Consider the following 47,886-nt stretch of genomic DNA (forward strand, 5'->3'; position numbering starts at 1 on the left):
TGGCCCCATCGTCTAGCGGCCTAGGACGTTGCCCTCTCAAGGCAAAGATCACGGGTTCGAATCCCGTTGGGGCCACCAACCTTTTTTGGCTCTTGTGCCAAATTTGTGCCATCTTTCTGCTAGAATCCTCTCTGTATCCCCGCTAGATTTCATCCTCTCCCCTTGAGGGAGAGGGCAGGGTGAAGGGTCAATTCCCTTCCCCGCCATTGCGAGGCCCCGTAAGGGCCGAAGCAATCTCAAGCGAGGATGGCACAAAAATGGCACGAATTTACCAGCGCAAGGGCATCAAGGGTTCCAACTGGTACCTCGATTATTCCCTGGGCGGCCGCCGATTGCGCAAAAGACTCGGCAAGTCTAAAAAACTGGCGGAATTAGCCAAAGCCGATCTCGAAGTTAAACTGGAGCGCAACGAGTTGGGCTTTGCGAGCAAAGACATCGGCCTTAAAGAGTTTATCCAGGAGTACCTCAAATACTCAAAGGCCAATAAATCGCCGCACTCTTATGACCGGGATATGGGCACCCTAAAATTGTTTTACGAGTTCATCCAAGTGGACCGCTTAAGCGCCGTGACAGTCGCCAAGGTGGAGGCATACAAAACCTTCCGCCAAAACGCTGGAATGAAGCCCTCCTCGGTCAACAGGGAACTGGTAACGATCAAAGCCCTTTGCAGCAAAGCGGTCGCCTGGGGTTACCTTGCCAAAAGCCCCGGCCAGACGGTCAAAAAATTCAAGGAGCCCAAACGCCAAGTTCGTTATTTCACCAAGGAGGAAATCCAAAAGTTTGTCGCCGCCGCCCCCCGCCGCTTAGCCGCCATTGTCCAAACATTGGCCTATACCGGCCTACGCCGCGATGAGCTAATTCATTTAACCTGGGATGACGTAGACCTAAAAAAGAAACTCTTAGCTGTCCAAGCCAAAGACGGCTGGCAACCAAAAGATTACGAGGTCCGCCACATTCCCCTAAATGAAACGCTAATTAAGGTGATTCAGGCTTTGCCAAAAAACGCCAGCCCCTACCTCTTCCCCAATGAAAAGGGGGAATCCTTAATCGGTAACAACCTATCCCGCGATTTCCGCCGCCTAGCCAGAAGCGTAGGCGCAAAACACAGCTCCGTCCACACCTTGCGCCACACCTTCGCCAGCCACCTCGTCATGCAAGGCGTAGACCTCTACACCGTCCAAAAGCTCCTGGGCCACTCCAGCATCAAAACCACCGAAATCTACGCCCACCTAGCCCCGGACTATCTGCGCTCCGCGCTAACCAAGCTAAATTTTTCCTAACAAGAAGCGTTAATATTATGTTGTTGATTTTTATACAACAATCGTGGTAAACTATACAACGATATGGATATGTTGCAAGAACTCTTTTCTTCCAAGAACCGGTCCCAGATCATTGCGTTATTGGTGACGCATCCCAAAGAACGGTTTTATCTCAGAGAAGTGGCTCGCTTGATCAAAGGCGATCCCAAAGCAGTCAAGTTGGAACTAGATCGTTTGGAGCGCCTTGGGCTTGTCAAAAGCGTCCATTCCGGCAACCGTCGCTATTTAGAGGTTAACGCTGAATTTAGTCTTTATCCCGAGCTTAAGGGTTTGGTTCTTAAAACGAGCGGCCTGGGAGCGGTTCTGCGGGAATCCTTAAAGGAACTGCCGGGAATCCAGTTCGCGTTTATTTACGGCTCCGTGGCCAAAGGGGGAGAAATGCCTGAAAGCGACCTCGATCTTTTCGTGGTGGGCCAAATTCCAGGCCCCCTTCTTCATAAAATCCTATCGAAGGCCAAAGTTTCGCTTAATCGTGAAATCAACACGGCCCGCATGACACTGGAGGAATTAAGGCAGAAAGTAGGCCGCAAAGATTCCTTTGTGGCTGACGTTATCAAAGGCAAAAAGGTATTCATCATTGGAACAGAAGGGGAATTTAAAAGAGCTATTGGCGCAGGGGCGGATTAAGCAGCATAAAGCCACGGCCCAGGAAATCAGCAAGCTATTCGCTATCATTGAGCGCGACCTTAAAGATGCCAAGGTTGAGGACGTTTCTTTGGATCGGCGCTTTACCATCGCCTACAACGCTGCCCTTCAAGCCGGGCGCGCCCTCTTGGCGGCAGGGGGCTATCGCACTTCGGGCCAAGCACACCATGCAACCGTCTTTCAGGCTCTCCGCAGCCTTTTAGACCAAGAGCAGCACCATTTGCTCGATTATATGGATGATTGCCGGTCAAAGCGCAATTTGGCCGAATACATGGGCACAGAAATTGCATCCGAACAGGAAACCGAAGAACTTGTTGAGGAGGCTAAGAATTTTGCCGAACTCGCAAAAGATTTGATCCGCAAAAATTACCCCCACCTGTTGACTCAAAAATAAATCTTGCCGTTTCTACCCCTGGTTCCAAGTGTGGTTCCGTAAAGAACCCAGCAAAGACAAACAGACCGCCGCCCCGCCGCCGAAACCCATGCCTACCCTCCCTCGAGCCTGCCCCGCCCGCCTCAATCCCTGCTGCGCAGGGACCGCTTCGCTTTGCCTCCCGACCCCGCCCCCTCTACGTCATTAAAATGACTACGAGGTGACGGGGTCGGGAGGACCAGCGGGCGGGGCAGGCTCTAGTTGTGGTTGGTGGGTTTCGGCGGCGGTGCAGAGAATGGTCTCAGTTAAAAAATAGAACAGGTTAAAGGTATTTAAGGACAGAAGAGAGGTTGAGAGAAAAAGATGGGAAAAAGGGTGGCGAATAAGTCGAATGGCTTATAGCGATGTTTAAGGCGTTTGAAGGAGTTATAAAAAGCCCCAACCTCCAATTTACAAGGAATACCCACAAGCGCCTAGAGTTACATTACACCGGCGTGAAAAATACGCTTCAACCGCGGGCGAAGCCTTGTCCAGGGTCAGGGATTGCCGAAATTTTGTCCTAAAACCGATCCCCAAAGAATGGCTTTCCGAAATCATGTACCTCGCCTGTGGCGAGCACGGAAAGATAAACGCCGAACCCTGGGGTGAACTCTTGGTCAAAACCTATTACTCCGCAGGGAACCGCCACCCGATTGAGGTTTACCCCGTCGTAGCCGCCGTTAAAGGCGTCGAGCCCGGCCTTTACCACTACAACGTCAAAGACCACTCCCTTGAACTATTAAAAGGGGCGACCTCTCCCGCCAAGTAAAAGCCATCGCTGGAGGCCAAACATGGGTCAGGAACGCCTCGGTTTATTTCTTATTGACCGCCGTTATCGAGCGAACGAGCTATAAATACCGGCATGATCATTTTTTGTGTAGTCTTTATTCCGATGCAGCAAGTGTGGCACAAAATATTTCTTTGACCGCCATTGGCATCGGTTTAAAGGCCAGTTCCACCCACACTCTCATGGGAAAATATGCCGACGACCTCTTAGGCACATTGAGCACGCATGAGGGGGTATTGAGGTTAACCGCGCTGGGGTTTCAAGTATGAATTTAAACGGGTTTTCAGAAATGCCCTGAAACTATTTCCCAATATTTGCGTTCGAATTCCGGGCTTGATTCGATATAAAATCAAATCCGTCCAAGGACCAAATTCGTTTACAAATCTGGTGATAAAGGCTAGTTCTTTCTTCTAATTGGTCCTTATTAAATAATTCATAAGCTTTGAAAGGCATTTGAGTTCTTTTAATGAAGGCAACGAAATTCGGGTTCCTTTCGTAGCATTTCTGATGAAGCGATTTCGCCAGGAGGTTTTCTTTTAAATAGTGTGGTAACTTTCTATCGAACGGTTCGGCCCGAAAGGATTGATTCGTTCCCTCGGGAAGCAACAATAACCCACCGATTTTGTTTCTAAACCCGTTAAATTCATCTCTCTGGTCGAATTGGTTTTTAAAACGTTCATATATATCTTCCCAAATATGCTCCACCTGATAAGGTTTGCTGATTTCATCATTCATATAGTCCTCAAATTTACCGGGAATACCGGCTTCCTCCTCAATGTAATCCGCGATTCGGGCGAGCAGAAACCTTATAAATCGCTTGTTTTGTTGATGCAATATAAGGGTCTCAACCCCTGACAAGTTAACGTCCAGGTCTCTTAACCTCTGTTTATAAATGGAAGCCATTTCTTTCGGGTTTTTGCCCCGGACATCCTTCACTAGGCTGTAGATAGTGTATCTAATGGAACTTTGGGCTAATGTTCGCATATTGGCGGATTTAAGTACTGCAAAGGTCTCAATAAATCTGGCCGAGAGATTTAGTTTAACGTTGATCGTTGGTGGATCGTCTGATTCGTTGATTGCGGCGAGCATTAGAGGATAGGACAACGAAGAGGCAATGCCATGGAATGAAGCATAGAATACATGTTCCAAACCTTGTTGCTTCTTGCTTTCGGCCTGGGTCCAAACCCCGCAATAAATACCAGTATAGAAAGTCAATTTTGACTGAATAAAATCAGCAAAATCGTTAGCTTTGTTCAGCCCGATGAGAGAGGTGTTGTCTTTTACCCACGAATGAAAACTGGTTCCAATTTTTTCAAAATCTTCGTTGGCGGCACCTTTTTTTCCCGGCCTGATTGTATTGGCGTAACGCCCCCTCAACCAGGCACGAAAAAATTCTAAATCTTCCTGTTTTCCTAGTTTGTGCAACTGGTCCATGTTGGATTTCCAAAGATGATTCAAATTCACTTTCACGGAGCCGGGAGCACTTGAAATTAAATATCCTTTCAACATTTCCGTTGGTGTAAGGTTTAATCCGCGATCATTCATGGTCTCAAATATTGTGTAAGCGTTTTCATCCGAATAAGCTGTGATCTTGACAAAAACGACTTTCTCCTTAAGCCAGTCGATAAAAAAAGGCAAAACGGATTCATCCTTTAGATCAGGCGGGAATACTTCTTCTATGTCATTGTAGCGTTCGACCAGATTTTGGACGCTTTCGTCTCCCGAGCCATTGATGCTGTAGTTTCCCCTTTCAAAAAGGGCATCTAAACACTCCGTACGTTCATCAATCTTGAGATTGTAAGAACGTTGTCCGAATTTTTCAGACCGTATTAATGGCTCGACCAGGTTGCGAACAGAGTTCCCATTTTGAAGGTTGTTGAGATAAATCAGGAGGAGGGTAAGCGATGTTAATCTCTGTTGCCCATCAATAATGGATTGCGAATCGCCTTTACTACACAAAACAATTGGTCCAAGATAATATGAGTTATAGTTTTCGATTTCTGCGCGTTCATGACCCTCCTGATAATTGGCGGAGAATGCGCCCTCAAGATCATTGATTAATTGCTCAATATGCCCGCGTTGCCAGCGGTATTCCCTTTGGAAGAAATCGATGGAATATTTTTGTTCGTGGAGGATATCCTTTAACGTCTTGTCTTCAGCGTCTATTTTCGTGGCTATTCTTGAATACATTAATTAATCAGTTCCAACGTCTCAACAACGTGCTCTATTTATTTATAGTGCCAAGTGCATCGTTTTTCAATGGCCTTTTAGCGCCAGAGGACCAGGGGGGAAGGGGTAGCCATTATGGATTAAACTTTGGCCAAACAAGCAGGGACATCATTGGACGGAGAATTCACAATTAATGAAACTTCGTAAGCATCCAGCTTGCCGTCATCAAAGGGCCTTAAAATGTCTTGGAGTTTTGGAGTGCCGCGCTCATCATCAAAAGAACAGGGACGTTGGGCAGTTGGGAACGGATTTCCTGAAGCAGTTCCGGGCTTTTCGTCGCGTCGGCCAGCACAACGTCCAAAATAACGAGGTCTGGCTTGACGGACAAAAGTCTTTTGGCCTCCTCGGCGCTGGTGGCCGAGTAAATCACATGGTCGGGATGGTTGAGTCCCCTCTGAATCAGTCGGCACATGCCGGGATCATCATCAATGATCAAAATGGTTTTAGCCATAATTCCTCCAATCCATTTGATTGAAAACCGCCAGAGTCCTGTAAGAGTTTGGCCCAAAATACAGCAGTTCCGACTACGATTGGAACGTTTTGTTAAATGGAAAGTAGCTATTCTTTCGCAGTGTTGATATCCCGATCCCATATCAATTGAATTTCCTTCAAAGCCTGGGCGATTTCATCGGATTCCCCAGGCACTGTCTGCGAGAATGTATTGCATAAAACTTTAACAGCCATCATCACCAGAGCACATAAGCTATAAATTTCATAATTTGTTTTCCTTATTTTAGGTGAACTGCAAAGGTAAGGTCTAAAATCATGATCAATATCCAAATATTCTGGAATTACTCGGGCATTCGAATGTACCAGGTCGGACAGACCTTCGTACCATACGCGACAATCGGAAGCCACATTATCTCCAATGGCATTAAGAATATCTGGCATTTGCTTTTCCGGCCATAGCTGCTTTTGCGGCTTAATCGCTCGCAATTTTCCAGCAGCATCAATATCGTTGACCATTTTCTTGTAGAAGCCCTCAGAAGTTTCCATTCTTCTAAATACCTTGGCAGTTTTTTTTAGGGTGAAATTAAGAAACTCCCTTGCTGTGGCCTCGGGATTTTGACTATTTTTTATATAGCAGGCCTTGGCATAAGCCTCAATGATACTGCGACACAAAATGCCCGCTTCCCCAGCATAATCCAGCTCGTATAGTTTTAAGACTGCTTGATGGCTTTTGACAATTTTTGTGATCAAAAATAAAATTACCCGCCCCTCTAAATTTGTTTGGGGTTTGGTTGCGCAGCGACACAATGTTTGCTTGGCCACCAAATTGACCTTGTCAGCTATTAAAAAAAGATCTTGCGAGGAAGGATTTTCTCTCACGATTACGTTATCCAACCCTTGCGGATCAACTTCACCTGCCTATCCAGCGGGTAGCCATATTTGTGAAGTAAAAATTCGGGGGGCACCTTGCTTAACTCGATAAGATTTTTATCGGTATGATAGAGATAAGCAAGGTGCCCCCCGAATTTCAGAAAAAGAAAGCGTTTCAACTGAGTCTCTCTCGTTTATCCGCGCGTAGCTAAATGGGATCACCAACATCATCGGGGCTGAGTGGCGAAATTCCAAAAAGGCGTTCGGTGTTCAGCGTCTCCGATGATGGGATCGCGTCAAAGACCGATTTGAGAATAAAGCGCTCCGGCTTTCTGTTAGCAGTAGCTTCTACAAGCTCTTCTAGTTTCTCTTTGGTTAGGAGAGCCACGCCGCTTTGGCCTGCCCCGGCCAATGCCGGTTTCTTAATGTCATCGCTGCGTAAGGGGGTTGCAAGCACCGGAAGCACTTTGTAGCGGCTGCCTAGGCTTCTTTGAATCTCTTGACACCTCTGGAGTACGCGCGCGATCTTATCTTTGATTTCTGGCTGGCCAGAGGTGCACTCAATTCCCAGCACAACACCATGTCTCCTTGAAACCACAAGGACATCGACCGCATCGCTCATTTTTGCAATCGGCCCATAGACAATACTGCTCAACCCAGAAAATGAGAAGAGCCAGCCAACGGCGTTCTCAAAGTTGCCACTTTTACCTTCGCCTTTCAGCATCGTCTTCCAGAGGTTGAGTTTTGTATCAATTACGCTATGGGCAGCCATTGCCAAATTTTTCTTGTAGCTGGCCGGATTGATCAGGTCACGCTCTTCTAAGATGACCGCGTCATAGCGGAGATTCAAATATATTCCTGTGATTCCCTGGCTTGCCCAGGTCAGCGTGCAGAGGCGCCGCCCATCCTCTAGACGCCATTCTTCTGGTGCTGGCACAATCGTATCGCGCATGATGGTTCCGTTCTCGTATCGGATTATTCTTCCTAGCGAAACTTGGTCAAGGTCGGCGGTTTCCGCTGCGGTAAGCAGGAGCTTCATCGCTTCTTCATCAAACTCGGCAGCGACAATACCGATGGGCACCTCCGCTCGAATAAACCTAAATGAACCGATATTGCTCCAAGCATCCTTAGCCTCGAAATAATTAGTGAGAACGTCGATTGAGCTCTTGAACGGTTTCAGGAGGCACTTCCACTTGTCCTGAAGGACCGGATGGTCCAACACTCCACGCGTCGATTGGAAGAGGCTAGATTCAGAGGCTTGCAGGTGTGCAAATGGCAATTGCGATGTGCCTGAACGGCTTAAACCGCCCGGTTCTTTGTGGAAGTGATATGAGAAATGATCCACCCAGTCCTGACCTCTGAAAAAGCCGAGTTTAAATTCTTTAGAATCAATCTTGAGAACCCCTTCTTTAAGACCATCGAGCAAGGCATCCAGATGGCCTATCGGCAAGTCTACCGAGATAGTTTCGAAACCCTCGCACGCGGGAGTATACTTAGGTGCTTGAGAGATCGGCCTGCGCGTCTCAAGCCATGCACTCAGAAACACTACCATATCGATTTCCTGTATTCTGGCCCACCCCACGCGAATGACAAGATATTGCCATAAGCCATTGAAGCTTTTGACCCACTTCCGGAATGATTCGATTTCCTGAATCTGGTGCTCCGTCATCCCTGACATTTTCGCATATCCCCTGACGCACCATGAAAAAATGCCTATATGTAACTCAAGGGGCTTTTTTTTACGTCCTTTCGGAAATCGGGGGGACTTATTTCCCGCTCGGAAATTCCGGAGACGCTTTATTTAAGTTGGTAAACGGGCGTGCCATTCAGTGCGCCTGGGAAGAATAGCCTGGGGGGTAGCATTTGGTACTTGACATCTTACGCATACAATGCTTATAATATGGTAACAATGAGCATGACACTCGGCCAGAAGATTCGTCAAACAAGGCAAGGCCAGGTTATCCCTGTAACGGAGTTCGCAAGGAGATTGGGGGTTACCGCGGCACACATCTCGGATATCGAACATGGCAGAAGAATGCCCAACCTTAATCTCCTTGAAGAAATCGCCAAGCAGCTTAAGATTCCTATTGAAGAGTTGCGCGCCCTGGATGGCCGCATTGATGATGACCTGCGTATCCAGGCCGAGAAAACTCCGGCCGTCGCCGTTCTTTTGAGAAAGATCATCAACTCGGACAACCCTGAGAATTTGGCCAGAAAGTTTTTACGCGAGGCGGACAAGGAGCGCAAGGGGTGAACGCTCTCGAGGACTTTGAATACGTAAAGATCGGCACCCGCTGGGTCAAAGACCCCTCCGGCATTTATCCAAAAGTTCCGTGGTACGATTTCGACGACGTTGATTTTGCCATGGAAAACGCCATGGTCGCCACGGGGTGGCCTTTTCTAAACCAGGATAGGGAATATGAAGATAGATACGCCGTGGACATCGCCAAAATGCTTATAAAATTCGCAGTTGAGCCGGATTATGTGGAACTCCCAACAAGCGTTCAGGGACAAACCACTTTTTACACCGACGGGGCGGTTAAAATCGAAATTTCCGATCAGCTGGAACAGCAGGCCCAGAAAAACCCAAAACGAATCGTGCGCCTAAGGAGCACCTTGGCTCATGAGTTGAGCCATTATCTTCTTCATAGAAAGATGTTTCAAAATACGCTAAAGGAATCCAAAATTCTTTGCAGGGAAGAGGATATGGCGGCCTTACCTATCAGCGATAAACCCATGGGAGGCCCCCTATGGATTGAACAGCAAGCCAACAGGGGAATGGCGGCCTTGCTTATGCCCCGCAGGCTTATTACCAAACTGGCAGGGAGCTGTTTTTACCCTTTTGAAGACGATAGGTGCATAGAACCCGATACCCCGCGCTATGACAATCTTATCGAGGACCTTTCAGACGCTTTTTTAGTGAGCCGCGAACTCGCCCGTTACCGCGTTGAGCAGCTTCGTTTTGAAGCCACTAAGGCGCTGAAGAAAGTCACCCAAGGAAAGGTTCATGCCTAGGGATATATTTTTTGCCCAAATACTACGCACAATATGCTAACTACGCTTATGAATAGATATATTAAGGAACACGGTGGTGGAACTGGCGTACAGCTCGCCAGTTATGGTGGTGGATTCAAAATAGATCAATTCTTGCCGCCGACGCCAGTAGTGTATTTGAATTGCTTCATTTTATTAGGGGAATTGCCCGCCCTACACCACTTTTGGCCCTGTTTTCGCCGGAGGGGGTGGTCAGTCTTCGCTGGCGCGAACCCTGACCACCCCCTCCCACCCAGTTATGTATTTCTTTGTGACTGGGTGCTTCGGGCTCAAAGGCGGGCCAAAAGTGGTGTAGGGCGGGCAATGGGGAGGTAATTGGTTATGGATGAAAATGTTGAAGCTTTAAAAGAAGAAGATGGGGAGTTGGAAAAAGAAAAGGGGTTGGATTTGGCGGGGGATGGAGATCAAAAGGAAAAGGGTCAAGGGGATAGCGAGGTTAAGGACGGTCAGGCTGTTGAAGTTAGCGGGACTTTAACCCTAAAGATGATCAATCTGATGGCCGTTATAGCGGAGCATGATTTTTTGACGATCAATGAGGTGGGCATGGTCTATTCCAATCAAAGCCATGCTTACAAGGTTCTTTCTCAGCTTAAGGGGCAGGGTTTCATAAGGACTTTCTATACGAATTGGAGACCCAAGCAAGCCTATTGTCTAACACCCCAGGGCTACAAGCTCCTGGCCGGGGAAGGCAAACTCAGGATTAAGTCCCGCTTTGACCCCAACCAATATAAGGCTACCGTGTTTAATCATCAGGTTGCCTGTGCCCAAGCGAGATTAATCCTCGCCCAGAGTCCACTGATGACTAATTATTTTTCCGAAGGCATGATTTGGGAGAACTATCCTAATGCCAAAAAAGTCTGCGATGGAATGCTCCGTTTTAAAAAAACGCCGGAGGAAAAAGGGCTAGTCGTGGGAGTTGAAGTGGAGCTAACCCTTAAGAGCGCCGACAGACTTAAAGAGGCTTTTGACGAGCTTCGCTGGAGCCGGGAACTCGACGCCGTTTGGTACATCTGCAAAGACCAGGGCCTTTTCCAATCTCTACGAAGGGTTTTGTTGGGCGGCTATCTGCCCGAAGCGCCGTTTTTCTTCTTTATGACCCTGGAGGACCTAAAGGCAGGGAAGAAAGCCCTTATTGACATTCATGGGAATTCCTATTCGCTCGATCCCGCCAATTTAACTTGGCCGCCTGTTACGCCAAAAGAAGAATCTAAACAGGAAGAGCCGGGGGTCAATGATGGCCAAGACCATCAAGAAGGTCACGCGACAGAGCCGGTGCAGACGGTGACGGTATCCGGCCAAGATGGTTTGCGGCCTCAGGCGATTGATGCCATTATTCCTTCTGTGAACGTTAAGGAGGAGTTGGTTGCGTTGAGGGCGCTTTTCTTTCAGGCAATAAAAAGAAACGCTCCGCGTTATCTAAATCCCCGATTTTTGGCTGATTGTTGGGCGCAGATTACCATCATTGCTTCCTGCTGTTGGCTTCTCATGCGTATCGAGCATCGCGCCCAGCCTTTGCGTCGAAGCGAGGCTTGCTTGGAGAGAATTTTTGACAGGGCCAAGAATAAGGCCGCGGCCCGGGCTCTTTGGATTGATGCGGTGTTGGGATGCGCCAATCAGAAAAGCTCGCAGAACTTCCAGGATGGGGATTGCCGATAGATCAGCGCCGGTGTGATGAGGAGTCATGGAAAAGCTATTAACGGTTGACGAGGTAGCGGACCTTCTCCAGGTCAAACCCAGGACCATTTACCTATGGGTCCATGAAAGCTACATTCCAACCGTCAAATTAGGGGCTTGCGTGCGCTTCCATCCGGCGAGCATTGCCCAATGGATTAAGAAGAAAGAAGCGCAGGGCCGGGTGCGTCGGCGGTATGATTTTGATTTGGATATAGGGGTAGCGCCTGCTTAACAATGGTTTGGATGGTAGGCTTTGCCTGCAAAGCCTACCATCCAAAAAGATGTTCATCAAGAGGTATTGACAGGTTATGATAGGTGTGGTATACAAGGGGTGTCGACCCTGTGTGGCTAATACTACACAGGCCCCAGACTCTGGTGGGTCTGGGTTTTTTTTACCCTAAAATGACATGAACAGAATTGCCTTTTTTGTTGACGGGTTTAATGTTTATCATGCGCTTCAAGAAGAACCGGCCTACATTAAATATAAGTGGCTGGACCTTATTAAGTTAGCCAAATGCTTTGTCGGCAGAAACGATACTTTAACGAAAGTTTTTTATTTCACCGCCTACGCCACGTGGGATGCCGATAAGGTCGCACGGCACCAAATGTACGTAAAGGCATTGCAGGGAGTGGGTGCTGAAGTCACGCTCGGAATGTTCAAGTATAAACAGAAGCGGTGCCGGAATTGCCATAAGCTTTACGAGACTTATGAAGAAAAGGAAACCGACGTCAATATAGCGACGATGCTTTTAAAGACCGCTGTTCAGGACCTGTACGACTCCGCCGTTATTGTATCCGGGGATAGCGATCTCATCCCGGCTGTCAAGGCCGTGAAATCATTATTTCCCGCTAAAAAGATCGGTGTCATGGTTCCCATCGGGAGAAGCGCTGAGGATTTAAAGAAAAATTGTGATTTTCGGTTTAAGATGAAAGAAAGGCACCTGCAAACTTCCCAATTTCCCGATATTATCGACTTGGGAGAAGGCGCAAAATTAGAACGCCCGAAGACCTGGGCGTAAAGCTTAAATACGACCGATATTTTGTGCCAGATTTGTGCCATTTTTCCGTTAAAATTGGTGTCATTGGATGCAAAGCCATGACAGTAGTTTCAAGGCTTTTATCGACGGAAGATGGGGGTTTTGGCCGCTTCCCGGCGGGGTTGGGCTGACCCCTTAGATTCCCCTCTCAAGGCAAAGATCACGGGTTCGAATCCCGTTGGGGCCACCAACCATTCTCTCAAGCAATGAGAAGTGGAAACCGAGCACGCGTGAGCGTCCCGGTTCTTTCATTGCCAGGCGGCAGCTTCCTGGAAAGTCAGCCGGCGCTCTCCTGCATATAATCAACCACGATGGTTATGATTTTTCTCACGGTGTCGTTGCAGGACTTGAATTCAACGTGGTCCAGGACATCGCTTCCGCGTTTTCTCAGCAAGTCGCTGATCAGGGCATGAATGAAAGACTGAGTGACCGCGTCCACCTTCTCGAAATTCAAAACGACATCCTCTTTTTTTTCCAGGGCTGGAAGGATTTCGTTGAGACGGAGGTCTCTGGCGACGTCCTTGTTTTCAGCGAAGGCCCCGGCATGGGCGTAAATATCGATTCGCCTCATGAGAATCGGGGCCTCTTGTATCGTTCCTTTCTCCTGTCTCTTACTGCGGTACCGTAGGTTTCCCGGATTGCATCCAACAACCTCGAGAATTCTTTGGTTTGGTCAAGGGTGATATCGACGCCGACGACCGTCCCCTGCCAGGACGGCATTGCTCCATCGTATGTATGTCGGTCCATGAAAGGATCCGCATATAAGCGAAGATGCCGAGTCGAACCCTTCTTCAGTAGTTTGTAAAAGCCAGTCCCGCTGTAGATGATGAAGAAGTCGCGGTTGACGCTCGCGATCGATTTGATGAAAAACAGACCCGCCCCCGCATTCTGCTCGGTACCACCTTCCCTGCGAGTAGTGCCCGTTATGCCAGGCGTGAGAGCAAGGCGGATAGCGTCCAAGTCGGTCTTCGCGTCATGCGAGCGGGTAATGGTCGCTTTGATTCCCAGGCCGGTATCAGCGATGCCAATGCGGATGGAATTGCTCTTCTTATAATACTGCGCGCAAAGAAGCGCCCCGTTTCCAGCCTCGGAGTGCTCTAACACGTTTCTTACGAGCTCACTGACGATATATCCGAGCGTCTTGGCTTGTTCCGCATCGAGATGGAGCAGGGGGATCATGTCCCTAATGAAACTTGTCAGCTCATCTGAGGCGCGTATCTGGGTCAGCGGAATGAACCGTCCTGCCGGCTCGTGTTCTTTGATCGTGATTTCCGATGAGATGTTTAAGAGCTTGAAGAGCCCCATGCGGACGAAATAGTGGCTGGAGCGCGCCTCGAATTTTTGGCAGCGGATACCTCCAGGTTTCACGCTCAAACCCAAGGCGGCGATCATGGAGATCACGGCAGGATGGACCGCGATCCACTTGTCGTTCGCTGTGATTTCTAGGAGGTCCGGCGACGCAGGATCAAATCCCCGAATAAAGGGATCGATATTTCCCAGGAAAGCGCTGTTGGGAAGGTGAATCTTCATATTTCATGGTTATTTTACCGGGAATCCCGGTATTTGTCAATAGTACCTGGATTCCCGGATATATTGCCTTAAATTATTCTGTTATGATCCCACGCGGTTCAACTGAAAGGTCGCGCGGAAAATTCTATCTTTTATGTAAACTGGGCCACCACCAAAATTATTCGGAATCCCTCGTTTCAAAATTAGCGACACCTTTTTGCCTTTTTTGCGTCTAAACTACTGGAAGAATAAGGCGGTTTGCGGCTGTCGATTGTTGACAGGGAGGGGAACGATGAATCAAACAGGAAGGAAAGCGGGGTATTTATTGGGAACGTTGGCCCTGGGTTTTTTGCTTGCGAGGCCCGCAGGGGCGGCTCCGGCTAAAGGCAAGAAAACGGGCGCCGCAGGGCAGACCGTCAAGTTGGATTTGTCCTCGAGCGTGATTCGCTGGACCGGGCGCAAAGTGACCGGCGAGCATAACGGAACTATCCGGCTTAAAAGCGGCAAGGCGACGCTTGCCAAGGGCGCATTAGCCGGCGGGCAATTTGAGATCGATATGATGTCCATCGCAAACGAGGATATTCAAAATCCCTCTTCCAATGCCAAGCTCGTCAATCATTTGAAATCGTCGGACTTTTTCGACGTGGAAAATCACCCAACGGCGAGCTTTAAAATCAAAAAAGTCACGGCTCTGCCGTCGGCGCGCCCGGATGGATCGACCCACGAAATTTCGGGGGATCTTTCCATCAAGGGAATTGCCCATCCCATCGCTTTCCCCGCCGCCGTTGAAATCGCCAAGGGCAAGGTCCGGGCTTCGGGTTCGGTTTCCATCGATCGGACCAAGTGGGACGTGCGCTACGGGTCGGGCAAGTTTTTCGACAACCTGGGCGATAAGGCGATCGATGATCGCGTCGAAATCGAGATCAATTTAGCCGGCACGGTCCAGGGAAAATGAGTTGAGACGCCGCCGTCTTTTGTTGCTTTGGGCGCTGCTTGGCCCGTGGGGGGCATTAAACGCCCGGGCCCAGGGCGCTCCGGCGCCGGAGCGCCCTTCCGGAGCCTCCGCCGCATTGACCTTGATGGAGTGTTACCGCCTGGCCCTGGAGCAAAGCGAAAATCTCAAAGCGCAAGAACAACGAATCAGGCAAGCCGGCCGCCGCAAGCGTCAAGCCTTGGGGACATTGCTGCCTGATCTCAGTTTTAACGCCTCGGAGTTTTTTCAAGATTCGAAATCGAGAGCTGGCAGCGATGCCACCAGCAATTTGACCCGGCGGGAGCGCCCGGAAGCGAAAGTCACGCTTCGCCAGCCGTTGTTTTCCGGCTGGCGGGAATTCTCGGCCCTGTCCTCGTTTAAATCGGAGCGCGAGCGGGAGCGCTACCTGTTGGATCGCGCTTCAACGCTGTTGTTTTTGGACGTGGGTCGGACGTTTTATTTGATTTTGCAGCTGGAAAAGGATGAAGCCAATTTGAGCCGCTCGGCTGATTTGATACGCGAGCGAATTTTAGAGCTCAGGGAGCGCGAGCGCCTGGGCAAGTCCCGTCGCAGCGAAATTTTAAGCGCCCAGTCCCAATTAGACGCCATCGAAGCCCAACGGACCATCATCGGGGCGGACAAGGCCGAGGCCATCAATCTGCTTTTATTTTTGACGGGGCGTGATTCATTGGAAATTCGATTAAGCGACGATCTCCCTGCTGTGGAGATTGTGGAAACGCAAGATCATCTTGTCGCCCGTGCCCAGCGGCGTTCCGATTTGGAGGCCTTGCGCCAGGAAATCGAAATCAAGCGTCAAGCGGTCCGGGCGGCCCGCGCCGCCTATTATCCCAGCGCCGGATTGCTCGGTAATTACTACACGAAAAGAGTGGGCGCTCAGCAAAATATCGATTGGGATGTTTTGTTAAGCCTGGAGCTTCCTCTTTATCAAGGAGGCGCGGCCCGGGCGCGGGTCGCGGAAACCGAATCTCAGCTCGACGAAGCGCGATTGAATTACGACCGGCGCCTGCGCGAAATCCGCCTTGAAATTCGCGCCGCGCTTTTGCGCCTGCGCGCCTCGATCTCCCGAGCCCAAAGCCTGAAATCCGCGTTCGAGAAGGCGGATGAAAGCTACAGGCTTCAGGTCGAGGAGTACCGCAGGGGGTTGGTCAATAATTTGGAAGTGTTGCAGGCCTTGAACAACATGCAGGACAGGAAAAGGGATTATGACCGGGAGCTTCTTCAAACCAAGCTCGATTGGCTTCAAGTGAAAACCGTGACCGAGGAATGGCCCGGTCAAACTTCGTTGATGAGGCGGGGGTCGCCGTGAGGCTTTCGGATTTATCCATTAAGAATCCGGTTTTCGCTTGGATGCTCATGGCCGGGCTGATTGTCTTCGGCGCCATTGGCTTTTCGCGCATGGGCATCAGCCAGTTGCCGGACGTGGATTATCCGGTGGTCAGCGTGCGCGTCAATTGGGAGGGTGCGGCCCCCGAGGTCGTGGAAACCGAAGTCACGGACGTCATTGAAGACGCGGTCATGAGCGTCGAAGGAGTCAAAGAGGTTTCCTCGTCGTCGCGGCAGGGCCAGTCCAATGTCAGCATTGAGTTTCATCTCAGCCGGGACATCGACGTGGCGTTGCAGGAAGTGCAGACCAGGCTCGCCCAAGCGCAGCGCAATTTGCCGTCGGAGATCGATCCCCCGGTGATTTCCAAAAGCAACCCCGAGGATCAGCCGATTCTCTGGGTGGCCTTGACCGGCGAGCGTCCAGCCAAAGAGCTGATGGAGTACACCAAGGACCGTCTCAAAGACGCCTTGACCACGGTTCCGGGCGTGGGCGAGGTTTTTTTGGGCGGCTTTACCGAACCTAATCTGCGGGTTTGGCTGGATAAGGAGAAAATGCGCGCTTATGAGCTGACGGTCGACGACATCGTCAATACCGTGCGCACTCAGCACGCCGAGCTGCCGGCGGGGCGCATTGAGACGCCTGAGCGCCAACTGAACATTCGCGTCATGGGTGAGGCCGCGAGCGTGGAGGAATTCGAAAAAATCATCATCCCGGCGCGCCAGGGCTCACATTTATGGCGGACGTTCCGCATCGGGGACGTGGCTACGGTTGAAGACGGGTTGGACGATATCCAGCGCATTTCCCGCTATAAAAGCCGTCCGGCGGTGGGAATGGGCATCAGAAAACAACGCGGCTCCAATGCCGTGTCCGTGGCCCGCGCGGTCAAGGCCAAGGTTGAAGAGCTCAAAACATCCCTTCCCCATGGCATGGATTTAAACATCGTATTCGATACCACCCGTTTTATCGAAGAATCAACGCACGAGCTCAATCTTCATTTGATTTTGGCCGCTGTTTTGACGGGCGTAGTTTGTTGGTTTTTTTTGGGTTCCTTGTCTTCCACGATCAATGTTTTGCTCGCGATCCCGGTGTCCATTGTGGGCGCGTTTACGGTTCTTTATTTTCTGGGGTTTACGCTCAATACCTTCACGCTGTTGGGCCTAACCTTGGCCATCGGCATTGTGGTCGATGACGCTATTATGGTGCTGGAAAACATCGTGCGTTACCGCGAGCAGGGATTGTCCCGAGTCAAAGCCGCGCTGGTGGGCGCCCGGGAAATTACCTCCGCGGCGATCGCGGCCACCGTGGCCGTGCTGGCGATTTTCATTCCCGTGATTTTCATGCCGGGAATTGTCGGTAAATTCCTTTATCAATTCGGCGTGACCATGTCCGCGGCCGTTGCGTTGTCTTTGGTGGAAGCCTTAACCATTACCCCCATGCGATGCTCCCAGTTTTTAAATGTGGGCCGCAACACGGGAGTCAGCCGCGCGATGGACCGGTCCATGGGCGCTTTAAGCGGCTTGTATACCCGCTGTTTGGCCTGGGTTTTGCGGCATCGTTGGACGACGATCGCCGTTTCTTTGGTTGTTTTTTTAACGGTGATTCCGTTGGGGAAAATGGTCAAGAGAGAATTCATTCCGGCCCAGGATCAAAGCCGCTTTTTCGTCCGCGTACAAACGCCTACCGGCTCCTCGTTGGAATACACGGATCAGGTATTCCGCTTGGCGGAGAAGAAAATTTTGGAGCATCCGTCCGTTTCCCATTATTTTGCGGCCGTGGGCGGATTCGGCGGGGGGGAAACGGACACCGGCAATCTCAATATCACGTTGAAAAATCCCAAGGACAGGCCGTATGATCCCGAACTCAAACGCCGCCCCAAACAAGCGGATGTCATGGCCTGGATGCGCAGGGAATTGAGCAAAATCGCCGGCGTCAAAAGGGCCGTGATCCAGGACCTTTCCCAACAGGGGTTTTCCGCCCGGCGCGGTTTTCCCGTGGAGATCAGTTTATTGGGTCGCGATTGGAATACGTTGTCGAATCTGAGCGAGGAATTTCAGGCGCGGATGAAAAATTCGGATTTGATGACCGACGTGGATACGGACTATCGCCTGGGTCAGCCTGAACTGCGCGTCATTCCCGATCGCAAGAAGGCGGCTGAGCGCGGCGTGGGCATCGACGCCATCGGCAACGCGATCAACGCCATGATCGGCGGCGTCCGCATCGGCAAATACACGCGCGGCGGACGCCGCTACGATATCCGCATGCGTCTGGTTGACAAAGACCGCTCCAGGCCCGACGATATCCGGGGCATTTGGGTGCGCAACAATCGCGGCGAGGTTATTCCTTTGGCCGAGGTCGTGGAATTGAAAGAGCGGGCCAGCCTGGTTTCCATCACGCGCAAGGACCGGCAGCGGGCCATCCGTGTTTTCGCGAACGTGGCGCCGGGCAAGTCCCAAGGAGAAGCGTTGGCGTTTATGGAACAACTGGCCAACGAGCTGCTGCCTGACGGTTATCAAATGGTTTTTTCCGGCAGCGCCGCGACCTATGGAGAATCCTACCAGGGATTGTTGTTCGTGTTCATCCTGGGTATTTTCGTCGCTTATATGGTGCTGGCCTCTCAATACAACAGCTTCATTCATCCGTTCACGGTTTTGTTGGCGTTGCCCTTCAGCGTGACCGGAGCCTTGATCGTTTTATGGGCGCTGGGCAATACGCTTAATCTTTACAGCGCCATCGGTTTGGTGCTGTTGATGGGCATCGTCAAGAAAAATTCGATTCTGTTGGTGGATTTCACCAATGAGCGCCGCCGCTCGGGTAAAGACGTTCAGGAGGCGTTGATGGAAGCCTGTCCGATCCGCCTTCGCCCGATTATTATGACGTCGGTGGCCACCATGACCGCGGCTTTGCCCACGGCTTTGGCGATGGGCGCGGGTGCGGAAACCCGCGCGCCCATGGCGCAAGTGGTGATCGGCGGGGTTTTATTGTCCACCCTATTGACGCTTTTTGTGGTGCCGGCCGCTTACAGCCTGCTGGCGCGCCTGGAATCCTCGCGCCATGACCGTGAACTCGAGCAAGCGCTCGGGGAACTCAAAAACGCCGGCCAGTGAGTGGCGCAAGCCGGAATCTTCTACTAAAATAGTTCCAGTTAAAATGGAGGTGACTCATGGGCATTGTCATGCTGTTTTTATCGGGGCTGGCTTTTATCGAAATCGTCGGCTACATCTATCATCGCTGGATCGAACACGGCGAAATCATGAAATTCATCAAGCGCAACGCGGTCCTGGATAAAATCCTTCATCTTCATTGGACGCATCATGCCAAGAATTATCCGCCTGAGAATCTCCGGCCGGACAATCCTTACGTCACCGACGATAATTTAAGCTGGTATTTGCCGGGCGCGGTCATCACCGTCGCGGTTTTTCTGACCGCCCCCTTGGTTTACGCTTTGCCCTTTGCTTCGGGCGCTTGGACGTACGGGTTGTTGATCGATCGGCTGCACGCGCGGTTTCATTTGAAAAATCATTTTCTCGCCGACAAACGTTTTTTCCTTTACTTGCAGAAAATCCATGATATTCATCACATGGATCAGACCAAGAATTTCACCATCGTGGTCCCGGCGCTGGACATTCTCTTCGATACCTATTTGGACGAATACCCGGCTCCTTATGCCGCGGCGCGGGCCTGACCGCGATGAAAAAATTTTTATTGCTGACATCGGCGGCCTGGGGCGCTTGGGTTTTGGTCGGGCACAGCCAGGGGAACGTCGAACAGACGCGCAGCGAGTTAATCGTGATTGCGCGCGATATCAGAAACGCGTCGTTCGGGTTTCGTGGAACGCCGGAAGAAATCACCGCTAAAGCCGTGGCCATGGCGGATCAATTGAAAACCGAGCCGGGGCGTTCAGTCACCGCGCGGCTGGCTCTGGAGTTGATTCGTTTGACTTTTGAGGATTTACCCCGCCGTTCTTACGGCCGCAGCCATGCCCGGCAAGTGATTCGCATCATCGCCCGGCAGGTCATTTTCAGCATCGAGGGAGCTTCCAGCGACGACGACATGATCAATAAGCTGCGCCGCGATCTGGCGCTGCCCCAGGACGCTGAGATGGAGGCTCTCTTTCCCGTGGATGTGCCGCTCGAGGAATTTCAAAAGCTCGGGCCGGTGCGCATTTTTTTGATGAAGCACCGCCAGCGCCGCCCGCCCGATTACACGGAGGTGACGGGCGAGGATTTGGCGGCCGGGCGCTACAACGTGCAAAAAGGCGTTATTTTGCGCGGACGCGTCACGAACAGCCATTTTTTTGCCGGCGACGGCGATCATGTTTTCAATATCGGGATTATTCATAACGAAATTACGCCCATTTGGCGAGCCACTCATCGCGGCCCCAGAATTCCGCGCAACGGGGACTTGGTGGAAATCCGAGGCTGGTCCTATTACGACAGCTTCCATGACGAGGAAGGGCCGGATGAACAGGCCATCTGGGAAGTGCCGGATGAAAATTCACCCACGGGCAAACGTTGGACCCGGCCCAATGTTTGGGAAGTTCACCCGGTCACGGACGTGCGCGTGATCGAGCGGGCCCGGTCCCGGCGTTCCAAAAAAGCGGTTCAACCCTGAGGTGCCGTTTCCTTCGTGAAGAGAAAATGGGGCCAGCATTTTTTGGCCTCGCAGGAGACCGTTCGGCGCATCGTTGAGGCCGCCGGCATCAGCCCGGAAGATTCGGTTGTTGAAATCGGCCCGGGCCACGGGGAACTAACCCGCCATTACATCGAGCGCGTTCGGCGCGCGGTTTTATTTGAAATCGATCCGCGCTTGGCGGCTTTGCTGGTTGAACGCTGGGGCAAGGACCAGGGCCGCGTGTCCGTGCGCCAAGAAGATATACGGGATGCCGACTTTGCGGGGCTGGGTTTTGACCGGCCGCCGGTTGTGCTGGGGAATCTTCCTTATTACGTCTCAAAACCCGTTGTGTCGCGCTTGATTCAATGGGGGGGTTTTAACCGCGCCATCCTCATGCTTCAGTGGGAGGTCGTGCAACGGCTCTTGTCCGGGCCCGGGGAATCGGCGTACAGCTTGATGAGCGTGTTATTCCAATTGAAGGCTCGCGCGGAATTGATCGTGAAAGTCGAGCCGAGCGCTTTTCGTCCGCCGCCGAAAGTTTGTTCCGCGGTCATCCGCATGGTTCCCGTTGATTCCGGGATGGAGGCGACGCCGCGTTTTGAGCGTTTGTTGAGAGCCGCCTTCCATTCCCGGCGACAGAAATTAATCAATTCCCTAGGCCATCAGCTCGATCTGAGCAAATCCGAGCTGATGGAGCGTCTCATGGCCTTGGGGATTTCTCCCGAAGCCCGTCCCCAGGAGGTAACGCCGTCGGATTATTGGCGGTTTTTCGGGGCTTTGCCGCGCGATGTGATATAATGAATGTTGGAAATCAGATCTTTGATAATATAGAGGCTATCCGACGGCGCGTAGGCGCGGCTTGCCGCAGGGCCGGCCGCGAGCCCGGCGAGGTTGTTATGATGGCGGTTTCGAAGGGGCAGCCCTTGGAAGCCATCATCGAAGCCGCCCGTCACGGGATCGTTGATTTCGGCGAAAATCGCATCCAGGAAGCCCTCTTAAAAATGCCGCAGGCTCAGGCGGGTCTGAATTGGCATTTTATCGGGCCTTTGCAAAGCAATAAGGCGTTAAAAGCGCTTCAGCTTGGTTTTGCGACCATTCAGTCGGTGGACAGCGAGGAGTTGGCCGGGCGCTTAAGCCGTTTGGCCCAGGAGCAAGGCCGTCGGCAGGCGATTTTACTGGAAGTCAATATCGCCGATGAGCCTAAAAAACATGGCTTTTTGCCGCAGGCCGCGATTGGTGCGGGCCTTCGAATCGCCGGTTTACCGGGCCTCGACATTCGGGGTTTGATGTGCATGGGACCTCGCAGCGCGGAGCCGCAAGCCATGCGCCCGTTTTTCGCCGCCATGAGGCGGTTGTGGGAACAGTGGCAAGGCGCCGTTGGGCGCAAACAGATTTTGTCGATGGGAATGAGTGGGGATTTTGAGGCGGCAATTGAGGAAGGTTCGACCATGATCAGAATTGGTCGGGCTATTTTTCAAGCCGCCCCGTAAGGCAGGAGGAGTGCTGGATGATCATCAAAGTTCGAGTCATACCGAACGCCGACGATAATGAAGTGATCAGCCGAATTGGGAGCGTTCTACGCGTGCGCCTGGCATCAGGCGCCAAGGACGACGAGCGTTTGAATTCAAGCCTCAGGCGCTATTTGGCTGAGTACTTCGACGTGCGTCCGGCGGCCGTCAGCATTCTGCGCGGCGCTAAAGGCAAAGAGAAAACCGTCGAGATTTCCGGACGCAGCGAAGAAGATTTGCGCTACGTCATGGAATCCATCCCCTAAATTTTTTTAGGGCCGCGTTTTCAACGTTTCAGCGATCCCGGCGTTTGCGCAATAAACTGCATTCGTTGTCCATTTTAATTTCTAACCGGATTCATGAGCTCTAAGAAGTATCCCGTCAATCTTCCGCAAACATCCTTTTCCATGAAAGCCGACCTGGCTCAGAAGGAGCCTGTTTGGCTGGAATCCTGGGCCAAAGCGGATCTCTATCGCAAGGCGTTGGCCGCGCGTGCCGGATCGGCCAAATACATTCTTCACGACGGGCCTCCCTATGCCAACGGGCCCATTCACATGGGCCATGCCTTGAATAAAACCCTCAAAGACATCATCGTCCGCTATAAAACGCTCGCCGGTTTTCAGGCCCCTTATGTTCCCGGCTGGGATTGCCATGGGTTGCCCATTGAGCAGGCGCTGTTGAAGGAATTAAAAATTTCCAAAAAAGAGGCCGCGGCTGATCCCGTGGCTTTCAGGAAAAAATGCCGTGAGTTTGTTCTGCGCATGGTGGAAGTTCAGAAAAAAGATTTCGTTCGTCTGGGAATTTTAGGCGATTGGGACAATCCCTATATCACCATGGAACCGCCCTATGCTTCCAAAATCGTCGAGGCGTTTATCCGGCTTTATCAGCAGGGCTATATTTACAAAGGCTTAAAGCCGGTGTATTGGTGTTTGCATTGCGAGACGGCCCTGGCCCAGGCTGAAATCGAATACAAGGAAAAAACATCGCCCAGCATTTACGTGGCTTTTCCCATTGAGGGAAAGCCCGATTATTCGGTTTTAATCTGGACGACGACGCCGTGGACATTACCCGCCAACCGCGCGGCGGTCGTCCACCCCAAGGCCGTCTACGCGGTTATTGAACTCGACGACGGCCGCCGCGTCATCGTGGCCGAACGCTTGAAAGACCGTTTGGCTCAACTGTTGGGCGGCCGGTTCTCCGGTGAAACATTCACGGCCGCGCAGATGTCCGGCTGGACGTTGGCAAGCCCCCTGGCCAAGCGATCCGTGCCTGTGATCGCGGATGAGGAGGTGTCCCTGGAGGAGGGAACAGGCATTGTGCACAGCGCGCCCGGCCATGGCGATATTGATTTTCTTTGGGGCCAGCGCTTCAAACTTGAAGTGGCCAGTCCGGTCAATGAGACCGGCGCGTTTACGCCGGAGGCCGGATGGGCCGAGTTGACCGGGCGGCGCGTCAGCGAGGAGGAGACGACCCGCCTCCTGCTGAGCCTTCTCGGTCAGCGGCTGCTGTCGTCATCGACGACGACGCATTCCTACCCTCATTGCTGGCGTTGCAAGAATCCGGTGATTTTCAGGGCCACTGAGCAATGGTTTTTAAGCATCGAGCATAATGATTTGCGCCGGAAAATTTTGGCGGCCATCGAGGAAACGGCGTGGCTGCCCCCGGGCTCCAAAGAACGCATCCGTTCCATGGTTGGATTGCGCCCGGACTGGTGTTTGTCCCGGCAGCGGATTTGGGGCGCGCCCATCCCGATTCTTTACTGTAAGTCCTGCAATCGTATCAACGATGAAAAAAAGCTTTTCGAAGTCTTGGTCGCCAAAATCGCGGCCGAGGGTGAAGATTTTTGGTTCGATCCGGCCGGCGTTTTCCTCAACGATTTGGGCGAGCGTTTCCCCTGCGCCTGCGGGAGCCGCCAGTTTGTGCGCGACGCCAATATCCTCGACGTTTGGATGGATTCCGGCGTCTCTTGGTTTGCGGTGGCTCAGGCGCAAGAGGCGCTGGCTTACCCTGCGGACATATATCTGGAAGGCTCCGATCAGCACCGGGGCTGGTTTCAAACATCGATCATCACGGCCGCGGCCTTGACCGGGCGCGCGCCGTATCGCGCGGTGTACACCAACGGCTGGGTGTTGGATGAGCAGGGCCGGGCCATGCATAAATCCTTGGGCAATGTGGTCAGCCCTCAGGACATCGTGCAAAAATGGGGGGCGGATGTGTTGAGGCTTTGGGCCGCTTCGACCGCTTCTATCGAGGACGTGCGCATTTCCCCGCGTTTGATGGAGCTTTATGCGGATCATTACCGAAAGTTAAGGAACACCCTGCGTTTTATTTTGGGTAATTGTCACGGCTTTGACCCGCATCGCCACGGCGTGCCCACCTGGGATCATTTGGAACGGTTCGAGCGTTGGGCCTTGTCTGATTTAAACGGCGTGATCAAGGAATGCCGCGAAGGCTATGAAACCCAGGATTTTCCCCGCGTGCTGCGCGCTTTGCTCAAATTTTCGATTCACGATTTATCCAATTTCTATTTCGACATTTCCAAGGACCGCCTTTATACGTTTAAGCCGGATGACCCGGATCGGCGGGCCACGCAAAGCGTTTTGTTCGTGATCGGCCATTATTTGATTGCGATGCTGGCCCCGATTTGCCCGTTCACGGCCGAAGAAGCCTATGCCGAACTGCTGGCCCTATGCTCCCAAAGGGAGCCGGCCATGCTGGCCAATGTCAAATTGCCGTTTCCGGAGGCGGCTCATTTATTGAAATTTCCCATAGCGTGCGCTGATTGGGATGACGATGATTTGAAACAACAGACCCCCATCATCCTCGCCATTCGCGAAACCGTGCATAAAAAACTCGATGAGATGAGGAAAGACGGCATTTTGGGCTCCTCGCTTCAGGCCAAAGTCGCGGTTGAGGTTTCCCGCAAGAATTACGGCGTTCTGCGCCTCTGGCAGAGTTTTTTGTCCACCGTGCTCATGGTTTCGGATGTCGATCTTAAGGAAGGCCCCGTTGACGACGACAAAAGCGCGGTGACCGTGTCCAAAACCGAAGGAGCGAAATGCGAACGCTGCTGGATTTACCACCCCTCCGTGGGTTCGGATCCCCGCGACCCCAATTTGTGCCCGAAATGCGTCAGCGTGCTCTACGCCAAAGAAGCCGTAGGTGAGAAGTAAGCGCCCTCGATTCCCGACGGAGGTCCGGTTCGCATTTTTTTTGGTGCTGGCGGATCAAGCCAGCAAAGCCTGGGTGCAGTCGAAATTTTCGCTTTTTGACTCCGTCGCCCTGCTGCCTTTTTTATCATTGACGTATGTTCACAATACCGGAGTTTCATTCGGGATGATGCGGTCCTTGCCCGGCTGGTTTTTGCTGGCGGTCAATGCGCTGTTGACCGCGGCGATTTATATTTTTTGGCGCCGGCGCATGGCGGCCGGCCCAGGCCGCTGGGAATCCCGGGGCCTGTTGCTTATTTTTTCCGGCGCCGTGGGCAACATTTTGGACCGGGCGCGCTTGGGTTATGTCGTTGATTTCATCGACCTGCATTTCTGGCCGATCTTTAACCTGGCGGACTCCATGATCACGACCGGCGTTTGTTGCTATTTGGTCGGCTCGTTGATTAGGCAGCGTAAATAAATTAATGACCCGTGTTTCCTGAGCTGGTCTCCTTCGGCCCCCTGTCCTTGAAAACCTACGGACTGTTCGTCGGGATCGGGTTTTTGGCCGGCTATGAAATTCTCCGCAGGGCCTTAAGCGAAGCCGGACAAAAGCCCGTTCACGCGGAGCGTTTGCTTTGGATTTGCCTTGTGTTCGGTGTTTTGGGTTCGCGCATCCTTTATTTTTTGACGAACCCTTCGGATTGGCGGGACTTTTGGCGTTTATGGGAAGGCGGGCTTTCGTTCACGGGCGGGCTGATCATGGCGGGGATCGGCGTTTTTGTTTATGTGTTTCGGCGGAAGCTGCCCGTTTTTTCAGTGACCGACGCCTTTGCCCAAGCCATGCCCGCGTCCCATGCTTTAGGCCGCATCGGCTGCCTGATGGCCGGCTGCTGCTGGGGCTACCCCACGGATTTTTTTCTTGGCGCCACCTTCACCAACCCGGCTTGTTCGCTTCCGGCCGAACTGCTGGGCGTCAGGCTCCACCCGACCCAGCTGTATGAGGCCGCCGGGCTCGGGCTGATTTTTGTTGCTTGCCGGGCGATGAGAAAAAAAATTCCGGGCAAGCTTCTCGGTTTTTATTTTTTACTTTACGGAGTTCTGCGTTTCGGGCTGGAATTTTTGCGCGCGGATGCGGCGCTGGAACCCACGGTCTTAGGCTTGACCTTCGCTCAGTCCCTGGTCGTTTTTGTGCTGTGGCCGGCGGGGCTTTTATGGCTTAAATTCGCGGCTGTCCGACGGCGGATGATATAATGGGATTTCCCATGGAGCTGCTTCTTTTCAAAGGGTCCCTTCTCTTCAATTCACTGGCTGCGGCGTTTAGCCTTCTTTACATGTGGAAAAACGCCCGTTTTTTGGAAAAGGGCTGGAAAATTCTTTTAGCCGCTGGCTGCGCCGCGCATGTGTTGAGTTTTTTTGCGCGCATCGCGAATTTTTGGGGTTTATACCAAGAGAACCGTTATTTTTTGCCCATCAATACGTTTTTTGGAGCCTTGTCTTATTTGGCCTTGGTCACCAACGGAACATGCTTGGCCTTGGCCTGGAAATATCGCATCAGCGTCTTAGGGGCTTTTGTCCTGCCCCTGGGGCTTTTGGCTCAATCCAGCGTCTGGATTTGGACCGATCCGGCTTTATCCGGTTTAGTGCCCGCGCTTCAGAGTTATTGGATTAATATTCATCCGTTGATTTTGATGGCTTGTTACGGGATTTTCGCCAATGCCTTCGGTCTTTCTGCGGCTTATTTGGTTCAGGAGTGGCAAATCCGCTCCCGCCGCCCCAGGGAGTTCGCCTGGCAAATTCCTTCGCTCGAGGTTCTGGATCGTTTAAGCTACAAGATCATTTTTCTAGCCCTGCCCGCGTTGACCATCGGCATTGTGATGGGCGGCATTTGGGCCTGGAACGCTTGGGGAAGATTTTGGGGCTGGGACGCCAAGGAAACATGGGCGCTGATTACTTGGATGATTTACATCATTTATCTGCATTTGCGTTTGGCGCGCGGCTGGCAGGGGCGTCAGGCGGTTTACATCAACCTGTTGGGTTTTGCGAGCGTGCTGTTTACGTTTTTCGGCGTGAATTATTTATCCAAACTTCACGGTTATCTTTCCGGTTGATTAATGGAGACGAGGTTGTTGCGGTTTTTTACCGTCGGCGCCAGCCATAAAAGCGTTCCGGTCGCCGGTCTTGAAGAATTATCCCGGCGTTGGGGCGCCGAGGCGGACGGCGCTTTAAATAAATTTCGCGAACACCTCGGTCAAGCCGCGTCCGAGCTTTGCGTGCTGGCAACCTGCAATCGTTATGAGGTTTACGGCGCGGGATCCGAAGAAATTCAAGAATCGCTGAAGCGGCGCCTTAACGAATCATTGGGCTCTTCCGCCGCGTGTTACTCGTTTCATAACGGCGAGGCCGTCCGCCATGTTTTCCGGGTGGCGGCGGGGCTGGACTCCATGGTTTTAGGCGAAACCGAGATTTTGGGCCAGGTCAAAACAGCCTATGAAACCGCGCGCCAAGGGGGGTTCACCGGGCAGGTGCTCAACACCATTTTTCAAAAGGCCCTGGCCGTCGGCAAACGCGCGCGCTCTGAAACCCGGCTTTCCCAGGGCCGTTTGTCCGTGGCTTCGGTCGCGCTGGAGCTGGCGGGAAAAATTTTTGCCGATATCAAAAATTGCACCGTGGCCGTGGTCGGTTCCGGAGCCATGGGCACGGAAACCGCCAGGAATCTGGTCTGGGCCAGGCCCAAAAACACTCTATTCTTAAGCCGCAGTTTGGAGCGCGCCCAGGCCTTGGCCCGGGAGTTCGGCGGCCAGGCGGCGACGCTTGATGAGTTGCCGCGCGCCCTGCGCATCGCGGATATCATGGTGACCCAGCTTTCCGTGGAAACGCCTGCGATCACCCGGGCTCTGGTCGGGCAAGCCCTGCTCGAGCGCACGAGGGATCTTTTTATCTTGGATATCGGTTTTCCCAGGAACGTGGAGGACGCGGTCGGCCGCTTGGCCCGGACTTATCTTTATAATATCGATGACTTGAAAGGCATTGCCCAGGCGAACGCCCGCAACCGCCAGGAAGAAGCCGAAAAAGCCGCCGTCATTATCGACAAGGAGCTTGAAGAATTTTGGCCTCAAACATCAACCCGGCTCAACGCATTAAAGTGGGAACGCGCGGTTCCCGCCTTGCACTGACGCAAACCCGGCTCTATTGCGAGCGCTTAAGCGATCAAAATCCGTCGCTTGAGTTCGAGATTGTTGAAATCCAGACTTCCGGCGATCGTTTTCAAGAGCGTCCGACTGAAGACGTGCTGCGCATGGCCGGCAAAGGTATTTTCGTCAAAGAAATCGAGGAGGCGTTGTTGCGCGGGGACGTTGATTTTGCGGTGCACTCGTTAAAGGATATGCCCGGAGATCTCCCCGATGGGCTGCTGCTGTGCGGTTACCAGCCCCGCGGCGATCCGAGAGACGCCCTGGTCACGTTCGGACGCAAGGACATCGCGGATTTGCCCAACGGCGCCCGGGTGGGTTCTTCTTCCTTGCGCCGCCGGTTCCAGTTGATCGGCCTGATGAAGGCGCTGGGTAAAACGGTTGAGGTTCTGCCTGTGCGCGGCAATCTCGATACCAGGGTGACAAAGGCGTTAAAGGGAGAATTGGACGCGGTGATCGTCAGCGCCGCGGGATTGAGGCGTTTAGGTTTGATTGAACATGCGGTCAAACTTTTTGATCCCAGCCTTGAAATGATCCCTCCCTGCGGCCAAGGGATTTTAACGGCTGAAATCAGCGCGGCCCGGGCGGATTTGTTCGAGATTCTATCCACCGTTGAAGATCATCCGACCCGGCTCTCCGGCGAGCTTGAGCGCCGGGTGTTAAAAGCCATGGGCGGGGGTTGTCTGGACGCGCTGGGGATTTACGCGCGGCCGCGCGCCGAAGAGCCCGGCGCCATGGAACTTCACCTTTATCGTCATAGCGGGCAACCGGGCGAAGAGGATCTATTGCGCACCAGCCTGGTCGTTCGCGCCCAGGATACCGAGAGTCTTTTCGAGAAACTGACGCCCCGGCAATAGGTAGAATAAATTTCTTGAGACCGTTCTCAATCCTTTTATTGTTTTTGGTTGCGCCTGTTCATGGGCGGGCCTATGATTTTGAAATTCCGGAGGGTAAAATCGTCGTTTTCGGGGACAGCCGCGTTATCACGCCCACCGAGCGTTTAAGAGGCAGGGAAGATCCCGGCTTTCGCGTGCCGGCCAACATTTATCGCGGCGCCGCCGAAGAACGCCCGGTCGCCGTTTTTCACGCCGGGGATATCGTGTCCATGGGTTTCGCCAGAAGCCGATGGTTGGGTGGTTGGGACGTTTTTGCCGAGCATGTGCGCCCGATTGTGGATGGGAACATTCCGTTTTTCCCGGCCATCGGCAATCACGATTATTATGGAATCCAGCGGCATGCTCTTAGGAATTTTTATGAGATGTTTCCTTATCTCAGCAGGACGTTCTACAGCGTCAAATCCGGCCGGGTCCTCTATTTATTGCTCGATTCCAACCGCACGTTTATCGCCGCCGGCGGGCTCGACCAAACCGAATTGGCTTGGCTTGAGGAAACCGTGCGCCTGGGCGACAACGACCCGGATGTAAAATTCATCGTGCCGATTTTTCATCACCCGGCGTATTCGTATCTTGGCCACCCGTCGGGAACAGGGCCCGATTCCCGTTGGGTGTTGGAACGCTTCGTCCCGGTATTTGAACGTTCGTCCAAAGTTCGTCTGGTCTTTTCCGGGCATATCCATATTTACGAACGCCGTCATGTCGAACCCGTGGTTTATGTGATCACCGGGGGCGGGGGTTCCCCGCGCCATTATGCCAGCGATGATCATTTGCGCCGCCGTCTATCTGGGCCAGGACAGCCTAACCCGGGCGATGTCGTGCGTACCGATTTCCATTACATGCGCGTGACGCCCGCCGGTGATGCGCTTCGCGTTGAAATGATTCAATTGGACGAAAGCGGCTCACGGAACGTCGGCGACAGCTTCGTCGTCGTCTCGGAATCATCATCCGCGGTTCTTCCCGTTCGCTGAGATGCCCAACAAAAATTCAGCCGCTGAACCGATCGTTACGGATATTTTGGTCGCCGGATCGGGCATCGCCGGGCTTTCTTTTGCGCTGAAAGCCGCCGATTATGCCCATGTGTTGGTGGTCACTAAGAAAGAATTGGTTGAGGCCAATACGAATTACGCCCAAGGCGGCCTGGCCGCGGCTTTGGATGCCGCGGATTCCGCCGAACGCCATGTCCAAGACACGATCAAATGCGGGGACGGCCTCTGCGAAGAACCCGTGGCGCGCCAAATCGTGGCCGAGGCGCCGCGTTTCGTGCGGGAACTGGAAGCTTGGGGCGCGCGCTTCACTCATGGCGCGGCCGGCGCGTTGGATTTGGGCTTGGAAGGCGGGCATTCCGCCCGGCGCATCGTTCATGCCAAGGATTTCACGGGCCGTGAAATCGAGCGCGCCTTGGTGTCTGCGGTGCGCAAAAATCCGCGCATTAAAATCATGGAAAACACCTTGATTTTGGACCTTTTGCTCAAAGCGAATCCGGCCCAAACGCCGCCGGCCCAAAACCGCGCGCTTGGGGCCGTTGTGCTGAATCAGGGCGTTCTCTTGCCGGTCCGGGCCAAACGGGTTGTGCTGGCCACCGGCGGCGCCGGAAAAATTTATCTCTACACCACCAATCCCGATATCGCCACCGGCGATGGCATGGCCATCGCCTGGCGCGCCGGCGTTTCTCTTAAAAATTTGGAATTCGTCCAGTTTCACCCCACCTGTCTTTATCATCCGAAGTTAAGGAATTTCCTGATTTCAGAAGCGGTGCGCGGTGAGGGGGCGATTTTGAAGAACCGGCGCGGCAAAGCCTTCATGAAAAGTTACGACGCCCGGGGAGAGCTGGCGCCCAGGGACGTGGTGGCCCGGTCCATCGACGCCGAGCTTAAAAAAACCGGAAACGAATTTGTTTATTTAGATATCAGCCATAAGAGCGAGTCATTTTTGAAAAATCGATTCCCGAACATTTTTGAGCGGCTTTTATCGGTGGGCATCGACATGGCCAAGGACCCCGTTCCAGTCGTTCCTGCGGCGCATTATTTTTGCGGGGGCGTTAAAGCGGACGTGGCGGGGGGCACCGAGCTCCCCGGCCTTTACGCCATCGGCGAGGTGGCTTGCACGGGTTTGCACGGCGCCAATCGTTTGGCGTCCAATTCCTTGCTGGAAGCCTGCGCCATGGCGCATTACGCGGCCGAGGCGCTTCGCAAAGAAACGCCTCAAACCAACGGTAAAGCCGCCGTCGGCGTTTTATCGGTGACGCGCTGGGGCGAGAAAACCCTAGCCGACTCCGACGTTAACACGCTGATCGCTCACAATTGGGATGAAACCCGCAGGCTGATGGCCAATTACGTGGGCATCGTTCGAAGCCGGGACCGATTGACGAGGGCCGCGCGCCGGCTGGCTTTGATTCAAGTCGAGGTCGAGGAACTGGTGCGCACCTACGCTCCGAATCAGGATTTGGCCGAGCTGTGGAATATTTTGGCCCTGGCCCAGGCGGTAGTGGCGAGCGGCCTTTTGCGCAAGGAGTCCCGCGGCCTTCACTATATGCTCGATTACCCCGATAAAAATCCAAAATTCGCCAAACCAATGGAAGTGTCCTGGGCGCATCAGGGGAAAATCATTGCCCGCTAATCGAATGGAAACACACCGCCGGAGTCCGGGATCGACGACGGACGATCAAATCGTCGTTCACGGAGCGCGCGTGCACAATTTAAAGAACGTGCATTGCGAGCTGCCCAGGAATTCGTTCGTGGTCGTCACCGGAGTGTCGGGTTCCGGCAAATCATCCTTGGCCTTCGACACGATTTACGCCGAGGGCCAGCGCCGGTATGTCGAAAGCCTGTCCGCTTATGCGCGGCAGTTTTTGGAATTGATGGATAAGCCGGATGTCGACTACATCACCGGCCTTTCTCCCGCGATTTCCATCGAGCAGCGCACGCCCTCGCACAACCCGCGCTCGAGCGTCGCCACACAGACGGAAATTTACGATTACCTGAGGCTGTTGTTCGCCCGCGTCGGCACGCCGCATTGCGCGGTTTGCGGCGACGAAGTCCGCGCCATGTCGGCCAGCGAAATCATCGCCGCCTTGCTGAAGGATTTTGACGGTCAAGAGCTGACGTTGTACGCGCCTTTGGTGCGCGGCCGCACCGGCACCTATGAGGCGCTGTTTAAAAAACTGCGGGCCGCCGGTTGGGTGCGGGTTCGCGTCAACGGAAAAACGGCGGCTTTAGACGGCAAATTGCCCAAGCTCTCGCGATATGTCAAGCACACGATTGAAATTGAAATCGACCGTTTGCGGGTGGCCGCCGGTTCCAAAGAGAGGCTGGCGGAAAGCGTCGAAGCCGCGTTAAGGGAATCCCGGGGGTTGATTCAAATCGAGGGCAAGGGCGTCAGCCGCCTTCATTCCCAGCATTTGTCCTGCCCGCGCTGTCATACCTCGATTCCGGAAATGGAGCCCAGGCTGTTTTCCTTCAACAGCCCTTACGGGGCTTGCCCGAGTTGCGAGGGATTGGGCGCGAATCTTGAAATCGCGCCGGAGCTGGTGGTGCCCGATCAAAACAAAACGCTCGATGAAGGCGCGATTCATGCCTGGGCCGAGCCCATCACCACGCGCACGCACCGATGGAAAGGTTCCTGGCGCTCTTATTACGGCGAAATTTTGGACGGTCTTTGCCGCAATCAGGGCATCCCCAAGCATTTGCCCTGGAAGAAGCTGCCCAAAGCCGGCCGCGAGCTGTTGCTTTACGGCGGCGGTTCTTACCGCGTTCATTGGATGAGCCGCAATAAAGATTTTGAAGGCGTAATCGGGGGATTGAAGCGGCGCTATCAAGAGACGGATTCCGTTTTTGTCAAAGAAGAAATCATGCGCCGCTATATGCAGCGGCTCTCTTGCAAATCCTGCCAGGGCAAGCGGCTGAAAAAAGAAGCTCTTTGCGTCACGGTGGGCGCTTTGAACATCGCGACGGCAACCGCTTTATCCATCGAGCGCGCGTTCCACTTTTTCAGGGACCTCAAGCTTTCCGAAAGCAAACAGCAAATCGCCCGGCAAGTGTTGAAGGAAATCACGACCAGGCTGGGTTTTTTGACCAATGTGGGTTTGGGTTATTTGACCTTGGACCGGGAGTCTCAAACATTGTCCGGCGGCGAAGCCCAGCGCATTCATTTGGCCACTCAAATCGGCAGCGGGTTGGTGGGCGTCCTCTATGTGCTTGACGAGCCCACCATCGGGCTTCACCCCAAGGACAATACGTTGTTGTTGGCCGTATTGAAGCAGTTGCGCGATCAAGGCAATACCTTGTTGACCGTCGAGCATGATGAAGAAACGATCCGCACCGCGGACTGGATCGTGGACTTGGGCCCCGGCGGCGGCGAACATGGCGGCAACATCGTTTACGGCGGGCCGCTCGAGGGGCTGCTCAAGTCCAAGGATTCGTTGACCGCGCAATACCTCAACGGCGTCAAAAAAGTCGCGGATTTAAAATCGAAGGTTCGCGGCCCCGATCGCAACGCCCGGCTTCTCATCAAGGGCGCGCGGCAATTCAATTTGAAAAATATCGACGTGACCATTCCCTTGGGCCGTTTTGTCTGCGTCACCGGGGTGTCGGGCTCCGGCAAATCCACCTTGGTTCATGAGGTGTTGTACAAGGCTGCGGCCAAACGTTTTTACGGCGCCAAAGAGCCGCCCGGCGCGCATGACGCCATCGAAGGCTGGGCTTCGATCGACAAAGCGCTGCTCGTGGATCAGGACCCCATCGGCCGCACGCCCAGATCGAACCCGGCCACGTACACCGAAGTATGGTCGCCGATTCGGGAATTGTTCGCTCTGTTGCCCGAGTCGCGCCGCCGGGGGTATAAACCCGGACGGTTTTCTTTTAACGTGCCCGGGGGTCGCTGCGAAAACTGTTCAGGGGACGGCATGCTCAAAATCGAAATGCAGTTTTTAGCCGATGTTTACGTGACCTGCGACTCCTGCAGGGGCCGCCGGTTCAACGAAGAAACGCTCGAGGTGCGTTTTGAAGGACGCTCGATCGCGGATATTTTGGAGAGCCCCGTATCCGCGGCTCTTGAGATTTTTAAAGATTTTCCCAAAATTCAGCGCATGCTTAAAGTGTTGCAAGAGGTGGGGTTGGGTTATATCAAGCTGGGGCAATCCGCCACCACGCTCTCCGGCGGCGAAGCCCAGCGCGTCAAGCTCGCGGCCGAGCTCGCCAAATTCGCCACCGGGCGCACGCTGTATATTTTGGATGAGCCGACCACCGGGCTGCATTTCGATGACGTGGCCAAGCTGTTGGGCGTTTTGCATCGCCTGGTCGATCAAGGCAACACGGTGTTGGTCATCGAGCACAATGCGGATATTATCCGTTGCGCTGATTGGATTATCGATCTCGGCCCCGACGGCGGGGACGCGGGCGGCGAACTGGTGGCCCAGGGTTCCCCGGAAACCATCAAGGCCGCGTCGCGTTCTCATACCGGACGTTATATTTAACATAATGAATTTCGCATGAAAATTTTGATTACCGGCGGCGCTGGATTCATCGGGTCTCATCTGGCCGACAATTGTTTGGAATCCGGCCACAAAGTCGTCCTTCTCGACAATTTGGACCCTCAGGTTCATGGAGAAGGCGGCGCTAAAGCCGCCCGGATCCAGGGCGCTGATTTTATTCATGGAGATGTCACCGATCCCAAGGCCATGCTGAAGGCTTTAGACGGGGTTGACGCCGTGGCGCATTTGGCTGCGACCGTGGGCGTGGGCCAAAGCATGTACGAAGTCGTTTACTATACGCATGCCAATGTGACGGGCACGGCGTGCTTGTATCAGACCATCATTAAAAACCGCTTACCCGTCAAAAAAATCGTGGTCGCCTCCAGCATGAGCGCCTACGGCGAAGGGTTGTATCGCTGCGAGCGCTGCGCCAAAAACGTGCGCGGGCAAATGCGCCCGGAACAACGCCTCAAAAGCGGGCTTTGGGAACTCGAATGCCCGCAATGCCATGGCGCGCTCAAGCCCGTGGGAACTCCGGAAACCGAGATGTTTCATTGCGAGAGCATCTACGCCTTAAGCAAGCGCGATACCGAGGAAATCGCGATTATGCTCGGACGTTCACACAATTTGCCGACCGTCGCTTTGCGGTTTTTTAATGTGTTTGGAACCGGGCAATCATTGTCCAATCCGTACACCGGAGTCGCGGCCATCTTTTTTTCGAGGATTCTCAATGAGCGGTCTCCGGTCATTTATGAAGACGGGCTGCAATCTAGGGATTTCATCCATGTCCGTGATGTGGCGCGGGCCGTGCGTTTGTCGCTGGAGAGTCCGGTCAAAGACCGCGTTTTTAACGTGGGGCGGGGCCAGGCCGTGACCATCGCCCAGGTCGCGGATTTGGCTTTGAAAGCAGCGGGCCGCAAAGGGCGCATCGCCGCGGATATCAACGGCGCTTATCGCACCGGCGATGTCCGGCATTGTTTTGCCGACGCTCAAGCCATCAGGCGGGAACTCAGATGGGAGCCTCGCGTCAGCCTTGAAGAGGGTTTTGAGGAGCTCTATGCCTGGGCTAAGCAGTCTCAGGCTCACGATCATTTTGACCGGGCCGCTGAAGAGTTAAAGCGTTATGGTTTGGTCAAGCCCGCCGGCAAAACTAGCCCAAAAGCCAGCGTTTAATCACGTTGCGCCACCCTGGCGTTTTCTTTTCTTCCGGATTCGGATTTTTTTCTTTTTCCTTCTCCCCTTGGGGGAGCGCCCTCCGCTGAGCTTCGGGTGCGGCGGGCGGCCGCAGGCCGCTCGGTCCCGCCGGAGGGTTGGGGTGGGGGGCCGATTCCCCGGCTGCCGCCGGCCAGCGGCCCATGGCTTCCTGATAAATTTCCTGGCATAGGATGCGCATTTTTTCCAGGTATTTGGCGTGAAACTCGGCCTCGCGCTTCAACGCCTCGTCTTGAAAGTCCTCTAATTCCCTTCCTTTGCCTTCAAGAAGCTCGTGCAATTCTTTATTTCTGATGATTTCCTGATCCAGGCGGCGCTTGGCGCCGGCAACTTCTTCTTCGGTTTGCTTTAAGCGTTCCTGGAGACGGGCGATTTCTTCATGATGGCGCGCGGCCAGGATGCGCTCCGTTGTTTCCCGCTCTTCGGCCAGCATTGTTTTTGACTGGACCAGCAAGCGGTCCGCTTCCGCCATTTCCGTCCGGTATTCCTCAATCATCGCCTGAAGGGTCACGGCCGCGGCCCGGTCCTCTTTCCAAAGGTTCTGGCAAATGGCGTCCAACTTGGCCCAGATTTCACCCAAAGGGGGGATGCCGGCGATTTTATCCACGTTAAATTTTTGAGCCTTCGCTTTTAACCTGCCAGGCCTTGTAGGTCTGGATTTCCTTCAAGAGCTCTTCTTTGAGCTCTTCAAGTTTGACGGCTTTTTGGCTGTATAGCGTTTCCAAATGCTGGCGGTGCCGGTGCCACTCCGCGTCGCGGCGGCGCAATTCTTCTTCCCGGCGCTGCCATTCTTTTTCTTTGCCTTGTTTTTCCGATTCCAAATCCTCCAGGCGTTTCATCATCACGCGCTCCAAATCGTCGAGCTCCAAGCGGCGTTTTTCAAGGGATTGATACAGGCGCTCCCGTTCCGCGTCCAGGCCGCGCTCGCGCTCCCTAAATTCGGTTTCCCAGCGCCGGGCCTGAGCGTCCACTTGCGCGTGGCGTTCCTTCAATTGGATTTCGAAAGCGGCCTGTTTCTTGATGATTTCTTCTTCCAATTGGCCGCGGACTTTGGATTGCTCGATTTGCCATTGATGAAGTTGTTCCTCCATCTGCCGGCGCTCCTGTTCTTTTTTGGCCGATTCCTCGCGGATGAGCGCCGATTCTTCCTGGTACTTTTTTTCGACCCCCTGGCGCTCGGCGGCCAATTCCTGGCGCAATTGCGTTTCCAGAGCCCGGTATTCCTTATCCAGGGCCGCTTTTTTGGCGTTCATTTGCGACTCCAGCTCCAAGACTTTTTTCTGATAGATTTCGCCCTGGAACCGGATTTGAGCGTGGAAATCATCTTCCATTTCGCGGATCTGTTTTTCCAACTGCGCTTGCGCCGTTTGTTTTTCCCGCTTTAAGTCCTCGATGGTTTTGCCCCATTGCGCTTCTTTTTTCAGGGTTTCCTGCAGCGTCCGCTCTTCGAATTCGTGCATTTGCCTGGTGAGCGTCTGGGCCGATTCGATGGACGCGGAAAGCTCGGCATCTAACAGCGCCTTCTGATGGTCGAAGTTCAAGCGCAGCTCATTTTCCTTCTGGCGAAAATTCGATTCCAGCTGCCCGGCCCGCTCCTCGAATTCCTGGCGCATTTTGGCGTAAGATTCATCGAGGTCCCTGACGCGGCCCGTGTATTTGGTTTCCAGCTCGTTTTCCTTGCGGCTGATGTCCGACGCGCGCTTGCGGTAGTTTTCTTCCTGAATTTGAATCTTGGCCAGAACTTCCTGATGGTAGCTGGCCTTAAGCGCGGACAAGGATTCGTTCGCCGCCTGAACCTTCATGGCCAACATGTCCCGCTCGTTTTCGAGCGACTTGATTTCCGCCTTCAGATTCTCCGCAGCTTCTTTGTATTTTTGCTCGAAAATTTCCTCCCGCTCCTGGGCGCCTTTGACAAAGGCGTCCCGCTGCGCTTCGATTTCACGGTAGAGCTTGGTTTTGAGCTCTTCAAACTCTTTTTCCAGGAACGCGTGCTTTTGTGAGAATCCGGCTTCGAGTCTTTCCATGCGCTGGCGGTAATCCATCTCCAGGCGCGTTCGCTCGATTTCAACCTCGCTTTCCTTCTGATGGTGGGAGGTTTCCAGCTCTTTCACCCGCTGCCGGAGCTTGTGTTCCTCGCCGGCGCGCATGGATTCGAAATTCTGCCGGGCGCTGGCCAGACGTTGGGCGTACTGGGTTTCGAGTTCCAGCAGGCGCTCATGCCAGCGGGTTTGAATTTCCTGCTGGGATTTTTCCAAATCGAGCAGGCGCTGCTGATGCTCGTCAATCAAGCGTTTTTGCAGGGTGTCGAGTTCCAATTGCTTTTGAATCAGGATGCTGATATCCATTTTTCCGGCGGACAACAGCTTGTAGGTTTCCGCCAGCCGGTCGAAAAACGCCTGTTGCTCGCCTAATTGCTGACCGCGCTCTTCGAGGGCTTTTTTTAGATTCTCCAGGTCGCGCTCTTTGGCGGTTTGCACGACGGAAACGGCTTCCATCTTGGCCAAGAGCTCTCGATTGACCTCTTCAAGCTTTTCGATTTTTTCTTTGGTCCAATTCAAAGCGACTTTGGCCGCGTCGATATTGGCGATATCGACAAAAGGATCGGGCTGGGGAACAAGCGGCTGCTGATCCATACATTAAAAGCATGGCTCCGGGCCGCGAATTTGTCAATAAGCAATCGAAGCCCGGCCTTGTGCTTAAAAGTTTTCAAGATGATTATCGGGAAATTCGTATGGATCTGCGCGTCAGGATGATCTTCGAGTTAAGCCGGCAGAAAAAGCCTTGCTACTTTTTTATATAGCTGTTAAAATTACTCATGAGTAAATTTGATACCTATTAAATTTATGGACAAAAAACGCTACCTTGAATCCTACATTGAAACCGACGTCAGCGAAAAAATGGTTTTTCTTAGCGGGCCGCGCCAGGTTGGAAAGACATCTTTAGCCCTTAATTTGTTGGGAGGCGATGAATCTCACCCAGCCTATTTCAATTGGGATTTTCCGGACGATCAGAAAAAATTGTTGGCTCAAGAATTCCCGCCCAACGAAAAATTGCTTGTTTTTGATGAAATCCACAAATATAAACGTTGGAGGAATTGGCTTAAAGGGCTCTATGACAAAACACGCAGCCGGCGCCGGTATCTGGTGACCGGCAGCGCAAGGCTTGATTACTATGCCAGAGGAGGGGATGCTTTAACCGGGCGCTATCATTTTTATCAGCTCCACCCTTTCAGCTTGGCCGAGATAGACGCTGATTGCCGCCGCAGTTCTCTGGAGACATTGCTTCGTTTCGGGGGATTCCCCGAGCCGTTTTTGGCTCAATCGCAAATCCGATGGCGGCGTTGGCAAATGGAGCGCATGCGCCAGGTTTTGCGGGATGACTTGCGGGATCTTGAAAAAGTCGAAGAAGTGGTTCTTGTCGCCAGGTTGGCTGAGCATATCCCCAATACCGTCGGGTCTCCTCTGTCGATCAATAACCTTCGGGAAGATTTGCAGGTAGCCCATCGGACCGTGCAAAATTGGCTTAATATTTTGGAGCGGCTTTTTGTCATATTCCGCGTTGCGCCCTTTGGCGCTGCGACCATACGAGCCGTTAAAAAAGAGCAAAAGACCTACCTTTGGGACTGGTCCAGCGTGCCTGAGCCGGGCCCGAGGTTTGAAAATTTTGTCGCCGGCCAATTATTGAAATATTGTCACTTTGTGGAGCAAACGCAAGGGCATAGGATGGAATTGCGCTATATTCGGGATACAGATAGACGCGAAGTTGATTTTGTAGTCGTCAAAGACAGAAAACCGCTCTTTGCCGTCGAAGCTCAATTAAGTGATGCTCCGGTGTCCGCCTCCATCGCTTACTTTGCGCAGCGGTTATCCATCCCTGAGTTTTATGTTGTTCATTTAGGCGTTAAAGATTACGAGCATGGATCATTGCCCTTGCGGGTTCTGCCTTTTCAAAAGTTCGCATCCGAACTTAAGTTGCCTTAAAATATTCGGCGTCACCAAAACCAGCACTTCTAAATCAAAATCAGCGCCCCTTGCTTCGTGAGGGTTGGGGGACCCCTCTTGACTTTTTCGAGAACTGGGTTTATATGATTATTAGGGAGGAAAAACGCAAAAAAAGCCTTTATTTTCTTTATTTTTGCATTAAAACATGTAGTGAACAGCTTAATTTATGTTTTATGACTAATTTTGAATTTTTGTCATTGCGAGCCTTGGGCGAAGCAATCTCATCAAAGAATTTTTTGGTTTTTTTGATTCAAAAGTTACCGCTTGCGCGTTTAGTTTTCACGCCTCAAGCTATGACATGGCGTTCGATTTTTACCGTCGTTTTTTGCTTGGAAATCAGGAGGTTCATTAACCCATGAACAATAAAAAAACGCGAGTCGTGACCGCGGGCGTGTTGGTTCATGCCCTCGGCGCCTTCAGGCGCTTGATGAAAAGCATCGTTGATGCCTTGCATCTTAAATCTGAAATCTCAAATTTTAAATTCAAATTTTTCGCATGGGTAAGGGCGAGCTCTGCCCATTTGGCCCAAAATTCTCTCTATATGCGCGCGCGCGTCTGGGCCTGGGCGCTGGCGTTTTCTATGGCCGCCCTTGCGGCTGCGCCCGCCGGTGCGCAATTGGGTTCCACCGGCACCTCATCGGGCTTGACCCTCGACGACCGCGCGGGCGGCTATTGGGACTGGTTGATTTATCCCAACGCCGGCATTTTGCGCATTTCAACCAATAACGCCGTCAGCGATTTATTGACCATTCTCAATAACGGCAACGTGGGCATCGGCACGAATAATCCGACTCTGGCCAAACTGCATATCGCGGGGGACATGAGGGCCACCGGCAATGTCATGGGGGCTTATTTGGTGCTTGATAATGTCGGGGCGCCCGGCTCGGGCGGATTGATAGGTCGAAGCGGCACCGGAGAAACGCTTTACTGGCATGACGGCACGGCCGCCCGCACGGTTTTACATACGGGCAATCTCGGCTCCATCGCCATCCTCAATCAAAACGACCTTCAGGCAGGTTCCACGTTCTACGTCTCCTCCGCCTCCGTGGGCGGGCAGACCCTTTTGGCCAGAACATCGGGGAATGTGGGCATCGGAGTCTCCGGGACGCCTGCGGAAAAACTTGAAGTTAACGGTTATGTTAGGGTTCCTGCGGCAAGCGGCGGTCTTAAGATGGATGCTCTAAGCGTTCTTTACCAATCCGGCGGAACCTTGCTTATCAATAATTCCGCTTCTCAAGCCATTCAGATTACGCAAGCCGGATCGCCAAAATTAGCGATCGACACCAACGGCAACGTCGGCATCGGCACTGCGGCCCCTGATACCAATGTCCATGTCTACGAAAGCAATACGGACACCCTCCCCGCTCTTAAGGTCGAGCAGGCCTCCACAGGGGACTCCGCTGTCTTAATCAGCGGAGACTCCCGCTCCTGGGCCATAGGCATTGACGCCAGCGCTGGCGACGGCATTCTTAAAATCAGTTCAGGGACCACGCTCGACAACGCGGTCCTGGGAACCCGAGACGTATTGACCATTCTGGGCAGCGGCAACGCGGGCATCGGCACTGCGAGCCCGGCGTTTAAGTTTCATGTTTATGATTCCAACCCTACTTTATTGGTGGAAGCCACGGCTTCAAGTTCGACGATCAGAATGTATAAGTCAGGCAACAGCATGGGTATTATTAACTACGATCATTTTAATTTAGCGAATCTTTATATTGATAATTATTACCCCGGCGACGCAACATATGGGGGCATAAGGTTTAGGCGCAATACGGGCACATTCGGTTCGCCGGTTTTGACTGAAATAATGACGCTGGAGGGAACCGGCAACGTGGGCATCGGCACGGCCTCACCGGCTCAAATGCTTCATGTCCAGGGGGACATTAATGTGGCCACCGGCCAGGGCTTTAGGATCAACAACACCGCCACCTCCGGACAATACCTAAGAGGCAACGGCACCCGGTTTGTTTCCTCGGCGATCCAAGCCAGCGACCTGGGTACTGCCGCGATCTTAAACCAGAGCGCTATTCAATCCGGCGCTGTTTTCCACGTTTCCTCCGGCTCGGTGGACGGGCAAGCGCTGTTGGCCGCGGTTTCCGGCCGCGTGGGTATCGGTACGAATTCCCCTTCTGGTTGGGGCAAGTTAAGTGTCATTGAGTCCACTACCGACTCCACGCTGTTTTTGCAGAATTCCAATATGAGCAATGATCCGAGAATCGCCATGGACCCGACTTCAGGTTCTCCATGGGTGCTGGGGATCAACAACGATGACGGCGATAAATTCATGATCGGCAATGCCGGGGATTTGACCTTAAACAGCAGTATCCGGATGACCATTGACACCAACGGCAACGTCGGCATCGGGACAGTCACCCCTATTGTCACACTTCACGTGGAAGGCGGCAATTTGGTCGTGGCTTCGGGCGTTACCCAAACCACGATCACCTCGGCGGGCAATATCCAGATGCCGGGGAGCATTATTATGGACGGAAACAATGGCGATGTTTTGGACTTGGATGAGCTTGAATTTCAAAACGCCGGCGCCGATCCTAACGCTTACCGCTTGCGCCGCAACGCCACCGATTTGAAGTGGCATGACGGCACGGCCGCCCGAACCCTCATTCACACCGGCAATATCGGCACCTATGAAACCGACCCCCAGGTGGGCGCGATCACGACCAGCTATGTTCCCCGCTGGGACGGCTCCGCCCTGGTGACGGGCACGATTTATGACAACGCAACCAGCATCGGCATCGGAACAGGGGTTCCTCAAGAGAAGTTGCATATTCACGATGCGGGAGTGAATTCCAAAACAAAATTTACGAATTCGACAACCGGCGCCGGAGCTACGGACGGTTCTGCGGTCGGCGCAGTAAACTTGGATACCTATCTCATGAACTATGAAGCAGGCAAGCTTCAACTCGGCACCAGCAACGCTTGGAGAATGACGATCCTCAGCGGCGGCAACGTCGGCATCGGCACGGAGAATCCCGTCGGCAGGCTCGACGTTTATGATGCGAATGGCTACTACCAGCAAGGCTTTCGAGTGCTGGCCTCTTCTGATACCAAGGCATTTGTGGGTGTTCAGGCCGGAACGTCTACAGCGACGGGCACCTATTTGACTTTCATGGGCTATCGGGCGGGCACGTCGAACACGACGGGATTAAGCAATACGTTTATCGGCGGGCTTTCGGGCTACAACCACAAAAATGGCCAGGGCAATACCTACCTCGGCGTTGAGGCGGGTTATGGCGACGTGTCGGGCAATCACAACACGTTTGTCGGTTTTGAGTCCGGTTATATTAATACCGCTTCCCGGAATACTTTCGTCGGCGCTTATTCCGGCGATTCAAACACAGCGGGCCAGGAGAATGTTTTTCTCGGTTATCAAGCCGGACAAACGAACTCCAGCGCATCTCAAGGCACATTTGTCGGATATATGGCAGGCAGCACAAATAATGGAGCCGACAATACGTTCGTCGGGCACCTGTCGGGAGCAACAAACGGTTCAGGCACACAAAACGTCTTCCTTGGCCGCCGGGCCGGGTATAGCAATTCCACGGGCGGCTCCAATGTTTTTGTTGGTTACAGCGCCGGCGACGCCAACACGGCCACCGGCAATGTCATGGTCGGCTGGGCGGCGGGAGATCAAAACAATTCCGGCAACGAAAATGTTTTTGTGGGTTACTCCGCCGCCGGCGCCAATACCACCGGAAACGGCAACACCATCGTAGGCTATTTAGCCGGCAATTCCCAGCAAACAGCCGACGGCAATACTTTCGTCGGCCGGGGCGCAGGGTTAAACACCACCACCGGGCAAAATACGTTTTTGGGTTATCAAAGCGGCGTTTTAAATACAGGAGGAGGCTCGAACACGTTTATCGGCTACGAGGCGGGCAGGAACAACACAACGGGCAATTACAACACCACCCTTGGGCGCGACGCAGGGTACAGTCTGACTATGGGCACGGGCAATGTGCTTATCGGTTATCAGGCCGGTTACAATCTGACAACCTCTTCGAACACGCTTTATATCGCCAATAAAAATTACGGCAGCCCGTTGATTTACGGGGATTTCCATACAGGCAAGGTCGGCATCGGCACCGCGAGCCCCGCTGCCCGTCTTCAAGTCGATCACGTATCGGCACAGAGGATGCGACTCAAATAGACTTTGTAACGGCCGGTGCTGCCGGCAAGATGACGATTCTTTCCGGCGGCAACGTCGGCATCGGCACGCAGAATCCGGCGGAAAAGTTGGACGTGGAGGGCGCCATTCAAATGGGCACAACCTCGGATTCCTGCTCTTCAACGACCCGGGGCACGATGAGATATGTGGCCGGAGGCACAGGCGTTGCGGATGTTTATCAGCAATGCGTCAAGAACAGCACCGATACCTACAGTTGGCAAGGCACGGGGGGCGAAACCGGAGAAAAAGGGGTTTACGAGTTTTATTATAGGGACAACAATCTTGACAATATTCCCGATACCGCCTTTGACGACTTTTTGAATTCTTTTCAGCTTGGGACGACGTCTTATGTTTTGATGAAAGTCGTAGTTTCCGCTGATACCACGCTGGGATCTTGGTGCTCCGAGCGCGGTGATTGGTATCGTGATCAGTACATCGCTAACACGCCGGGAGCAGGAAGTACGCCTACCAGCGGTACCTGGAGAAAATGGTATCGCAATAATGCCTTTGGTGATTGGATCGAGAGTTCTGTCGGATATACCAATTACTTCGGCTCTAGTTGCGATGGAAGCTCCACTTATGGCTGGTGCAGCGAGTGGGGAATAGGTGGCAATAACTTGGCTATCTTCCCCAATCAAACAGGCGGCAACGAACTATATTCCAACGGATGGAATGCCGGCGACGGCTATGTGTTGATACGTTTCGGCTCCGATCCCTATCTGGTTTGCGGACTTGATCCCCATACTCGTGTTTATGAAAACGGCGCAAACGTCGGCATCGGAACAACGAGCCCTGCTGATGTGTTGGAGGTTTACACGGGCGCCAGCGCAAGCAATTTTAGATTCTCCACCGACGCCTTGACCTTGGCTGACGCGAATTCCGCAAGCAAACTTCCCTATATTGAATGGCGCGAATCAATCGGCGGCATCAGGGCCATGTATATGGGCTGGGGTACGACCACCAGTCCCAAACGTATCGATATGGTTCTTGAAAATGCTTATGAGTTGGATATTACCGGCGGCAACGTGGGCATCGGCACGACGGATCCTCAGGAGAAGTTTCATGTCGCCGGCGGAGCGGCGTACTTTGACAGCCCTGCGGGCGCCATTCGCGTATTGGGAACGGCGGGCACTCCCGGGGCCAACGATCTTGGCATTTGGGAGAGATTGAATCCGGATACCTATGCCATAGCTGATTGGAATACAGGCACCAATGGCATATTTATCAATACGCCGAGCGGCAACGTGGGTATCGGCACGACGAACACAGCCTCCCCCCTGTTTATCAGGAAGCTTCCTCGCGTTCAAAGCCCTTCCCGCGCTTTGATTACACTGTATGATAACAGCGCGCTGGCCGCGGGTATCGGCGGAGGCATTGAGATGGGATATGACGGAGGAGCGAATGTTTATTCCGGAGCCTCTATCTCGGCTTACAAGGAGAACGCGACCAGCGGCGACTACTCTACGGCTTTGATATTTACCACGCGTGTGAATGGCGGCTCTGTTACGGAACAAATGAGGATTGAAAGCGGTGGTTTTGTGGGCATCGGAACCACAAACGCTTCTTATCCGCTTCACGTTTACACCGCAACAACCGAGGCCGGGGCTTCTTGGCTGGATAATAATGATAATTCAGGGACAGGAGTCGGAGTTTATGCCTATGCCGACGGAGCAGGAGGGACGACCCATTATGGAATCTATGCCGTTGGATCAGGCGCTACAACAAACTATGGACTTTACAATGCAATCGGAACTAAAAGCTGGGCCAATCCTCATCCCAAAGATCCGACGAAATCCATTGTCTATGCGACCCTGGAAGGAGGCGAGAACGCGACGTACTGGCGCGGACGCGCCGAGGTTCTCAATGGCAAAGGGACGGTTAAGCTGCCCGAGCACTTTATCCTGGCCTCTTCTCCCGACTACGACGTTACCGTTCAGGTGACGCCCCGTTCGGCTGATTCCAGGGGGCTTGCGGTGACAAAAAGTTCTATTGAGGGTTTTGAAGTGGCGGAGTTGATGGGCGGCAGGGGAACGTATGAATTTGATTTTATTGTCTTGGGCAAGAGAAGAGCTTATGAAGAGTGGAATCCCATTCAAGAGGTTCTCGATTATGTTCCCTATCATGGCAATCAGCCCCATGAGGAAGGGGTCTACGACGAGACAACTCAGGAGTGGTACGACAAGCATTCCAACGGGCTCAAGAGAATATTCATTTCCAACGGACTCTTGAACTCGGATGGCACCGTCAACGAGGGCACTTTTGCCAGGCATGGGTGGAAAATAGCACGCGAAGAAGACAAAAAATCTCATGAGAAAAGACAAAAAGAGGAAGAAAAAAATATGGTGGGACCGGCGGCGCCGGAGGCCCCGCTTCAATCGGCAGGCCTTTCCAAAGGATTGCTTAGAGATGATTTAATGGCTAAAAAATAAAAAAGGGAGAGTGATATTTATGCAAATTGTAAATTCCAGAGACGTTTTTATCGCGAGTTGGTTTTTTGCCGCTATTTTTGCGTCAGAGATAGTTTGGAGCGGCCCGATGGTTCATGAACATCCTTTTTTGTTGAGTCCGGACGAATCGGTTATTGCGGTGACGACTGATCCCGAGGTTCTAAGATTGCTTGGTGTTGATGGGAAAAAAAGTATAAATGTCCCTATTCCTTCGCCGCTATTGGAATTCGTTTTTTCTCCGGACGGAAAAAAGCTGGCTGTAGTCATGGAAAATGAATCATTGGCTATTGTTGATTCGGCAACCGGAAAAATGAATTTAATCGACGATAAGGGGCCGTGTTCGGGTCTTGCTTGGAGTTCGGATTCCTTGAGGCTTTATTATGCGATCGTCGATACGCGAATGGTTGACGATGTCCCGATTAAATTTTTTGAAATCAAGAAATTTGAAACCGGATTGTTGACAAAAAAATCTATTGATGCGGGAAAGATAAAAATATCCAAAGACAGGGGATCTCCGGTTCATCCGCCGGATTCATCGGCGCAACCCCTTCCTCGAGAAGCGCCGGCAGATAAAGGAATTCCGGAAATCAAGCCAGTTCCGGAATTTAAACTCAAACTATCCGGAAGACTGCCTGAAACTATGCTCCAATTATAGGGAGTAACTCCTCCGCTTGCGTTTAGGGTTGCAGTATAAGAAATCCCGGTTCCGATGCTTCCTCCGGGCAACGTTTGGGTAGTGATGGAAGGAGGAGCAATAGAACTATCCGGGCCCCAAGTAAATTGCCCTCCGGAAAAATTAAGAGTTACCGGGTCACAGCCGTGCTCACGACTGAATTTTACAAACGGAGAATAATAAACATTTCCGGAAGAATCGGTTAATTTAATTCTTAAATCATAATTCCTAAATCTTAAAT

General features: G+C 52.9%; 39 protein-coding genes and 1 tRNA gene. 32 read left to right on the forward strand and 8 right to left on the reverse strand.

Translation table 11 applies throughout. The features are described from left to right. Nucleotide 1: 1 nt before the first annotated feature. The 5 genes from HYT79_10190 to HYT79_10210 all read left to right on the forward strand — a co-directional run bounded on the left by HYT79_10190 (nt 2) and on the right by HYT79_10210 (nt 3,145). Nucleotides 2-78 (forward strand) — tRNA-Glu (locus HYT79_10190). 179 nt (nt 79-257) lie between these two features. Then, nucleotides 258-1,280, forward strand: coding sequence for a tyrosine-type recombinase/integrase (locus tag HYT79_10195; protein ID MBI2070953.1), 1,023 nt, complete (start codon nt 258-260; stop codon nt 1,278-1,280). Nucleotides 1,281-1,343: 63 nt separating this feature from the next. Next, nucleotides 1,344-1,946: a nucleotidyltransferase domain-containing protein gene (locus HYT79_10200; GenBank protein ID MBI2070954.1), complete on the forward strand. Its 603-nt coding sequence runs from the start codon at nt 1,344-1,346 to the stop codon at nt 1,944-1,946. Continuing rightward, nucleotides 1,927-2,358: a hypothetical protein gene (locus HYT79_10205; GenBank protein MBI2070955.1), complete on the forward strand. Its 432-nt coding sequence runs from the start codon at nt 1,927-1,929 to the stop codon at nt 2,356-2,358. Before HYT79_10200 ends, HYT79_10205 begins: the two co-directional genes overlap by 20 nt. 505 nt (nt 2,359-2,863) lie before the next feature. Further along, nucleotides 2,864-3,145 (forward strand): hypothetical protein, encoded by a 282-nt coding sequence (locus HYT79_10210; protein ID MBI2070956.1) that lies wholly within the window; start codon nt 2,864-2,866, stop codon nt 3,143-3,145. A 318-nt stretch (nt 3,146-3,463) separates the two neighbouring features. Here the strand turns inward: HYT79_10210 and HYT79_10215 are convergent, their stop codons facing one another. The 4 genes from HYT79_10215 to HYT79_10230 all read right to left on the reverse strand — a co-directional run bounded on the left by HYT79_10215 (nt 3,464) and on the right by HYT79_10230 (nt 8,381). Beyond that, complete coding sequence (locus tag HYT79_10215; GenBank protein ID MBI2070957.1) at nt 3,464-5,353, reverse strand: DUF262 domain-containing protein; 1,890 nt, start codon at nt 5,351-5,353, stop codon at nt 3,464-3,466. Between the two features lie 214 nt (nt 5,354-5,567). Further along, the gene (locus tag HYT79_10220) at nt 5,568-5,843 is read right to left on the reverse strand and encodes a response regulator (GenBank protein ID MBI2070958.1); all 276 of its coding nucleotides are present in this window, start codon (nt 5,841-5,843) and stop codon (nt 5,568-5,570) included. A gap of 107 nt (nt 5,844-5,950) precedes the next feature. Continuing rightward, nucleotides 5,951-6,721: a hypothetical protein gene (locus HYT79_10225; protein ID MBI2070959.1), complete on the reverse strand. Its 771-nt coding sequence runs from the start codon at nt 6,719-6,721 to the stop codon at nt 5,951-5,953. A 199-nt stretch (nt 6,722-6,920) separates the two neighbouring features. Then, nucleotides 6,921-8,381, reverse strand: a complete 1,461-nt coding sequence (locus HYT79_10230; GenBank protein MBI2070960.1) for a hypothetical protein — start codon at nt 8,379-8,381, stop codon at nt 6,921-6,923. Between the two features lie 240 nt (nt 8,382-8,621). Here HYT79_10230 and HYT79_10235 point away from each other — a divergent pair, with 240 nt between their 5' ends. The 5 genes from HYT79_10235 to HYT79_10255 all read left to right on the forward strand — a co-directional run bounded on the left by HYT79_10235 (nt 8,622) and on the right by HYT79_10255 (nt 12,459). After that, nucleotides 8,622-8,966, forward strand: a complete 345-nt coding sequence (locus HYT79_10235; protein MBI2070961.1) for a helix-turn-helix transcriptional regulator — start codon at nt 8,622-8,624, stop codon at nt 8,964-8,966. Continuing rightward, on the forward strand, nt 8,963-9,727 hold the full coding sequence (locus tag HYT79_10240) for an ImmA/IrrE family metallo-endopeptidase (protein MBI2070962.1): 765 nt from the start codon (nt 8,963-8,965) through the stop codon (nt 9,725-9,727). The genes HYT79_10235 and HYT79_10240 overlap by 4 nt, the downstream gene beginning before the upstream one ends. A gap of 360 nt (nt 9,728-10,087) precedes the next feature. Continuing rightward, nucleotides 10,088-11,422 (forward strand): replication-relaxation family protein, encoded by a 1,335-nt coding sequence (locus HYT79_10245; GenBank protein ID MBI2070963.1) that lies wholly within the window; start codon nt 10,088-10,090, stop codon nt 11,420-11,422. 25 nt (nt 11,423-11,447) lie between these two features. After that, nucleotides 11,448-11,672 (forward strand): helix-turn-helix domain-containing protein, encoded by a 225-nt coding sequence (locus HYT79_10250; GenBank protein ID MBI2070964.1) that lies wholly within the window; start codon nt 11,448-11,450, stop codon nt 11,670-11,672. A 175-nt stretch (nt 11,673-11,847) separates the two neighbouring features. Further along, nucleotides 11,848-12,459: an NYN domain-containing protein gene (locus HYT79_10255; GenBank protein MBI2070965.1), complete on the forward strand. Its 612-nt coding sequence runs from the start codon at nt 11,848-11,850 to the stop codon at nt 12,457-12,459. Nucleotides 12,460-12,754: 295 nt separating this feature from the next. On the opposite strand, the gene HYT79_10260 is transcribed toward HYT79_10255, so the two are convergent. Both HYT79_10260 and HYT79_10265 read right to left on the reverse strand, forming a co-directional pair. Next, nucleotides 12,755-13,048, reverse strand: coding sequence for an STAS-like domain-containing protein (locus HYT79_10260; GenBank protein MBI2070966.1), 294 nt, complete (start codon nt 13,046-13,048; stop codon nt 12,755-12,757). After that, a complete protein-coding gene (locus tag HYT79_10265) occupies nt 13,045-14,007 on the reverse strand; it encodes a hypothetical protein (protein ID MBI2070967.1) in 963 nt (320 codons plus the stop codon). The genes HYT79_10260 and HYT79_10265 overlap by 4 nt, the downstream gene beginning before the upstream one ends. Nucleotides 14,008-14,278: 271 nt before the next feature. On the opposite strand from HYT79_10265, the gene HYT79_10270 reads away from it, so the two are divergent. The 18 genes from HYT79_10270 (at nt 14,279) to HYT79_10355 (ending at nt 36,299) form a co-directional block, all read left to right on the forward strand. Then, nucleotides 14,279-14,941, forward strand: coding sequence for a YceI family protein (locus HYT79_10270; protein MBI2070968.1), 663 nt, complete (start codon nt 14,279-14,281; stop codon nt 14,939-14,941). A 1-nt stretch (nt 14,942) separates the two neighbouring features. Then, complete coding sequence (locus HYT79_10275) at nt 14,943-16,286, forward strand: TolC family protein (protein MBI2070969.1); 1,344 nt, start codon at nt 14,943-14,945, stop codon at nt 16,284-16,286. Then, a complete protein-coding gene (locus HYT79_10280) occupies nt 16,283-19,408 on the forward strand; it encodes an efflux RND transporter permease subunit (GenBank protein ID MBI2070970.1) in 3,126 nt (1,041 codons plus the stop codon). The genes HYT79_10275 and HYT79_10280 overlap by 4 nt, the downstream gene beginning before the upstream one ends. Nucleotides 19,409-19,464: 56 nt before the next feature. After that, a complete protein-coding gene (locus HYT79_10285; protein MBI2070971.1) occupies nt 19,465-19,986 on the forward strand; it encodes a sterol desaturase family protein in 522 nt (173 codons plus the stop codon). Nucleotides 19,987-19,991: 5 nt separating this feature from the next. Beyond that, on the forward strand, nt 19,992-20,915 hold the full coding sequence (locus HYT79_10290; GenBank protein MBI2070972.1) for a hypothetical protein: 924 nt from the start codon (nt 19,992-19,994) through the stop codon (nt 20,913-20,915). A 15-nt stretch (nt 20,916-20,930) separates the two neighbouring features. Further along, entirely contained in the window at nt 20,931-21,713 is a 783-nt protein-coding gene (gene rsmA / locus HYT79_10295) for a ribosomal RNA small subunit methyltransferase A (GenBank protein MBI2070973.1), read from the forward strand. Further along, nucleotides 21,713-22,405 (forward strand): YggS family pyridoxal phosphate-dependent enzyme, encoded by a 693-nt coding sequence (locus tag HYT79_10300; GenBank protein MBI2070974.1) that lies wholly within the window; start codon nt 21,713-21,715, stop codon nt 22,403-22,405. Before rsmA ends, HYT79_10300 begins: the two co-directional genes overlap by 1 nt. A gap of 17 nt (nt 22,406-22,422) precedes the next feature. Next, nucleotides 22,423-22,689, forward strand: a complete 267-nt coding sequence (locus tag HYT79_10305; GenBank protein MBI2070975.1) for a DUF167 domain-containing protein — start codon at nt 22,423-22,425, stop codon at nt 22,687-22,689. A gap of 93 nt (nt 22,690-22,782) precedes the next feature. Continuing rightward, nucleotides 22,783-25,596, forward strand: a complete 2,814-nt coding sequence (gene ileS / locus HYT79_10310) for an isoleucine--tRNA ligase (protein MBI2070976.1) — start codon at nt 22,783-22,785, stop codon at nt 25,594-25,596. Between the two features lie 40 nt (nt 25,597-25,636). Then, entirely contained in the window at nt 25,637-26,053 is a 417-nt protein-coding gene (gene lspA, locus HYT79_10315; protein ID MBI2070977.1) for a signal peptidase II, read from the forward strand. A gap of 11 nt (nt 26,054-26,064) precedes the next feature. Then, the gene (locus HYT79_10320) at nt 26,065-26,826 is read left to right on the forward strand and encodes a prolipoprotein diacylglyceryl transferase (protein MBI2070978.1); all 762 of its coding nucleotides are present in this window, start codon (nt 26,065-26,067) and stop codon (nt 26,824-26,826) included. A gap of 11 nt (nt 26,827-26,837) precedes the next feature. Continuing rightward, entirely contained in the window at nt 26,838-27,683 is an 846-nt protein-coding gene (gene ccsB, locus HYT79_10325; protein ID MBI2070979.1) for a c-type cytochrome biogenesis protein CcsB, read from the forward strand. Between the two features lie 15 nt (nt 27,684-27,698). Next, entirely contained in the window at nt 27,699-28,748 is a 1,050-nt protein-coding gene (gene hemA / locus HYT79_10330; GenBank protein ID MBI2070980.1) for a glutamyl-tRNA reductase, read from the forward strand. Then, nucleotides 28,682-29,620, forward strand: coding sequence for a hydroxymethylbilane synthase (hemC, locus tag HYT79_10335; GenBank protein ID MBI2070981.1), 939 nt, complete (start codon nt 28,682-28,684; stop codon nt 29,618-29,620). The genes hemA and hemC overlap by 67 nt, the downstream gene beginning before the upstream one ends. A gap of 14 nt (nt 29,621-29,634) precedes the next feature. Then, nucleotides 29,635-30,627, forward strand: a complete 993-nt coding sequence (locus tag HYT79_10340) for a metallophosphoesterase (GenBank protein MBI2070982.1) — start codon at nt 29,635-29,637, stop codon at nt 30,625-30,627. Between the two features lies 1 nt (nt 30,628). Next, nucleotides 30,629-32,275 carry an L-aspartate oxidase gene (gene nadB / locus HYT79_10345; GenBank protein MBI2070983.1) on the forward strand — a complete coding sequence of 549 codons (1,647 nt, stop codon included), beginning with the start codon at nt 30,629-30,631 and terminating at the stop codon, nt 32,273-32,275. A 4-nt stretch (nt 32,276-32,279) separates the two neighbouring features. Then, nucleotides 32,280-35,129: an excinuclease ABC subunit UvrA gene (gene uvrA / locus HYT79_10350; protein MBI2070984.1), complete on the forward strand. Its 2,850-nt coding sequence runs from the start codon at nt 32,280-32,282 to the stop codon at nt 35,127-35,129. 15 nt (nt 35,130-35,144) lie between these two features. Continuing rightward, a complete protein-coding gene (locus HYT79_10355; GenBank protein MBI2070985.1) occupies nt 35,145-36,299 on the forward strand; it encodes a GDP-mannose 4,6-dehydratase in 1,155 nt (384 codons plus the stop codon). On the opposite strand, the gene HYT79_10360 is transcribed toward HYT79_10355, so the two are convergent. Together HYT79_10360 and HYT79_10365 are read right to left on the reverse strand one after the other, a co-directional pair. After that, nucleotides 36,277-36,945, reverse strand: a complete 669-nt coding sequence (locus HYT79_10360; GenBank protein ID MBI2070986.1) for a hypothetical protein — start codon at nt 36,943-36,945, stop codon at nt 36,277-36,279. The two genes, HYT79_10355 and HYT79_10360, sit on opposite strands and share 23 nt — an antisense overlap. 1 nt (nt 36,946) lies before the next feature. After that, on the reverse strand, nt 36,947-38,971 hold the full coding sequence (locus HYT79_10365) for a hypothetical protein (GenBank protein ID MBI2070987.1): 2,025 nt from the start codon (nt 38,969-38,971) through the stop codon (nt 36,947-36,949). Nucleotides 38,972-39,181: 210 nt separating this feature from the next. Between HYT79_10365 and HYT79_10370 the strand changes: the two genes are divergently transcribed. From HYT79_10370 to HYT79_10385, 4 genes are all read left to right on the forward strand, one after another. Further along, entirely contained in the window at nt 39,182-40,318 is a 1,137-nt protein-coding gene (locus HYT79_10370) for an ATP-binding protein (GenBank protein MBI2070988.1), read from the forward strand. Nucleotides 40,319-40,694: 376 nt separating this feature from the next. After that, nucleotides 40,695-44,507 carry a hypothetical protein gene (locus HYT79_10375; protein ID MBI2070989.1) on the forward strand — a complete coding sequence of 1,271 codons (3,813 nt, stop codon included), beginning with the start codon at nt 40,695-40,697 and terminating at the stop codon, nt 44,505-44,507. 29 nt (nt 44,508-44,536) lie between these two features. After that, nucleotides 44,537-46,954 (forward strand): hypothetical protein, encoded by a 2,418-nt coding sequence (locus tag HYT79_10380; GenBank protein MBI2070990.1) that lies wholly within the window; start codon nt 44,537-44,539, stop codon nt 46,952-46,954. A gap of 106 nt (nt 46,955-47,060) precedes the next feature. Further along, a complete protein-coding gene (locus HYT79_10385; GenBank protein ID MBI2070991.1) occupies nt 47,061-47,627 on the forward strand; it encodes a hypothetical protein in 567 nt (188 codons plus the stop codon). The last annotated feature ends 259 nt before the right edge of the window (nt 47,628-47,886 follow it).

Source organism: Elusimicrobiota bacterium, assembly GCA_016180815.1.
Lineage (GTDB): Bacteria > Elusimicrobiota > Elusimicrobia > JACQPE01 > JACQPE01 > JACPAN01.

Bases quoted from the DNA above. Each gene is read 5' to 3' on its own strand.
- HYT79_10250 (MBI2070964.1), top strand. From the start codon at position 11,448: ATGGAAAAGCTATTAACGGTTGACGAGGTAGCGGACCTTCTCCAGGTC.
- HYT79_10215 (MBI2070957.1), bottom strand. From the start codon at position 5,353: ATGTATTCAAGAATAGCCACGAAAATAGACGCTGAAGACAAGACGTTA.
- ileS (MBI2070976.1), top strand. From the start codon at position 22,783: ATGAGCTCTAAGAAGTATCCCGTCAATCTTCCGCAAACATCCTTTTCC.
- nadB (MBI2070983.1), top strand. From the start codon at position 30,629: ATGCCCAACAAAAATTCAGCCGCTGAACCGATCGTTACGGATATTTTG.
- HYT79_10305 (MBI2070975.1), top strand. From the start codon at position 22,423: ATGATCATCAAAGTTCGAGTCATACCGAACGCCGACGATAATGAAGTG.
- HYT79_10200 (MBI2070954.1), top strand. From the start codon at position 1,344: ATGGATATGTTGCAAGAACTCTTTTCTTCCAAGAACCGGTCCCAGATC.
- uvrA (MBI2070984.1), top strand. From the start codon at position 32,280: ATGGAAACACACCGCCGGAGTCCGGGATCGACGACGGACGATCAAATC.
- HYT79_10355 (MBI2070985.1), top strand. From the start codon at position 35,145: ATGAAAATTTTGATTACCGGCGGCGCTGGATTCATCGGGTCTCATCTG.
- HYT79_10300 (MBI2070974.1), top strand. From the start codon at position 21,713: ATGAATGTTGGAAATCAGATCTTTGATAATATAGAGGCTATCCGACGG.
- HYT79_10265 (MBI2070967.1), bottom strand. From the start codon at position 14,007: ATGAAGATTCACCTTCCCAACAGCGCTTTCCTGGGAAATATCGATCCC.
- HYT79_10290 (MBI2070972.1), top strand. From the start codon at position 19,992: ATGAAAAAATTTTTATTGCTGACATCGGCGGCCTGGGGCGCTTGGGTT.
- HYT79_10255 (MBI2070965.1), top strand. From the start codon at position 11,848: ATGAACAGAATTGCCTTTTTTGTTGACGGGTTTAATGTTTATCATGCG.
- ccsB (MBI2070979.1), top strand. From the start codon at position 26,838: ATGGAGCTGCTTCTTTTCAAAGGGTCCCTTCTCTTCAATTCACTGGCT.
- HYT79_10375 (MBI2070989.1), top strand. From the start codon at position 40,695: ATGAACAATAAAAAAACGCGAGTCGTGACCGCGGGCGTGTTGGTTCAT.
- HYT79_10370 (MBI2070988.1), top strand. From the start codon at position 39,182: ATGGACAAAAAACGCTACCTTGAATCCTACATTGAAACCGACGTCAGC.
- HYT79_10195 (MBI2070953.1), top strand. From the start codon at position 258: ATGGCACGAATTTACCAGCGCAAGGGCATCAAGGGTTCCAACTGGTAC.
- HYT79_10260 (MBI2070966.1), bottom strand. From the start codon at position 13,048: ATGAGGCGAATCGATATTTACGCCCATGCCGGGGCCTTCGCTGAAAAC.
- HYT79_10285 (MBI2070971.1), top strand. From the start codon at position 19,465: ATGGGCATTGTCATGCTGTTTTTATCGGGGCTGGCTTTTATCGAAATC.
- HYT79_10230 (MBI2070960.1), bottom strand. From the start codon at position 8,381: ATGACGGAGCACCAGATTCAGGAAATCGAATCATTCCGGAAGTGGGTC.
- HYT79_10270 (MBI2070968.1), top strand. From the start codon at position 14,279: ATGAATCAAACAGGAAGGAAAGCGGGGTATTTATTGGGAACGTTGGCC.
- HYT79_10365 (MBI2070987.1), bottom strand. From the start codon at position 38,971: ATGGATCAGCAGCCGCTTGTTCCCCAGCCCGATCCTTTTGTCGATATC.
- HYT79_10385 (MBI2070991.1), top strand. From the start codon at position 47,061: ATGGTTCATGAACATCCTTTTTTGTTGAGTCCGGACGAATCGGTTATT.
- HYT79_10235 (MBI2070961.1), top strand. From the start codon at position 8,622: ATGAGCATGACACTCGGCCAGAAGATTCGTCAAACAAGGCAAGGCCAG.
- HYT79_10220 (MBI2070958.1), bottom strand. From the start codon at position 5,843: ATGGCTAAAACCATTTTGATCATTGATGATGATCCCGGCATGTGCCGA.
- HYT79_10380 (MBI2070990.1), top strand. From the start codon at position 44,537: ATGACGATTCTTTCCGGCGGCAACGTCGGCATCGGCACGCAGAATCCG.
- HYT79_10245 (MBI2070963.1), top strand. From the start codon at position 10,088: ATGGATGAAAATGTTGAAGCTTTAAAAGAAGAAGATGGGGAGTTGGAA.